This is a genomic window from Streptomyces cyaneofuscatus, assembly GCF_033109485.1.
In the GTDB taxonomy this organism is placed as follows: domain Bacteria; phylum Actinomycetota; class Actinomycetes; order Streptomycetales; family Streptomycetaceae; genus Streptomyces; species Streptomyces cyaneofuscatus.
In genome coordinates, this window is the sequence record NZ_CP137002.1 from 1,315,539 (window position 1) to 1,371,947 (window position 56,409).

Annotated in this window: 51 protein-coding genes and 4 pseudogenes (2 of these 55 running past the window's edge); 28 read left to right on the top strand and 27 right to left on the bottom strand. The window is 72.6% G+C overall.

Going from position 1 to position 56,409, the window contains the following annotated elements; genetic code table 11:
* Both R2B67_RS05475 and R2B67_RS05480 read left to right on the top strand, forming a co-directional pair.
* On the top strand, nt 1–234 hold the final stretch of the coding sequence (locus tag R2B67_RS05475; RefSeq protein ID WP_109980138.1) for a chaplin. Its footprint begins 696 nt before the window's first position; only the last 234 of its 930 coding nucleotides appear in the window; its start codon lies off the left edge, out of view; it ends in the stop codon at nt 232–234.
* A 124-nt stretch (nt 235–358) separates the two neighbouring features.
* A complete protein-coding gene (locus R2B67_RS05480; protein WP_317816692.1) occupies nt 359–1,573 on the top strand; it encodes an FAD-dependent monooxygenase in 1,215 nt (404 codons plus the stop codon).
* On the opposite strand, the gene R2B67_RS05485 is transcribed toward R2B67_RS05480, so the two are convergent.
* A complete protein-coding gene (locus R2B67_RS05485; protein ID WP_317816693.1) occupies nt 1,563–2,783 on the bottom strand; it encodes an acetyl-CoA C-acetyltransferase in 1,221 nt (406 codons plus the stop codon). The genes R2B67_RS05480 and R2B67_RS05485 overlap by 11 nt on opposite strands.
* Before the next feature lie 130 nt (nt 2,784–2,913).
* Nucleotides 2,914–3,804: a LysR family transcriptional regulator gene (locus tag R2B67_RS05490; RefSeq protein ID WP_317816694.1), complete on the bottom strand. Its 891-nt coding sequence runs from the start codon at nt 3,802–3,804 to the stop codon at nt 2,914–2,916.
* Between the two features lie 122 nt (nt 3,805–3,926).
* On the opposite strand from R2B67_RS05490, the gene R2B67_RS05495 reads away from it, so the two are divergent.
* The 4 genes from R2B67_RS05495 (at nt 3,927) to R2B67_RS05510 (ending at nt 7,748) form a co-directional block, all read left to right on the top strand.
* Nucleotides 3,927–4,871 carry a CoA transferase subunit A gene (locus R2B67_RS05495; RefSeq protein ID WP_317816695.1) on the top strand — a complete coding sequence of 315 codons (945 nt, stop codon included), beginning with the start codon at nt 3,927–3,929 and terminating at the stop codon, nt 4,869–4,871.
* Entirely contained in the window at nt 4,868–5,653 is a 786-nt protein-coding gene (locus R2B67_RS05500; protein WP_317816696.1) for a CoA-transferase subunit beta, read from the top strand. The genes R2B67_RS05495 and R2B67_RS05500 overlap by 4 nt, the downstream gene beginning before the upstream one ends.
* Before the next feature lie 63 nt (nt 5,654–5,716).
* Nucleotides 5,717–7,264, top strand: a complete 1,548-nt coding sequence (locus R2B67_RS05505; RefSeq protein ID WP_317816697.1) for a 3-hydroxyacyl-CoA dehydrogenase — start codon at nt 5,717–5,719, stop codon at nt 7,262–7,264.
* A 67-nt stretch (nt 7,265–7,331) separates the two neighbouring features.
* Nucleotides 7,332–7,748 (top strand): VOC family protein, encoded by a 417-nt coding sequence (locus R2B67_RS05510; RefSeq protein WP_317816698.1) that lies wholly within the window; start codon nt 7,332–7,334, stop codon nt 7,746–7,748.
* On the opposite strand, the gene R2B67_RS05515 is transcribed toward R2B67_RS05510, so the two are convergent.
* Nucleotides 7,664–8,446: a DUF6597 domain-containing transcriptional factor gene (locus tag R2B67_RS05515; protein WP_317816699.1), complete on the bottom strand. Its 783-nt coding sequence runs from the start codon at nt 8,444–8,446 to the stop codon at nt 7,664–7,666. The two genes, R2B67_RS05510 and R2B67_RS05515, sit on opposite strands and share 85 nt — an antisense overlap.
* Nucleotides 8,447–8,480: 34 nt before the next feature.
* Entirely contained in the window at nt 8,481–9,680 is a 1,200-nt protein-coding gene (locus tag R2B67_RS05520; RefSeq protein ID WP_317816700.1) for a YihY/virulence factor BrkB family protein, read from the bottom strand.
* 17 nt (nt 9,681–9,697) lie between these two features.
* On the opposite strand from R2B67_RS05520, the pseudogene R2B67_RS05525 reads away from it, so the two are divergent.
* The 14 genes and pseudogenes from R2B67_RS05525 (at nt 9,698) to R2B67_RS05590 (ending at nt 23,211) form a co-directional block, all read left to right on the top strand.
* Nucleotides 9,698–11,334: pseudogene (locus tag R2B67_RS05525) on the top strand (acyl-CoA dehydrogenase family protein).
* A gap of 246 nt (nt 11,335–11,580) precedes the next feature.
* Nucleotides 11,581–12,873 (top strand): helix-turn-helix domain-containing protein, encoded by a 1,293-nt coding sequence (locus R2B67_RS05530; protein ID WP_317816701.1) that lies wholly within the window; start codon nt 11,581–11,583, stop codon nt 12,871–12,873.
* Between the two features lie 48 nt (nt 12,874–12,921).
* On the top strand, nt 12,922–13,539 hold the full coding sequence (locus R2B67_RS05535; RefSeq protein WP_317816702.1) for a GNAT family N-acetyltransferase: 618 nt from the start codon (nt 12,922–12,924) through the stop codon (nt 13,537–13,539).
* A gap of 176 nt (nt 13,540–13,715) precedes the next feature.
* Complete coding sequence (locus tag R2B67_RS05540; RefSeq protein WP_317824784.1) at nt 13,716–13,799, top strand: putative leader peptide; 84 nt, start codon at nt 13,716–13,718, stop codon at nt 13,797–13,799.
* Between the two features lie 115 nt (nt 13,800–13,914).
* The gene (locus tag R2B67_RS05545) at nt 13,915–15,612 is read left to right on the top strand and encodes a nitrite/sulfite reductase (RefSeq protein ID WP_317816703.1); all 1,698 of its coding nucleotides are present in this window, start codon (nt 13,915–13,917) and stop codon (nt 15,610–15,612) included.
* Nucleotides 15,609–15,788, top strand: coding sequence for a hypothetical protein (locus R2B67_RS05550; protein ID WP_007449013.1), 180 nt, complete (start codon nt 15,609–15,611; stop codon nt 15,786–15,788). Before R2B67_RS05545 ends, R2B67_RS05550 begins: the two co-directional genes overlap by 4 nt.
* Nucleotides 15,785–16,501, top strand: a complete 717-nt coding sequence (locus R2B67_RS05555; RefSeq protein WP_317816705.1) for a phosphoadenylyl-sulfate reductase — start codon at nt 15,785–15,787, stop codon at nt 16,499–16,501. Before R2B67_RS05550 ends, R2B67_RS05555 begins: the two co-directional genes overlap by 4 nt.
* A 23-nt stretch (nt 16,502–16,524) precedes the next feature.
* The gene (cysC, locus tag R2B67_RS05560; RefSeq protein WP_032775248.1) at nt 16,525–17,070 is read left to right on the top strand and encodes an adenylyl-sulfate kinase; all 546 of its coding nucleotides are present in this window, start codon (nt 16,525–16,527) and stop codon (nt 17,068–17,070) included.
* Nucleotides 17,067–18,005: a sulfate adenylyltransferase subunit CysD gene (gene cysD / locus R2B67_RS05565; protein ID WP_018514607.1), complete on the top strand. Its 939-nt coding sequence runs from the start codon at nt 17,067–17,069 to the stop codon at nt 18,003–18,005. Before cysC ends, cysD begins: the two co-directional genes overlap by 4 nt.
* Nucleotides 18,006–19,343, top strand: a complete 1,338-nt coding sequence (locus R2B67_RS05570) for a sulfate adenylyltransferase subunit CysN (RefSeq protein WP_026241948.1) — start codon at nt 18,006–18,008, stop codon at nt 19,341–19,343.
* A 230-nt stretch (nt 19,344–19,573) separates the two neighbouring features.
* Complete coding sequence (locus R2B67_RS05575) at nt 19,574–20,689, top strand: aliphatic sulfonate ABC transporter substrate-binding protein (protein WP_317816707.1); 1,116 nt, start codon at nt 19,574–19,576, stop codon at nt 20,687–20,689.
* A gap of 41 nt (nt 20,690–20,730) precedes the next feature.
* Nucleotides 20,731–21,522, top strand: a complete 792-nt coding sequence (locus R2B67_RS05580) for an ABC transporter ATP-binding protein (protein WP_018514603.1) — start codon at nt 20,731–20,733, stop codon at nt 21,520–21,522.
* The gene (locus R2B67_RS05585; protein WP_317816708.1) at nt 21,509–22,450 is read left to right on the top strand and encodes an ABC transporter permease; all 942 of its coding nucleotides are present in this window, start codon (nt 21,509–21,511) and stop codon (nt 22,448–22,450) included. Before R2B67_RS05580 ends, R2B67_RS05585 begins: the two co-directional genes overlap by 14 nt.
* 8 nt (nt 22,451–22,458) lie before the next feature.
* Nucleotides 22,459–23,211, top strand: coding sequence for a sirohydrochlorin chelatase (locus R2B67_RS05590; protein WP_317816709.1), 753 nt, complete (start codon nt 22,459–22,461; stop codon nt 23,209–23,211).
* Nucleotides 23,212–23,217: 6 nt separating this feature from the next.
* Here R2B67_RS05590 and R2B67_RS05595 read toward each other — a convergent pair whose 3' ends face one another.
* The 16 genes and pseudogenes from R2B67_RS05595 to R2B67_RS05670 form a co-directional block, all read right to left on the bottom strand.
* Complete coding sequence (locus tag R2B67_RS05595; RefSeq protein WP_317816710.1) at nt 23,218–23,835, bottom strand: mycothiol-dependent nitroreductase Rv2466c family protein; 618 nt, start codon at nt 23,833–23,835, stop codon at nt 23,218–23,220.
* An 85-nt stretch (nt 23,836–23,920) separates the two neighbouring features.
* On the bottom strand, nt 23,921–24,754 hold the full coding sequence (locus R2B67_RS05600) for an ABC transporter ATP-binding protein (protein WP_317816711.1): 834 nt from the start codon (nt 24,752–24,754) through the stop codon (nt 23,921–23,923).
* A 3-nt stretch (nt 24,755–24,757) separates the two neighbouring features.
* Nucleotides 24,758–25,828, bottom strand: coding sequence for a FecCD family ABC transporter permease (locus R2B67_RS05605; RefSeq protein WP_317816712.1), 1,071 nt, complete (start codon nt 25,826–25,828; stop codon nt 24,758–24,760).
* Nucleotides 25,829–25,831: 3 nt separating this feature from the next.
* Nucleotides 25,832–26,857, bottom strand: a complete 1,026-nt coding sequence (locus tag R2B67_RS05610; protein WP_317816713.1) for a FecCD family ABC transporter permease — start codon at nt 26,855–26,857, stop codon at nt 25,832–25,834.
* 88 nt (nt 26,858–26,945) lie between these two features.
* Nucleotides 26,946–28,004, bottom strand: coding sequence for an iron-siderophore ABC transporter substrate-binding protein (locus R2B67_RS05615; protein WP_317816714.1), 1,059 nt, complete (start codon nt 28,002–28,004; stop codon nt 26,946–26,948).
* Between the two features lie 53 nt (nt 28,005–28,057).
* On the bottom strand, nt 28,058–29,845 hold the full coding sequence (locus tag R2B67_RS05620; RefSeq protein ID WP_317816715.1) for an ABC transporter ATP-binding protein: 1,788 nt from the start codon (nt 29,843–29,845) through the stop codon (nt 28,058–28,060).
* Nucleotides 29,842–31,533, bottom strand: coding sequence for an ABC transporter ATP-binding protein (locus R2B67_RS05625; protein WP_317816716.1), 1,692 nt, complete (start codon nt 31,531–31,533; stop codon nt 29,842–29,844). Before R2B67_RS05625 ends, R2B67_RS05620 begins: the two co-directional genes overlap by 4 nt.
* Before the next feature lie 239 nt (nt 31,534–31,772).
* Nucleotides 31,773–32,540, bottom strand: a complete 768-nt coding sequence (locus R2B67_RS05630) for a DUF1775 domain-containing protein (protein ID WP_381073716.1) — start codon at nt 32,538–32,540, stop codon at nt 31,773–31,775.
* Between the two features lie 72 nt (nt 32,541–32,612).
* Nucleotides 32,613–33,275 carry a hypothetical protein gene (locus tag R2B67_RS05635; protein ID WP_317816718.1) on the bottom strand — a complete coding sequence of 221 codons (663 nt, stop codon included), beginning with the start codon at nt 33,273–33,275 and terminating at the stop codon, nt 32,613–32,615.
* A gap of 134 nt (nt 33,276–33,409) precedes the next feature.
* Nucleotides 33,410–33,793 carry a nuclear transport factor 2 family protein gene (locus tag R2B67_RS05640; RefSeq protein ID WP_030562347.1) on the bottom strand — a complete coding sequence of 128 codons (384 nt, stop codon included), beginning with the start codon at nt 33,791–33,793 and terminating at the stop codon, nt 33,410–33,412.
* Complete coding sequence (locus R2B67_RS05645) at nt 33,786–34,334, bottom strand: DUF1697 domain-containing protein (RefSeq protein ID WP_317816719.1); 549 nt, start codon at nt 34,332–34,334, stop codon at nt 33,786–33,788. The genes R2B67_RS05640 and R2B67_RS05645 overlap by 8 nt, the downstream gene beginning before the upstream one ends.
* Before the next feature lie 133 nt (nt 34,335–34,467).
* A complete protein-coding gene (locus R2B67_RS05650; RefSeq protein ID WP_317816720.1) occupies nt 34,468–35,673 on the bottom strand; it encodes a S8 family peptidase in 1,206 nt (401 codons plus the stop codon).
* A 561-nt stretch (nt 35,674–36,234) separates the two neighbouring features.
* Nucleotides 36,235–37,459: pseudogene (mgt, locus tag R2B67_RS05655) on the bottom strand (macrolide-inactivating glycosyltransferase).
* Between the two features lie 30 nt (nt 37,460–37,489).
* Entirely contained in the window at nt 37,490–38,788 is a 1,299-nt protein-coding gene (locus R2B67_RS05660) for an ABC transporter substrate-binding protein (RefSeq protein ID WP_317816722.1), read from the bottom strand.
* 17 nt (nt 38,789–38,805) lie between these two features.
* Nucleotides 38,806–39,645, bottom strand: coding sequence for a carbohydrate ABC transporter permease (locus R2B67_RS05665; protein ID WP_018514586.1), 840 nt, complete (start codon nt 39,643–39,645; stop codon nt 38,806–38,808).
* On the bottom strand, nt 39,642–40,577 hold the full coding sequence (locus R2B67_RS05670) for a carbohydrate ABC transporter permease (protein ID WP_381073558.1): 936 nt from the start codon (nt 40,575–40,577) through the stop codon (nt 39,642–39,644). The genes R2B67_RS05665 and R2B67_RS05670 overlap by 4 nt, the downstream gene beginning before the upstream one ends.
* 129 nt (nt 40,578–40,706) lie before the next feature.
* Here R2B67_RS05670 and R2B67_RS05675 point away from each other — a divergent pair, with 129 nt between their 5' ends.
* Together R2B67_RS05675 and R2B67_RS05680 are read left to right on the top strand one after the other, a co-directional pair.
* Complete coding sequence (locus R2B67_RS05675; protein ID WP_317816724.1) at nt 40,707–41,573, top strand: phosphotransferase enzyme family protein; 867 nt, start codon at nt 40,707–40,709, stop codon at nt 41,571–41,573.
* Between the two features lie 64 nt (nt 41,574–41,637).
* Nucleotides 41,638–42,150, top strand: coding sequence for a hypothetical protein (locus R2B67_RS05680; RefSeq protein ID WP_317816725.1), 513 nt, complete (start codon nt 41,638–41,640; stop codon nt 42,148–42,150).
* A gap of 55 nt (nt 42,151–42,205) precedes the next feature.
* Here the strand turns inward: R2B67_RS05680 and R2B67_RS05685 are convergent, their stop codons facing one another.
* Both R2B67_RS05685 and R2B67_RS05690 read right to left on the bottom strand, forming a co-directional pair.
* Entirely contained in the window at nt 42,206–42,919 is a 714-nt protein-coding gene (locus tag R2B67_RS05685) for a 3'-5' exonuclease (protein ID WP_030562332.1), read from the bottom strand.
* A 105-nt stretch (nt 42,920–43,024) separates the two neighbouring features.
* Nucleotides 43,025–44,260, bottom strand: a complete 1,236-nt coding sequence (locus R2B67_RS05690; protein ID WP_026241942.1) for a DUF5919 domain-containing protein — start codon at nt 44,258–44,260, stop codon at nt 43,025–43,027.
* A gap of 394 nt (nt 44,261–44,654) precedes the next feature.
* On the opposite strand from R2B67_RS05690, the gene glgX reads away from it, so the two are divergent.
* Nucleotides 44,655–46,784 (top strand): glycogen debranching protein GlgX, encoded by a 2,130-nt coding sequence (glgX, locus tag R2B67_RS05695; RefSeq protein WP_030562330.1) that lies wholly within the window; start codon nt 44,655–44,657, stop codon nt 46,782–46,784.
* 81 nt (nt 46,785–46,865) lie between these two features.
* On the top strand, nt 46,866–49,253 hold the full coding sequence (gene treY, locus R2B67_RS05700; RefSeq protein ID WP_317816726.1) for a malto-oligosyltrehalose synthase: 2,388 nt from the start codon (nt 46,866–46,868) through the stop codon (nt 49,251–49,253).
* Between the two features lie 59 nt (nt 49,254–49,312).
* Here treY and R2B67_RS05705 read toward each other — a convergent pair whose 3' ends face one another.
* Together R2B67_RS05705 and R2B67_RS05710 are read right to left on the bottom strand one after the other, a co-directional pair.
* Nucleotides 49,313–50,338 (bottom strand): cytochrome P450, encoded by a 1,026-nt coding sequence (locus R2B67_RS05705; protein ID WP_317816727.1) that lies wholly within the window; start codon nt 50,336–50,338, stop codon nt 49,313–49,315.
* A 50-nt stretch (nt 50,339–50,388) separates the two neighbouring features.
* Nucleotides 50,389–51,237 (bottom strand): annotated as a pseudogene (locus R2B67_RS05710) (LysR family transcriptional regulator substrate-binding protein); the annotation flags it as partial.
* A 129-nt stretch (nt 51,238–51,366) separates the two neighbouring features.
* Here R2B67_RS05710 and R2B67_RS35970 point away from each other — a divergent pair.
* From R2B67_RS35970 to R2B67_RS35980, 3 genes and pseudogenes are all read left to right on the top strand, one after another.
* Entirely contained in the window at nt 51,367–51,687 is a 321-nt protein-coding gene (locus tag R2B67_RS35970) for an FAD-dependent oxidoreductase (protein ID WP_381073563.1), read from the top strand.
* Nucleotides 51,593–52,054: pseudogene (locus R2B67_RS35975) on the top strand (FAD-dependent oxidoreductase); the annotation flags it as partial. The gene R2B67_RS35970 and the pseudogene R2B67_RS35975, both read left to right, overlap by 95 nt.
* Nucleotides 52,055–52,138: 84 nt before the next feature.
* Nucleotides 52,139–52,618 (top strand): oxidoreductase dimerization domain-containing protein, encoded by a 480-nt coding sequence (locus tag R2B67_RS35980; RefSeq protein ID WP_381073719.1) that lies wholly within the window; start codon nt 52,139–52,141, stop codon nt 52,616–52,618.
* A 41-nt stretch (nt 52,619–52,659) separates the two neighbouring features.
* On the opposite strand, the gene R2B67_RS05720 is transcribed toward R2B67_RS35980, so the two are convergent.
* Nucleotides 52,660–53,226 (bottom strand): DUF1707 and FHA domain-containing protein, encoded by a 567-nt coding sequence (locus R2B67_RS05720; RefSeq protein ID WP_317816728.1) that lies wholly within the window; start codon nt 53,224–53,226, stop codon nt 52,660–52,662.
* 303 nt (nt 53,227–53,529) lie between these two features.
* On the opposite strand from R2B67_RS05720, the gene R2B67_RS05725 reads away from it, so the two are divergent.
* Entirely contained in the window at nt 53,530–54,456 is a 927-nt protein-coding gene (locus R2B67_RS05725; RefSeq protein WP_317816729.1) for a GNAT family N-acetyltransferase, read from the top strand.
* Here R2B67_RS05725 and R2B67_RS05730 read toward each other — a convergent pair.
* Nucleotides 54,428–55,558 carry an alpha-L-fucosidase gene (locus R2B67_RS05730; RefSeq protein WP_317816730.1) on the bottom strand — a complete coding sequence of 377 codons (1,131 nt, stop codon included), beginning with the start codon at nt 55,556–55,558 and terminating at the stop codon, nt 54,428–54,430. The two genes, R2B67_RS05725 and R2B67_RS05730, sit on opposite strands and share 29 nt — an antisense overlap.
* Nucleotides 55,559–55,572: 14 nt before the next feature.
* A protein-coding gene (locus R2B67_RS05735; protein ID WP_317816731.1) for a GH1 family beta-glucosidase crosses the window boundary here: on the bottom strand, nt 55,573–56,409 show its 3' portion. It continues 561 nt past the right edge of the window; only the last 837 of its 1,398 coding nucleotides appear in the window; the start codon falls outside the window, past its right edge; it ends in the stop codon at nt 55,573–55,575.

Here is a 56,409-nt window from a genome sequence, read left to right on the forward strand (position 1 = left end):
CCGCCCGTCGACGAGCCGCCGGTCGACGAGCCCCCGGCCGAGCAGCCGCCCACCGACACCCCCGGATCGAACAACCCCGGTCCGAACACTCCGGGTACGCACACCCCCGGCTCCGAGACCCCGGGCCTGGCCGACACCGGTGCGGCCGGTCTCGGCCTGGCGGCCGGCGCGAGCGCCGCGCTGCTGCTGGGCGGGTCGGTGCTGATGCGCCGCACCCGTAACGCGCGGGACTGATACCCACCCGCCGCGGAGACGAGGTCCGGCCGGACAGCGGGGACTGTCCGGCCGGACCTTTCGCGCGCCCGGAACCGGGGTGCGAGATGTCAAGGGACGCAGGGCAGGGGAAAGGGGTCGGAGCATGGCAGCAGCAACAGCGTTACGTATCGGGGTGGTCGGCGGCAGCATCGCCGGATGCGCGGCCGGCGTCGCGGGCTCCCGGGCCGGGGCGGACGTCACCGTGTACGAGCGGAGCGGCGCCGAGCTCCAGGACCGGGGCTTCGGCATCGTGATCCCGCCACCGCTCCACCGGGAACTGGTCGCATCCGGCTATCTGGACGCGCGGATGGAGACGGCTCCGGTGGCGACGCGGGTCTGGCTGACCCGGGAGCCGGGCGGACGTTCGACGCGGGAGCTGGCCCGCCAGTCCTCCCCCGTGACGCCGTGCAACTGGGGTCTGCTGTGGCGGTCGTTGCGCGCGAGCGCGAGTGCGGGTGCGGTGCGGTATCTGCGGGGAGAGCCCGTGACCTCGGTCGGCGAGGGCCCCGACGGGCGGGCGGTGGTCACCACCGCTCGGGGTTCGGAGCCGTACGACATCGTGGTGGGGGCCGACGGACACGCCTCGCGCACCCGGCAGTTGCTCGCTCCGGGGCTGACTCCGGAGCCGGCCGGCTATCTGGTCTGGCGCGGCGCGATTCCGCTGAGCGCGCTGGCGGACCACCCCCGCGAGCTGGAGCTGCTGCGCGGTGCGTGGGTGACGATCGGGTTCCCGGGCGGGCACGGGATCTTCTATCTGATCCCCGGCGGCTCACGGCACCCCGGAGCGGGCGGCCGGCTGCTCGCGTACGCCATCTACGGCCGTCCGCCCGCCTCCCCGGAGGCGGATGCCGATCCGGGGCCGTACGTACGCGAGTTGGCCAAGGAGCACTTCCCGGCGGCGTGGGCGGAGATCGTCGGCCACGGAACGCACCGGACGACGGCCCGCCATCCGGTCACCGATGTCCAGGTCCCCCGGGCCGCCCGGGCTCCGCTGCTGCTCGCCGGGGACGCGGCAGGGGTGAGCCGGCCGCATACGGCCAGCGGTGCGGTCAAGGCGTTGCAGGACGCGCTCTGCCTGGAGCGGGTGCTCCGGGATGAGCCGACGGTCGGCGCTGCGCTGGAGCGGTACGCGGACGAACGTACGGCGGCTGGAGCCCACCTGGTGGAGCTGGGGCGTCGCATGGGCCGGGCGCAGGTGGAGGAGACCCCCGACTGGGCGGCCATGGGGCAGGAGGAGGTGGACGTCTGGTTCCGCGGGGTGCTGGCGGGGACGCGGCACTACCTGTACGAGCAGCCGGGGGCCGGTGTCACGGCGTGACGCGTTCGAAGACGGCGGCGAGGGCCTGGCCGCCGCCGATGCACATCGTCTCCAGTCCGTAGCGGCCCTCGCGGCGGTGGAGTTCGCGGGTGAGGGTGGCGAGGATGCGGGCTCCGGTGGCGCCGACCGGGTGGCCGAGCGAGATGCCCGAGCCGTTGACGTTGATCCGCTGCTCGTGGTCGGTGGCGCCGAGGCCCAGCTCCCTGGTACAGGCGAGGACCTGGGCGGCGAACGCCTCGTTCAGCTCGATCAGGTCGAGGTCGGCGAGGGTGAGGCCGGCGCGCTCCAGTGCCGTACGGGTGGCGGCGACGGGGGCGATGCCCATCGTCGCGGCGGGGACGCCCGCGCGGGCGCAGGCGACCAGGCGGACGAGCGGGGTGAGGCCGAGGCGCTCCGCCGTCTCGGCGCTGGTGACCAGGCAGGCGGCGGCCGCGTCGTTCTGGCCGCTGGCGTTGCCCGCCGTGACGGTGGCCTCCGGGTCGGACTTCACCATCACCGGTCGGAGCGCGGCGAGTTGTTCGGCGGTGGTGTCGGGGCGGGGGTGCTCGTCTGCGGTGACGGTGGTCTCGCCCTTGCGGGTGGTGACGGTGACGGGGACGGTCTCCGCCGCGTACCGGCCCTCGGCGGTGGCGGTGGCCGCCCGCTGCTGGGAGCGCAGTGCCAGGGCGTCCTGGTCGGCGCGGCTGATCCCGTACTCCCGGCGCAGGTTCTCCGCCGTCTCGATCATGCCGCCGGGGACCGGGTGGTGGATGCCTCCGGCGGTGACCCGGCCCCGGGCGAGGGAGTCGTGGAGCTGGAGGCCGGGGCCCTTGATGCCCCAGCGTCCGTCGTGGGTGTAGTAGGGCGCGGCGCTCATGACGTCGACCCCGCCGGCGATGACGACCTCGCTGAACCCGGCCTGGATCTGCATGGCCGCGTCCAGGACCGCCTGGAGCCCGGAGCCGCAGCGGCGGTCGATCTGGGTGCCGGTGACGGTGGGGGGCAGCCCGGCGTCCAGGGCGGCGACCCGGCCGATGGCGGGGGCCTCGCTGGACGGGTAGGCGTGGCCGAGGATCACCTCGTCGACCCGGTCGGGGTCGATGCCCGTGCGGGCGACGACCTCGGCGACGACGTGCGCGGCGAGCGAGGCCGGTGTCTGCTGCGCGAACGCTCCGCCGAAGCGGCCGATGGGGGTGCGCAGCGGTTCGCAGATGACGACTTCGAGCGGCACGGCGGGGCCTTTCCGGGGGCGGTGGTGGCGGTACGCGCGGGTGCGTGCGGGCGGTGTAGTGACCTTCGCATCGCGGCACTGAGTCGGTCCAATATCAATGTGCGGTGGATTGAGAGACCGTACGTCTCAATCAGGGTGTCGGCAGGGCGTCCTCCGCCACGGCGAGCACCGCGCGCAGGGCGGCGGAGGGGTTGTCGGCGCGCCAGGCGAGAGCGGCGCGGAGGCGGATGGGAGGGCCGGCGAGCGGGCGGTAGACCAGGCCGTTCTGCTGGATGTGCTGGACGGAGGTGACCGTGAGGGTGACGCCGACGCCGGCGGCGACCAGGGCGAGGATCGTGTACGAGTCGGGGGCCTCCTGGACGACGCGCGGGGTGAACCCGGCGCTCTCGCAGGCCTCGGTCATGGCGTCGCGGACGGTGGAGCCGGAGTTGGCGGGGAAGGAGACGAACGGTTCGCCGGCGAGGACGTGGAGCGGGACGGCCTCCCGCCGGGCGAGCGGGTGGTCGGAGGGCAGGGCGCAGACCAGCTCCTCCTCGTCGATCACCCGGTGGGCGACGCCGGGCCGGGTCACCGGCAGCCGGACGAAGCCGAGGTCGAGCGAGCCGTCCGCGACCCGGGCCAGGGCGGTGTTGGCGTACGTCTGGCCGGTCATGACGAGTTCGAGCCCGGGGTGGGCGGCGCGGACGGCGCGGGTGAGCTGGGGCAGCGTCTCGTGGCTGGAGGCCCCGGCGAAGCCGATGGTGACCCGGCCGTACTCGCCGATTCCCGCCGATCTCGCGGCCCGTACGGCGGTGTCCAGGTCGTCGAGGACGGTCCGTACGGGTTCGAGGAAGGACTCCCCCGCGCTGGTGAGCCGGACCGAGCGGGTGTTGCGGTGGAAGAGCTGGACGCCGAGCTCCCGCTCCAGCTGGCGGATCTGCTGGCTCAGCGGCGGCTGGGCCATCTGGAGCCGCTTGGCGGCCCGGCCGAAGTGCAGTTCCTCGGCCACGGCGAGGAAGGCGTTCAGGTGGCGCAGTTCCATACGGCCACCCCCTCCTGTCATTGATACTCCTGGCGTCTTGATACGACCTTAATTCGGTATTGGACAGCCATCAATGGGCGCTGACACCGTGGGGCCGTCGGAGAGGCACGGTGAGGAGACGCGTGGACCGGACAGCGGCCGGCAAGGTCATGTCGATGCGGGAGGCCGTGGCCGCCTTCGTCCACGACGGGGACACCGTGAGCCTCGAAGGGTTCACCCATCTCATCCCGACCGCCGCCGGGCACGAGATCATCCGGCAGGGCCGCCGCGATCTCACGGTCGTGCGGATGACGGCGGACATCGTGGTGGACCAGATGCTGGCCGCCGGGTGCGTGACGCGGCTGGTCTCCTCCTTCGTGGGGAACTCCTCCGCCGGTTCGCTCGGTGAGCTGCGGCGCCGTATCGAGCACGCCGATCCCGAGCCGCTGGCGTACGAGGAGTACAGCCACTACGGGATGGTCTGCCGCTACCTGGCCGGTGCACAGCGGCTGCCGTTCTACCCGCTGCGATCGTACGCGGGCAGCGATCTGCCGTCGGTCAATCCGGGGATACGTAAAGTCACTTCGCCTTACCCGGCCGCCGACGGGACCGCCGAGCAGATCTATGTCGTGCCGCCCGTCAACCCGGATGTGACGTTCATCCACGCCCAGCGCGCCGACCGCCGGGGCAACACCCAGATCTGGGGGCTCACCGGCATCCAGGCCGAGGCGGTGTACGCGGCGGAGAAGGCGGTTGTGGTGGTGGAGGAGCTGGTGGCGGACGAGGTGGTCCGCGCGGATCCGAACCGCACCCTCGTCCCCGCGCACGCGGTCGACGCGGTGGTCGTCTGCCCGCGCGGGGCGCATCCGTCGTTCGCGCAGGGGTACTACGACCGGGACAACGCCTTCTACCGGGCCTGGTCCGCGATCAGCAAGGACCCGGTGCGGCTGGCGGACTGGCTGGAGGAGTGGGTGTACGGGACCGCCGACCACGCGGCGTACGTGGCGAAGCTCGGCGAGGAGTTCTGGGCGGGGCTCGCGGTGGGCGAGGCGCTGAGCGGGCAGGTCGACTACGGGAGGCGGCTGTGAGCAAGGAGCGCACGCAGGGTGCGGGGGCCGTCACCTCCTCCGAGCTGCTCTCCGTCGTCGCCGCGCGGGAACTGGCGGGCCGCCGGACCGTGTTCGCGGGGATCGGGCTGCCGACGCTCGCCGCCGAGCTGGCGCATCTGACCGTCGCGCCGGAGATCGAGGTGGTGTACGAGTCCGGGGTCTGCGGGGCCCATCCGTCCCGTCTGCCGGAGACCATCGCGGACGCCGTGCTGATCACGGGCGCCGAGGCGGTGCTGTCGATGCCCGCGCTGTTCGGCGCGGTGCTCCAGGGCGGCCACATCGACGTCGGCTTCCTGGGGGCCGCGCAGATCGACCGGTGGGGCAACCTCAACACCTCCGTGATCGGGGAGTGGGAGCGCCCGTCGGTACGGCTGCCGGGCTCCGGGGGCGCGGTCGAGGTGATGGCCAACGCCCGGGAGGTCTTCGTCGTGATGCGCCGCCACACTCCTCGCTCCTTCGCCGAAGAGCTCGACTTCTGTACGACGCCCGGTCCCGACCGGGCGCTCGCCGACGGCATCCGCCCGCTCGGTACCGGCGTCACCCGGGTCATCACCGAGCTGGGCATCCTCGCCCGGGACGGCGTCGGCGACGAGCTGCGGCTGGTCGCCGTGCACCCCGGGGTCACCGTCGAGCAGGTGCGGGCCGCGACCGGCTGGGAGCTGAAGGTGGCCGACACGGTGACGACGGTGGAGCCGCCCACCGGTGCTGAGCTGCGACTCCTGCGCGACGATGTCGACCCCGGCCGTGTCTACCTCCGCTGACCTCTGCTGACCTCCGCTGACACCCTCTTCAAGACCGTCTCCGCCGAAAGGGCCCCAACTGCCATGCGTATCAGGATCGTCGGAGCCGGGGCCATGGGCCGCGGCATCGCCCAGTGGGCGGCGAGCGCGGGACACACCGTGGAGCTGGGCGACGTACGGGCCGAAGCGGTGACGGACGCCGTGGAGTTCGTCGTCTCGATGCTGGACCGGGCGGTGGCCAAGGGCCGGATGTCCGCCGCCGGCCGGGACGCGACCGTGGCGCGGCTGGTGCCGCTGAGCGACCCGTGGGCGGCCGGGCCGGACGTGGAGCTGGTCATCGAGGCCGTACGGGAGGACCTGGAGACCAAGGCCGAGGTGTTCGGGAAGCTGGAGCGGGCGCTGCCGTCCTCCGCCGTCTTCGCGACCAACACCTCGTCCCTGTCGGTGACCCGGATCGCGGCGACCCTCCAGGACCCGTCGCGCCTGGCCGGGCTGCACTTCTTCAACCCGGTGCCGCTGATGCGGATCGTGGAGGTGGTGCCGGGGGCGGCGACCCGCCCGGAGATCCCGGCGCTGCTGACCGAGCTGGTGGAGGGGTGCGGGCACCGGGCGGTGACCGTGGCCGACTCCCCCGGCTTTCTCGTCAACCACGCGGGGCGCGGGCTGGTGACGGAGGCGCTGGCGATGCTGGAGGAGTCGGTGGCGGGGCCCGCGGACATCGACCGGATCGCGCGGGACGTGCTGGGGCTGCGGATGGGCCCGTTCGAGCTGATGGACCTGACCGGGCTGGATGTCACGGCCGCGGTGATCGACTCGATCTGGCAGGGCTTCCGGTACGAGGACCGGCTCCGGCCTTCGTACCTCACACCGAACCGGGTGGTGGCGGGGCTGCACGGCCGCAAGACCGGGCAGGGCTGGTACGCGTACGGGGACGGCGCCGAGGGACCGGCTCCGGAACCGGCGGTGAACGGGGACGGGGACCGGCCGGTGTTCCTGGCCGTGAGCGGGTGCGGGGAGACCGCGTCGTACGTGGAGGCCCTGGCCGGTGCGCTGGAGGCGGCCGGGGTCCGGGTCGAGCGGGGCGAGGGGCCCTCGGCCGAGGCGCTGGTGCTGGTGCCGGTCTGGGGGACGACGGTGTCCGGGGCGATCCGGGCGGGCGGGCTGCCGGCGGAGCGGACGGTGGGCGTGGAGGTGCTGCCCGCGGCCGGGCGGCGGCGGGTCCTGGCGGTGACGGCCGCCACCGGTCCTGCGGCGGCCCGGGACGCGCGGGCGGTGCTGGCGCGGGCGGCGGGCGGTGAGCCGCACGCCGTGACGGTGGTGCGGGACACGGCGGGCTCCGTCGCGCAGCGGCTGCTGTCGTCGATCGTCGCGGTGGGTGCCTCGATCGCGGAGCGGTCGCTCGCCACCCCGGCCGACATCGACCTGGCGGTGACGACCGGGCTCGGCTATCCGGCCGGGCCGCTGGCCTGGGGCGAGCGGATCGGGGCTCCCCGGCTGCTGGAGCTCCAGCGGGCGCTGCACGCGACGACGGGCGATCCGCGCCACCGGCCGACGCGGTGGGTGACCGAGCGGGCGGATCTGGGGCTGGCGCTGACGGATGCGGGGACGTCGGTGGGTGACTGCTGGGGGTGACCCCTGGCGGACGCGTGCGTCCGATTCGTACAAGACCGTGGGGAGGCCCGGTGGCTACGGTCGTTCCATGACTCCACGACTCGACGCGATCAGCATCATCACGGCCGACCTGGCGGCCTCGCTCGCCTTCTACCGCAGGCTCGGCCTCGACATCCCGGCCGGGGCGGAGTCCGCCCCGCATGTGGAGGTGGTCCTGCCGGGCGGGCAGCGGCTGCTGTGGGACACCGAGGACGTCATCCTCTCGTTCGACCCGAGCTGGGAGCGCCCGGCGGGCGGGGAGCGGCTGGGGCTGGCGTTCGTCTGCGACAGCCCGGCGGAGGTGGACGCGCTGTACGCGGAGCTCACCGGTGTTGGGTACGCGGGGCATCTGAAGCCGTGGGACGCGGTGTGGGGGCAGCGTTACGCGGTGGTGCTGGATCCGGACGGCTGCGGGGTCTCGCTGTTCGCCGCCGCCTCCGAGTCGCCTGCCTCCGGCGCGAAGTAGGCCCCGAGGGTCGTTCCGGCCAGGTCGCGCATCTCCCGGGCGAGGTGGGCCTGGTCGGTACAGCCTGCCGTGCAGGCCGCTTCGGCGTACGGGAGGCCGGTGCGGATGAGCTCCAGGGCGCGCTGGAGGCGGAGGATGCGGGCGAGCATCTTGGGGCCGTAGCCGAAGGCGGCCAGGGAGCGGCGGTGGAGCTGGCGGGCGCCGAGCCCGGCCTCCGCCGCCGTCGCCGCGACCGTACCGCCTCGGCGCAGGCCTTCGGCGACGGCGACCGTACGCGGGTCCGGGGGCCCGGTGTCGGCGATGCGGTCCAGGGCGAACCGTTCCAGGGCCGCCGCGGGGTCGGGGGCCCGGTCGATCCGGTCGGTGAGCCGGCGTACGGCTGCCGAGGGCCAGAGGTCGGTGAGGTCGGCCCGGTGGTCGCGCAGCTCGTGCGCCGGTACGCCGAGGAGTACGGGGGCGGTGCCGGGGGCGAGGCGGATCGCGGCGCAGGAGGCCCGGTTCTGGGGTTCCACCTGGAAGGCGTGGGTGTCCGGCCCGGCGACGACGATCCGGCCGCCGGTCCAGATCAGGTCCATGCACCCGTCGGGCAGGACGGAGCGGGGCTTGTGCGGCGGGTGGTCGGGGGCGTCCCAGGTCCAGACGACGGCACCGGGCAGGCGGGAGGGCCGTTCCCGGTAGCGCTGCTGTTCCTGGGGCATGTCTCCACGCTAGCGCGGAGGGGTGCGAACAGGCTCAGGGAGACGGCGGTCCGGAGTCGTTCGTGGAGTGCCCCGACTCCTTGCCCGCCTTGCTGCCCTTCGGTTCCTTCTCCCAGGTCGACTGGAGCCGCGACTTGACGTCGTCGGGCGGCAGGAAGCGGGACCAGCGCTCGGGGAACTCCGAGGGCATGTACGCCGGGCCGTCGTCCTCGTCCTCGTCGTCGTCGGCCCCGTCGTAGGCGGCCGGGCGGGTGCGGGCGACGAACTCGGCGGCCTGCGCGGCCCGGACGCGTTCGGTGGCCTCGCGGGCGGCGGCGGTGGCGAGCGAGGGCCACACGTGGTCGATGGCCGCGTTGACCGCGGCGCCGACCAGGACGGCGAAGGCGGAGATGCCGATCCAGAGCAGGACGGCGATGGGTGCCGCCAAGGAGCCGTAGATCGTGGGGCCTTCGACGGTGTTCGTGAGGTAGATCCGGAGCAGGAAGCTGCCGAGCACCCACATCCCGAGCGCCACGAGCGCCCCGGGGACGTCCTCGATCCAGGGCGAACGGACGGGGACGGACACGTGGTAGAGCGTGGTGAGGAACGCGATCGTCAGCAATATGACCAGCGGCCAGTAGAGGACGGCGATGACCTCGGTGCCCCAGGGCACGAACTCGACGACCCGGTCGGGGCCGACGACGAGCAGCGGCAGCACCACCGCGCCCAGCAGCAGGGCGACGACGTACAGCAGGAAGGCGAGCAGGCGGGTCTTGACGATGCCGCGGTGGCCGTCGAGGCCGTACATGACGGTGATGGTGTCGATGAAGACATTCACCGCGCGGGAGCCGGACCACAGGGCGATGGCGAAGCCGATGGAGATGACGTCGGGGCGGGCGCCGGTGGTGACGTCGGCCAGCAGCGGTTTGGCGAAGTCGTTGACCCCGCGCTCGGAGAGCACGGTCTGCGAGGCCGAGAGGATGTTCCGCTCGATGGAGGCGACCGTGGTGGTGGTCGTCCACTCGTCCACGTAACCGAGCAGTCCGATGAGACCGAGCAGCAGCGGCGGCAGGGAGAGCAGGGTGAAGAAGGCCGCCTCGGCCGCCAGCCCGAGGATCCGGTACTCGATGCACGAGTTGACGGTGTCCTTGAGCAACTGCCATGCCATCCGCCGCTTGGAGACGTTGCGGTAGAGGACTCGGGCCCGGTGGAGCCGGCCCGGTGGCCGCTCGGGTGTTTCATTTGCTGCCTGCACCTCCTTACCGTATCGGCATGGCAGCCACCACCCACACAGTGACCAATCAGGTTCCGCCGCTGGTCGGCTATGACGTCTTCGCCGCGGACCGGGCCCTGTCCGAGGCCGTCGAGCGGCACATCGAACCGGGCGTCCTGCCCGCGGCGCGGGAGGAACTCAGCACGCTCGGGCAGTCGGCGGGTTCGGCTCAGGCTCAGGAGTGGGGTGCGCAGGCCAACGAGCATCCGCCCGTTCTGCGCACCCATGACCGGTATGGGCACCGGATCGACGAAGTGGAGTTCCATCCGTCCTGGCACCGGCTCCTGGGCCATGCTGTCGCCGCCGGGCTGACCGACGCCTGGGGCCGGCCGGCCGGTCATGTGCGGCGTGCGGCCGGGTTCCTGGTCTGGACGCAGGCGGAGGCGGGCCACGGCTGCCCGCTCTCGATGACGCACGCCGCGGTGCCCGCGCTGCGGACCGACCCGGTGCTGGCCGCCGAGTGGGAGCCGCGGCTGACCTCGTACGTCTACGAGGAGGGGCTGCGGCCCGCGCAGGAGAAGGCCGGGGTGCTCTTCGGGATGGGCATGACGGAGAAGCAGGGCGGCACCGACGTACGGTCCAACACGACCCGGGCGGAGCCGCTGTCCGGGGAGGGCGAGTATCTGCTCACCGGGCACAAGTGGTTCTGTTCGGCGCCGATGTCGGACGGGTTCCTCGTGCTGGCGCAGGCGCCGGGCGGGCTGACGTGCTTCCTGGTGCCGCGGGTGCTGCCCGACGGTACGCGCAACGTGTTCGCGATCCAGCGGCTGAAGGACAAGCTGGGCAACAAGTCCAACGCCTCCAGCGAGGTCGAGTTCGACGGGACCTGGGCCCGCCGGGTCGGCGAGGAGGGGCGCGGAGTACGCACCATCATCGAGATGGTGGCGGCCACCCGGCTGGACTGCGTGGTGGGTTCGGCGGCGCTGATGCGGCAGGCGGTGGCGCAGGCCGTCCACCACGCCACCTATCGCTCCGCGTTCGGCGGGCTGCTGATCGACAAGCCGCTGATGCGCAACGTCCTGGCCGATCTGGCGCTGGAGTCGGAGGCGGCGACCGTCCTGGCGATGCGGCTGGCCTCGGCGTACGACACGGACACCGAGGAGGAGCGGGCCTTCCTGCGGATCGCGGTGCCCGCCGCGAAGTACTGGGTCACCAAGCGGTGCACGCCGGTCGTCGGCGAGGCGCTGGAGTGCCTGGGCGGCAACGGGTACGTCGAGGAGTCGGGGATGCCCCGGCTGCTCCGTGAGGCGCCGCTCAACTCGATCTGGGAGGGCTCGGGCAACGTACAGGCGCTGGATGTGCTGCGGGCGCTCCAGCGGGAGCCGCAGGCGCTGGACGCGTTCCTGCGGGAGGTCGGGAAGGCGCGCGGGGCCGATCACCGGCTGGACGCGGCGATCAAGGACCTGCTGACCGAGCTGGCGGACCTGGAGGGATCGAGGCGCGGGCGCGGCGTCTTGTGGAGCGGATGGCGCTGGTGCTCCAGGGGTCGCTGCTGGTGCGGTGGGCGCCGCCGGAGGTTTCCGACGCGTTCTGCGCGTCGCGGCTGGGCGGGGACTGGGGCACGGCGTTCGGGACGCTGCCGCACAGTCTGGATCTGGCCTCGGTGGTGAACCGGGCCCGGCCGGTCGCGGAGTAGGCGCCGAGGGAAGCGACGGAGGGTGGTGCTGCGCCGACACGGCACCACCCTCCATGCTTGAACCGTGCCGCTCGCCGGGCACGGGCCCGGCGTACGGCACGCTCCCACTCTCGTACGGTTCGGTGCGGCATCGCCAGAGTTGCAAAGGGTTGCAACCATTGTGTGGACTGCGCGGTGGGTACGTCCGGGCAGCGGCAGGATGAGGCCGGAGAGCTCACAGTGTTTCGGGGGGAACGGGTGGGGACCATGAGTCGGACGAGTTCTGCCGGAGCGGTGCGCGTGATCGGCCAGGAGGCGGACCGCGCGACGCGGCTGCTCCACCGGGCCAGGGAGGCCCGGCTGGCGGGCGAGCGGTCCTCCGTCGCGCCACGGGCGGAGATCGACGCCTCGTGGGAGCGTGTCGTACGCAGCGGTATCGACCCCGAGCAGTCGCCGGAGAGCGAGCTGCTGGAGGCGGAGGAGATCGAGCACCGGCGGCACAGCACGGCCCTGGGTGAGGTGATGCCGCTGCTGCGGGCCGGGCTCGCGTCCATCGCCGACGCGGCGCAGCAGATCATGGTGGTCACCGACGTGGAGGGCCGGGTGCTGTGGCGCCAGGGCAACTCCGGGGTGCTCCACCGGGCGCACGACATCTGCCTGGAGGAGGGGGCGGCCTGGGCGGAGGGGGCGACGGGGACGAACGCGATCGGTACGGCGCTGGCGGCCCGCGCGCCGATCCAGGTCCACTCGGCCGAGCACTTCATCCGGGCCCTGCACAACTGGACCTGCGCGGCGGCCCCGGTCCGTGATCCGCGCGACGGGCGGCTGGTGGGAATCGTCGACATCAGCGGTCCGGCCTCCACCTTCCATCCGGCGACGCTGGCCCTGGTGGACTCGGTGGCGCGGCTCGCCGAGGGGGAGATCCGTACCCGTCATCTGGTGGCGATCGAGCGGCTGCGCGCGGTGGCGGCGCCGATCCTGTGCCGGCTGGGTGGCCGGGCGCTGGCGGTGGACACGCACGGGTGGCTGGCGGCGGTGACGGGGATGCCGCCGGTGGACCGGCTGCCGCTGCCGAAGTCGCTGGTGGCGGGGCGGGTGTGGTTGCCCTCGCTCGGGATGTGCCGGGTGGAGCCGCTGCCGGGCGGGTGGCTGGTGCAGGTGTCGGACAGTACGGCGGAGGGGGCGCCGCGCCGGGCGGTGCTCGACCTGAGCCGGCCGCGGGCGCTGGCCGTGCATCTGGTGGGGCCGCTGGGCACCTCGACGCAGCGGCTTTCGCCGCGCCACGCGGAGCTGCTGTACGCGCTGGCGGTGCACAGGGAGGGGCGCAGCGCCTCCGAGCTGGCGCAGGACCTCTTCGGGGACGCGACCCGGACGGTGACGGTACGGGCCGAGATCTCGCGGCTGCGGCGCCATCTGGCGGAGGTACTGGCGCACCGCCCGTACCGCTTCGGGGACGGGGTGGAGGTGGAGGTGGTCCACCCGGAGCACCCGGCCGACCTGCTGCCGCACTCGAAGGCGCCGGTGGTGACGGGGGCGCGGCGGGGGGCGGCACCGTCCTGACCGGGGGCGATGCGCGCACGAGAGCGGCGGCATGGTTGTCTGACCGGCATGAGCAACCCCGCGCAGCCCCCCGTGTCCGGTGCCGAGGCGACCGTGGCCACCGTCGAGGTCACCATCTGGTCGCTGGAGCAGACCTCGCCCGCCGATCTGCGGCCCGCCGCCGTACCGGAGGGCGATCTGCGCATCGTGCGGTCCGAGGTGGTGCTGCCGGAGTTCAGCCGGTTCCTCTACACGGCGGTGGGCGGCGACATCCGGTGGACCGACCGGCTGGGGATGACGTACGAGCAGTGGCGCGAAGAGCTGGAGAGGCCCGGGGCGGAGACCTGGGTGGCGTACGTGAACGGGACGCCGGCCGGGTACGTCCAGCTGGACGCGCAGGACGGCGGCGTGGTCGAGATCCTGTACTTCGGGCTGATCCCGGCCTTCCGGGGGCGGCGGATCGGCGGCCACCTGCTGTCGTACGGGGTGGAGCGTGCCTGGGACCTGGCGGAGCGCTGGCCCGAGCGGCCGCCGACGGAGCGGGTGTGGCTGCACACGTGCTCGAAGGACGGCCCGTACGCGATGGACAACTACCTGCGCCGGGGCTTCCGGCTCTTCGGCACGAAGACCGAGGTGGAGCCGGACGTGGCGACCCCGGGACCGTGGCCGGGGGCGTACGGCGCCTGATCCTCGTCCCGGCCCGTCGTCCGGGGCCTTCACCGGCCCCACCCGGGGGCAATTTGTCCCCATTGCCACGGACGTAACCTGTGACCGACACCACAGCGTCTCATCCTCCGAGACCATCTCGTCCACATCGTGGATAGTGGTGGACTGCCCCGAGATCCGCGTGACACGCTTCCGTCATGTCTGGAACTGGAATTGCCTTGGTGAGTCGACGCCACGTCGACCTCTGCCGCATGTCCAGCGCCATCTGTCCGGCGCGCTGAGAGTCCCAGCACCCCGCCGCACCCTTACCTCTGACACTGCCCCGCGCACCGCCGCGCCTCCGCGCGAGTGTGCTGATCAGAGCCGCCCTCCTGCAGTCCCGAAGGACGTACTGTCATGGCCGCTACCCCGGAACAGCCTGCGACCACCACGCCCCGCCGCAAGGCCGGACGCCACCGTGGCGAGGGTCAGTGGGCCGTGGGCCACCACACACCCCTCAACGGGAACGAGCAGTTCAAGAAGGACGACGACGGTCTCAACGTACGGACACGTATTGAGACGATCTACTCCAAGCGCGGTTTCGACTCGATCGACCCCAACGACCTGCGCGGACGCATGCGTTGGTGGGGTCTGTACACCCAGCGCAAGCCCGGCATCGACGGCGGCAAGACCGCTGTGCTGGAGCCGGAGGAGCTGGACGACAAGTTCTTCATGCTGCGCGTCCGGATCGACGGCGGCCGGCTGACCACGCAGCAGCTGCGGGTGATCGGGGAGATCTCCCAGGAGTTCGCGCGCGGGACCGCCGACCTCACCGACCGGCAGAACGTGCAGTACCACTGGATCCGGATCGAGGACGTGCCGGAGATCTGGCGGCGCCTCGAAGAGGTGGGCCTCTCCACCACCGAGGCCTGCGGTGACACGCCCCGCGTGATCCTCGGCTCCCCCGTGGCGGGCATCGCCGAGAACGAGATCATCGACGGCACGCCCGCGATCGACGAGATCCAGCGCCGCTTCATCGGCAACCCCGACTTCTCCAACCTGCCCCGCAAGTTCAAGTCCGCCGTCTCCGGCTCGCCGCAGCTGGACGTGGCGCACGAGATCAACGACATCGCCTTCGTCGGCGTGAACCACCCCGAGCACGGCCCCGGCTTCGACCTCTGGGTCGGCGGCGGCCTCTCCACCAACCCCAAGCTCGGGGTCCGGCTCGGCGCCTGGGTGCCGCTGGACGAGGTGGCCGACGTGTACGGCGGGGTCATCGGGATCTTCCGTGACTACGGCTACCGGCGGCTGCGCACCCGCGCCCGGCTGAAGTTCCTCGTCGCGGACTGGGGCGCGGAGAAGTTCCGCCAGGTCCTGGAGGACGACTACCTCCAGCGCAAGCTGGTCGACGGCCCCGCGCCCGAGCAGCCCGCCCAGACCTGGCGCGACCACCTCGGGGTGCACCGGCAGAAGGACGGCCGCTTCTACGTCGGCTTCGCCGCGCGGGTGGGCCGGGTCGACGGCACCACGCTCACCAAGATCGCGGAGGTGGCCGAGGCGCACGGCTCCGGCCGGGTGCGGACCACCGCCGAGCAGAAGATGATCGTGCTGGACGTGGCCGAGGAGCAGGTCGAGTCCCTGGTCGCCGGTCTGGAGGCGCTCGACCTGCGGGTCACGCCCTCCCCGTTCCGGCGCGGCACGATGGCCTGCACCGGCATCGAGTTCTGCAAGCTGGCGATCGTCGAGACGAAGGCGCGCGGTGCCTCGCTCATCGACGAACTGGAGCGCCGCATCCCGGAGTTCGACCAGCCGATCACCATCAACATCAACGGCTGCCCGAACGCCTGCGCCCGTATCCAGGTCGCGGACATCGGTCTCAAGGGCCAGTTGATGCTGGACGAGAACGGTGAGCAGGTCGAGGGCTACCAGGTGCACCTCGGTGGCGCGCTCGGTCTGGAGGCCGGGTTCGGCCGCAAGGTCCGTGGGCTGAAGGTCACTTCGGCCGAACTGCCGGACTACGTGGAGCGCGTGCTCGGCAAGTTCCAGGAGGAGCGCGAGGACGGCGAGCGCTTCGCGACCTGGGCGGCGCGCGCCAGTGCGGAGTCGCTGTCATGAGCGAGCGAGCCGCCCCGTTCTACTGCCCGTACTGCGGCGACGAGGACCTGCGCCCCAACGAGACCGGTCACGGCGCCTGGGAATGTGCCTCCTGCAACCGTGCGTTCCAGCTGAAGTTCCTGGGTCTGCTGACCCGGGGCGTGCAGCGCAACGACGGTGAAGGGGACCGGATATGACGGACACTCTGATCAGTGGAGAGCTCACCGACCGCGAACTCCAGGAGCTGGCCGAGCGCGCGGGCCGGGAGCTGGAGGACGCCTCCGCCACCGAGATCCTGAAGTGGGCGACCGACACCTTCGGGCCGCGCTTCTGCGTCACCTCCTCCATGGAGGACGCCGTGGTCGCGCATCTGGCCTCGCGGGTGATGCCGGGCGTCGACGTGGTCTTCCTGGACACCGGCTACCACTTCCCCGAGACCATCGGGACCCGGGACGCGGTGGACGCGGTGATGGACGTCAACGTCATCACCATCACCCCCCGGCAGAGCGTGGCCGAGCAGGACGCGGAGCACGGCGCGAAGCTGCACGACCGCGACCCCGACCTGTGCTGCGCGCTGCGCAAGGTCAAGCCGTTGGAGGACGGCCTGACCGCGTACGCCGCGTGGGCGACGGGGCTGCGCCGCGACGAGTCCCCCACCCGGGCGAACACCCCGGTCGTGGGCTGGGACGCCAAGCGCCGCAAGGTGAAGGTCTCCCCCATCGCCCGCTGGACCCAGGACGACGTGGACGCCTACGTGCTGGAACACGGGGTGCTCACCAACCCGCTGCTGATGGACGGTTACGCCTCCGTCGGCTGCGCGCCCTGCACCCGCCGGGTGCTGGAGGGCGAGGACGCACGGGCCGGCCGCTGGGCCGGCCGCGGCAAGACCGAATGCGGGCTGCACGGCTGATGACGACTGATCAGGAGAGTTCGATGAGCGTGACGGAGACGGGAGCCACGATCTGGCTGACCGGTCTGCCGAGCGCGGGCAAGACCACCATCGCGTACGAGCTGGCGGGCCGGCTGCGGACCGAGGGCCACAAGGCGGAGGTGCTCGACGGCGACGAGATCCGCGAGTTCCTCTCCGCGGGCCTCGGCTTCTCCCGCGAGGACCGGCACACCAACGTGGCCCGGATCGGCTTCGTCGCCGAACTGCTCGCCGCCAACGGCGTGAAGGTGCTGGTCCCCGTCATCGCCCCGTTCGCCGACAGCCGCGAGGCGGTCCGCAAGCGGCACGCCGCCGAGTCCACCACCTACCTGGAGGTGCACGTGGCGACGCCCGTCGAGGTGTGCTCCGTACGGGATGTGAAGGGGCTGTACGCCAAGCAGGCGGCGGGCGAGATCAGCGGGCTCACCGGGGTCGACGACCCGTACGAGGCGCCCGAATCGCCCGACCTGCGCATCGAGTCGCACCAGCAGACCGTGCAGGAGTCAGCGGCGGCGCTCCACGCGCTGCTCACCGAGAGGGGCCTGGCGTGAGTGCCGTCACCACCACCGTGTCCGGGGACACCGCGAACCCGTACGCGCTCAGCCACCTGGACTCCCTGGAGTCCGAGGCGGTCCACATCTTCCGTGAGGTGGCGGGGGAGTTCGAGCGGCCGGTGATCCTGTTCTCCGGCGGCAAGGACTCCATCGTGATGCTGCACCTGGCGCTGAAGGCGTTCGCGCCGGCGCCGGTGCCGTTCTCGCTGCTGCACGTGGACACCGGGCACAACTTCCCCGAGGTCCTGGAGTACCGCGACCGTACGGTGAAGAAGCACGGGCTGCGGCTCCATGTCGCCTCCGTGCAGGAGTACATCGACGCCGGGAAGCTCCGTGAGCGCCCCGACGGCACCCGCAACCCGCTCCAGACCGTGCCGCTCACCGAGGCGATCCAGCAGCACCGCTTCGACGCGGTGTTCGGCGGCGGGCGGCGCGACGAGGAGAAGGCCCGGGCCAAGGAGCGGGTCTTCTCGCTGCGCGACGAGTTCTCCCAGTGGGACCCGCGCCGCCAGCGCCCCGAGCTGTGGCAGCTCTACAACGGCCGGCACGCCCCCGGTGAGCATGTCCGGGTCTTCCCGATCTCCAACTGGACCGAGCTGGACGTCTGGCAGTACATCGAGCGCGAGGGGATCGAGCTCCCCGAGATCTACTTCGCCCATGAGCGCGAGGTCTTCTCCCGCAGCGGCATGTGGCTGACGGCCGGCGGCTGGGGCGGTCCCAAGGACCACGAGGCCACCGAGACCCGTCTGGTGCGCTACCGCACGGTCGGCGACATGTCCTGCACCGGTGCCGTCGACTCCGACGCCACCACGCTGGAGGCCGTGATCACCGAGATCGCCGCCTCCCGGCTCACCGAGCGGGGCGCGACCCGCGCGGACGACAAGATGTCCGAGGCCGCGATGGAAGACCGCAAGCGCGAGGGGTACTTCTAAATGACCACTACAGCTGAGCAGTTGAGCGCCACCACCCTGCTGCGCTTCGCCACCGCCGGGTCGGTCGACGACGGCAAGTCCACCCTCGTGGGACGTCTGCTGCACGACTCCAAGTCGATCCTCACCGATCAGCTGGAGGCCGTGGAGCAGGTGTCGCTGAGCCGCGGCCAGGAGGCGCCGGATCTGGCGCTGCTGACCGACGGGCTGCGGGCCGAGCGTGAGCAGGGCATCACCATCGATGTCGCCTACCGCTACTTCGCCACCACCCGGCGGCGGTTCATCCTCGCCGACACCCCGGGCCATGTGCAGTACACCCGGAACATGGTGACGGGCGCCTCCACCGCCGAGCTGGCCGTGGTCCTGGTCGACGCCCGCAACGGGGTCGTCGAGCAGACCCGCAGGCACGCCGCCGTCGCCGCGCTGCTGCGCGTCCCGCACGTCGTCCTGGCCGTCAACAAGATGGACCTCGTCGACTACGCGGAGCCCGTGTTCGCCGCCATAGCCGAGGAGTTCACCGCGTACGCCGCGTCGCTCGGCGTCCCGGAGATCACCGCGATCCCCATCTCGGCGCTGGCCGGGGACAACGTGGTGGAGCCGTCCGCGCACATGGACTGGTACGGCGGGCCGACCGTCCTGGAGCACCTGGAGACGGTCCCGGTCAGCCATGACCTCACCGCCTGCCACGCGCGGTTCCCCGTGCAGTACGTGATCCGGCCGCAGACCGCCGAGCACCCGGACTACCGGGGGTACGCCGGTCAGATCGCCGCCGGGGTCTTCCGGGTCGGCGAGGCCGTCTCCGTACTCCCCTCGGGGCGTACGACGACGATCACCGGCATCGACGCGCTCGGCGAGAGCGTGGACATCGCCTGGGCGCCGCAGTCGGTGACGCTGCGGCTGGCCGACGACATCGACATCTCGCGCGGCGACCTGATCGCCCCGGCCGCCGACGTGCCGCCGGTCACCCAGGACATCGAGGCGACCGTCTGCCACGTCGCCGACCAGCCGCTCTCGGTGGGCCAGCGGGTGCTGCTGAAGCACACCACCCGTACGGTCAAGGCGATCGTCAAGGACATCCCGTCGCGGCTGACCCTGGACGACCTCTCCCAGCACCCGGCGCCCGGACAGCTGGTCGCCAACGACATCGGCCGGGTCGTCGTGCGGACCGCCGAGCCGCTCGCGCTCGACGCGTACGAGGACTCGCGGCGCACCGGCTCGTTCCTGCTGATCGACCCGGCGGACGGGACGACGCTGAGCGCCGGCATGGCGGGCGCCGCGTTCGCCGCGGTCGCCGAAGCCGTCGCGCAGGCCGCCGACGACGACGCCGAATGGGACTTCTGATGACCGGTGACTTCTTCTCCACCTTCGCGAAGGAGGGCGGCCGCGTGGGCAGCGGCGCCCTCGGCAGCGGCCAGGGAGGCGTGGGGCGATGTGCGTGATGACGTACGCGCACCGCTCGCGCGCCCTGAACCCCCCGCACCCGTACCGCCGAAGACCTGCCGATCTCCCGGCCGCGCCCCCCTGACCATCAGCGGGACGCGAGTACCGGGCCAACGAGAGGAAAGCCTCCCGTGCCTGCCCACCGTTCCACCGTTCGCCGCTCCATAGCCGCTGTCGCGGCCCTGCCGCTGCTCGCCCTGGCCGCCACCGCCTGCGGTTACGGCTCCGACGCCAAGGACGACGACGCGAAGAAGGCGAACGTCTCCGCCGGAGGGAAGAAGCTCTCGGCGGACACCGTGAAGATCGGCTACTTCCCGAACCTCACGCACGCCACCGCCCTGGTCGGTATCCAGGAAGGCACCATCCAGAAGGAGCTGGGCGGCACCAAGGTCGAGTCCACGACCTTCAACGCCGGCCCCTCCGAGATCGAGGCGCTGAACGCGGGCTCCATCGACATCGGCTTCATCGGCCCCTCCCCCGCCATCAACGCCTACGTCAAGTCCCAGGGCAAGGGCCTGCGGATCGTGGCCGGTTCGGCCTCCGGCGGGGTCAAGCTGGTCGTCAACCCGAAGAAGATCAAGACCCTGGACGACCTCAAGGGCAAGCGGATCGCGACCCCGCAGATCGGCAACACCCAGGACGTGGCCTTCCTCAACTGGATCTCCGAGAAGGGCTGGAAGGTCGACCCGCAGAGCGGCAAGGGCGATGTCTCCGTGGTCCGCTCGGACAACAAGGTGACGCCCGACGCCTACAAGTCCGGTTCGCTGGACGGCGCGTGGGTCCCGGAGCCGACGGCCTCGAAGCTGGTCTCCGAGGGCGCGAAGGTGCTCCTCGACGAGAAGGACCTGTGGCCGGACAAGAAGTTCGTGATCACGCACATCATCGTGTCGCAGAAGTTCCTCGACGCGCACCCCGACGTCGTCGAGGCCGTGGTCAAGGGTTCGGTGTCCACCAACAAGTGGATCAACGCCAACCCGGAGGAGGCCAAGACCTCCGCCAACAAGGCGCTGGAGAAGCTGAGCGGCAAGCCGCTGCCGAAGGAGATCCTCGACCCGGCGTGGGAGTCCGTCGAGTTCACCAACGACCCGCTGGCCACCACGCTGAAGACCCAGTCGGAGTTCTCGGTGAAGGCCGGTCTGCTGGAGGACCCGAAGCTGGAGGGCATCTACGACCTGGGCCCGCTGAACAAGATCCTCAAGGCTGAGGGTCAGCCCGAGGTCTCCGACGCCGGTCTCGGCGTCAAGTAACCCGCCCGTACAGGATCCAGGTTTCCCAGGAGGTGACGACCATGGCTACCACCACCCTCACCAAGGCCGAGGACCGTACGACGGTCGAGCACGCCGCCCGTCTCGCGCACGTCTCGAAGTCCTTCGCCGGACCCACGGGGCAGCAGCTCGTCCTGGACGACATCACCCTCGATGTCGCTCCGGGTGAGTTCGTCACCCTCCTGGGAGCCTCCGGGTGCGGAAAGTCGACGCTGCTCAATCTGGTGGCCGGACTCGACCGCCCGTCCGCGGGGTCCATCGAGACCCCCGGCGGGCGGCCGGCCCTGATGTTCCAGGAGCACGCTCTCTTCCCGTGGCTGACCGCGGGCAAGAACATCGAACTGGCCCTGCGGCTGCGCGGGGTCCCGAAGTCGGAGCGTCGCACCGAGGCCGAGCGGCTGCTCGAACTCGTCCGTCTCGGCGGCGCGTACGGCAAGCGGGTGCACGAGCTGTCCGGCGGTATGCGGCAGCGGGTCGCGATGGCCCGCGCGCTCGCCCAGGACAGCCAACTGCTGCTGATGGACGAGCCGTTCGCGGCGCTGGACGCCATCACCCGCGATGTGCTGCACGACGAACTGACCCGGATCTGGCGGGAGACGAACGCCTCGGTCCTCTTCGTGACGCACAACGTGCGCGAAGCCGTACGGCTCGCGCAGCGCGTCGTGCTGCTCTCGTCCCGGCCGGGCCGCATCGCCCGCGAGTGGACGGTCGACATCGAGCAGCCGCGCCGCATCGAGGACACCGCCGTGGCGGAGCTGTCCGTCGAGATCACCGAAGAACTGCGTGGGGAGATCCGCCGACATGGCCAGCACTGACATCACGTCGAGCCGGAAACGGCCGGACGGGACGGCTGAGCCCGTCGACGCGAAGCCCGACGGCGCGAAGCCCGACGATCTGGCCGGTCTGGAGGCCGGTCTCGACGCCCTGGACGCGGTGCAGATCCGCCGCACCCCGGTGCGCGAGGTCCTGAAGAGCAAGGTCCTGCCGCCCGTGGTGGCGGTGGCGCTGGTCCTGATCGTCTGGGAACTGCTGGTCCGCGCCGAGGTCACCGAGGTCTACAAGCTGCCGCCGCCGTCCGCGGTGTGGGACAGCGCCACGGACATGTGGCTCAAGGGCACACTCCTGGAGGTCGTCTGGACCAGCGTCTCGCGCGGTCTGCTCGGCTTCCTCCTCGCGGTGGCCATCGGTACGCCACTGGGGCTGCTGGTCGCCCGGGTGAGGCTGATCCGGGCGGCGATCGGGCCGATCCTGTCCGGGCTCCAGTCGCTGCCGTCGGTCGCGTGGGTGGCCCCGGCGGTCATCTGGCTCGGGCTGAACGACAGCATGATGTACGCGGTGATCCTGCTGGGCGCGGTGCCCTCGATCGCCAACGGGCTGGTCTCGGGCGTCGACCAGGTGCCGCCGCTGTTCCTCCGGGCGGGCCGCACACTCGGCGCGACCGGGATCCGGGGCACCTGGCACATCGTGCTGCCGGCCGCGCTGCCCGGTTATCTGGCGGGCCTCAAGCAGGGCTGGGCGTTCTCCTGGCGCTCGCTCATGGCCGCCGAGATCATCGCCTCCTCCCCCGAACTAGGTCTGGGGCTGGGGCAGTTGCTGGAGAACGGCCGCAGCAACTTCGACATGCCCGGGGTCTTCCTCTCGATCCTGCTCATCCTGTTCGTCGGCATCGCGATCGACCTGCTGATCTTCAGTCCGCTGGAGCGGTGGGTGCTGCGCAGCCGAGGCCTCCTCGTCAAGAACTGAGTCACGCCATGTCCCACCCCGTCCTCCTCGTCATCGCCCACGGCAGCCGCGACCCGCGGCACGCCGCGACCGTGCACGCCCTCACCCAGCGGGTGCGGGCCGAGCGGCCGGGGCTGCGCGTGGAGACGGCGTTCCTGGAGTTCAACGCCCCTTCCGTGCCCCGGGTGCTGGAGCGCCTGGCCGCGGAGGGGGCGGACGAGGTCATCGCCCTGCCGCTCCTCCTCACCCGGGCGTTCCACGCCAAGACCGACATCCCGTCGGTCCTGCGCGAGGCCCGCGCCCGGCTGCCGAGGCTGCACATCCGGCAGGCCGACGTCCTCGGCCCGTCCCCGCTGCTCAACGCCACCCTCGGGCGGCGGCTGCGGGAGGCCGGGGTCCGCCCCGGCGACATCCCCCGGACCGGGCTCGTCCTGGCCTCGGCGGGATCCACAGACCCGGAGGCGATCGCAGTGATCGCTGAAATCGCGCGGGAGCTGCGGCACACCGGTTGGTGCGCCGTGCGGCCTGCGTTCGCCTCCGCATCCCTTCCCCGCACCGAGGACGCGGTACGGGCCCTGCGGGCCGAGGGCGTCGACCGGGTGGCGGTGGCGCCGTACGTCATCGCCCCCGGCCGGCTCCCGGACCGCATCGCGGCGGGCGCCGAGGCGGCCGGCGCGGACGTGCTGGCCGATGTCCTGGGCCCGGCACCGGAGTTGGCGCGGCTGCTGCTGGAGCGGTACGACGAGGCGCGGGTGCTGGTGGGGGCGTCGCTGTCGGCGTGAGCGCTGCTACGCGTAGGACAGGCCGCCCGAGCGGGCCCGCTTGAGTTCGAAGAAACCCTGGTGGTTCGCGAGGACCCGGAAGCTGTCGAAGAGTTCCGCCGCCTCCTCGCCGCGCGGGATCGCGTTCAGGACCGGGCCGAACCAGACCGTGCCGTCGACGTGGATCGTCGGTGTGCCCACGTACGCGTCCTGCTCCGGATCCTTGCCCGCGTCATGGCTGCGGGCCACCTCTTCGTCGTACGCCGTCGCGTGCGCGGCCTCCGACAGGGCGGCGGGCAGGCCCAGTTCGGCCAGCGAGGCGGCGATGACCGCCTCGAAGTCCTCCTCCTTGTGCTGGTGGATGCGGGTGCCCAGCGCGGTGTAGAGGTCCCGCAGGATGCCGTCGCCGTGGGCGGCGGCCGCGGCGACGGCGACCCGGACCGGGCCGATCGACTTGTCGACCAACTCGCGGTACCAGCCCGGCAGTTCGTTGCCCTGGTTGTGCAGGTACAGGCTCATGGGGCGGAAGCGGAGGTCGAGGTCGCGGTGCTGCTCCACCTCCAGGATCCAGCGGGAGGCGATCCAGGCGAACGGGCAGGCGGGGTCGAAGAAGAAGTCGACGGTGGTGCGGGTCCGGGTGCTCATGGATGCGAGCGTAGAGCGCGATTGGCGTGGACTCCCGGGCCAATCGTGGTCCGGTGCGGTGGGCCATTCACCGTGGCAGCAGCCCTCAGGCGAGCGTCTTCCGTGGCTCCTCCGGGTCCGGGGTGTGGTGGCGGCCGACCGGGATCACCAGCGGGGTGCGGCTCACCGGGTCCGTGGTGACCTGGCAGCGGAGGCCGAAGACGTCCTCGACGGTCTCTGCGGTGATCACGTCGGCGGGGACGCCCTCGGCGACGATGCCGCCCTTCTTCATCGCGATGACGTGATCGGCGTACCGGCAGGCCTGGTTGAGGTCGTGCAGGACCATGACGATCGTGCGTCCCTCGCGGCGGTTGAGGTCGACCACGAGGTCCAGGACGTCGATCTGGTGGGCGAGGTCGAGGTACGTCGTCGGCTCGTCCAGGAGGAGGACCGGGGTGCCCTGGGCGACGGCCATGGCGATCCAGGCGCGCTGGCGCTGGCCGCCGGAGAGTTCGTCCACCGCCCGGTCGGCCAGGTCGGTGGTGCCGGTCGCGGCGAGCGCGTCGTGGACCGCCTGCTCGTCCGCCTTGGTCCACTGCCGCCACCACGTCTGGTGCGGGGAGCGGCCCCGGTTGACCAGGTCGATGACGGTGAGGCCCTCGGGGGCGACGGGTGACTGCGGGAGGATGCCGAGCTGCTGGGCCAGCTCCCGGGTGGGGATGGAGTGCAGGGCGCGGCCGTCCAGGCTGACCGCCCCTGCGCGGGGGGCCAGCAGCCGGGCCAGAGCGCGCAGCAGGGTCGACTTCCCGCAGGCGTTGGCGCCGACGATGGCGGTGATCCGGCCGGGCGGGACCGCCAGGTCGAGGCCGGTGACGACGGCCCGGTCGTCGTAGCCGAGGTGCAGGTCCTGTGCCCTCAGGTCGGGTTCGGCGGTGGACATCGGTCAGCCTCCTGAGCCCGCGCGGTTGACGCGGATGAGCAGCCAGAGCAGCACCGGGGCGCCGAGCACTCCGGTGACGATCCCGACGGGCAGTTCGGTGCCCGGGATCAGTTCGCGTGCCAGGACGTCGGACGCGAGGACGATGGCGGCGCCGGTGAGTCCGCCGGCGAGCGGGGGCGGCCAGGCCGTACGGCAGAGCCGCTGCGCGATCTGCGGGGCGGCGAGCGCCACGAACGCGACGGGTCCGGCGGCCGCCGTGGCGAACGCGACCAGGCCGACGCCGGTGAGCAGGACGGTGAGGCGGACGGCCTGGACGCGGGTGCCGAGCCCCTTGGCGACGTCGTCGCCGAGTTGCAGCGTACGCATGAGGCGGCCGATGAGCAGGGCGGCGGGGACCAGGACGACCAGGGCGTACGCGAGGGGCGCGGCCTGCTGCCAGTCGCGGCCGTTGAGGTTGCCGACGAGCCAGCCGAGCGCGGCCTGCGCCTGGAACCGGCCGCCCCGGGCGAGCAGGAAGTCGGTGACGCTGAGGCAGACCCAGGAGACGCCGATGCCGACGAGGATGATGCGGTAGCCGGTGGTGCCGCGCCGCCAGGCGAGCCCGTAGACGAGGAGGGCGCTGGCGAGGGCCCCGAACAGGCCGAGGGCCTGGGTGCCGAGGCCAAAGTCCCAGCCGAGCACGATGCCCGCGACGACGGCGGTCCCGGCGCCCTGGGTGAGGCCGATCATGTCGGGGCTGGCGAGCGGGTTGCGGGTCATCGTCTGGAACAGGGCCCCGGACATGCCGAACGCGATGCCCGCGAGGAGCCCGGTCATGGCGCGGGGCAGCCGCAGTTCCTGGACGACGAGGAGGGTGCCCGGGTCGCCGGATCCGGTGAGCGCGCGGGCGACGTCGGTGAGGGGGATGCCGTACTCACCGATGGAGACGTTCCAGCACAGCGCCGTGAACACGGCGACGACGAGCCCCGCGCAGACGGCGAGCTGGCGGGGGCGCAGGGTGCCGGAGACCGGTGGGAAGGCCAGGCGGAAGGGGCGGGGCGCGGTCTTTCCCGTGCGGAAGGAGTCGGTGGTCACGTCTCATACCTCCGCGAGCCGGCGTCGGCGGACCAGGGCGATGAAGAACGGGCCGCCGATGAAGGCGACGATGATCCCCGCCTGGACCTCCACGGGCCGGGCGATCACCCGGCCGAGGATGTCCGCCCCGAGCAGCAGCCCGGCGGCCAGCGCCGCCGAGAGCGGCAGCAGCCAGCGGTGGTCCGGGCCGAGTCCGGCGGACTGGGCGAGGGCCCGCGCGACATGCGGGACGACCAGGCCGATGAAGACGACGGGGCCGATCACCGCGACCGCCGCCCCGGTGAGGAGGGTGACGGCGACGACGCCCTGGAGGCGTACGAGGCCGAGCTTGCGGCCGAGCGAGGCGGCCACGTCGTCGCCGAGGGCGAGGCTGTTGAGAGCGGGGGCGCTCGCCAGGGCGAGGAGGGCGCCGAACCCGAGGAAGGGCAGGATGCGCAGCACGGTGGAGGCGTCCTGGTTGGCGAGCGAGCCGGCCGACCAGAAGCGGAAGCGGTCCAGGGCTGCCGGATCGGTGAGGACGATCGCGCTGGTCAGCGAGGAGAGTACGGCGGTGACGGCGACCCCCGCGAGGGCAAGCTTCACCGGCGTGGACCCCGAACGCCCCATCCGCCCCAGCAGATAGACGACGATGCTCGCCGCCATCGCCCCGGCGAACGCGAACCAGATGTAGCCGAGCAGCGAGCCGATCCCCGCGACCCCGGCGGCGAGCACGATGGCGAAGGCGGCCCCGGCGCTCACCCCGAGGATGCCGGGGTCGGCCAGCGGGTTGCGGGTCAGCGCCTGCATCACACAGCCGGAGAGGCCGAGCGCCGCGCCGGCGGCAAAACCCAGGGCCGTACGCGGAACCCGCACCGACCAGATCACGTCCTCGATCCGCGGGCCGGTCGGCCGGCCGAGGAGCGCCTTGAGGACGTCACCGGGCGGGATCTGGAGGGCCCCGAGCCCGAGCGAGAGCAGGCACAGCACCACCAGCACGGCGGCGAGCACGGCCGCGAGCAGGGCGGGGCGCCATCGGGCGGGGCGGGTCACGGGGCTGGCTCCACGGTCCGGTTGTTCCTCACGGGAGGGTTGGGCGGGCCGCCCCGCCGACGCGGGGCGGCCCGGAAGGGGGCAGGCGTCAGGACGCGGGGTGGACGACCTTCGTGTCCGTCTTGCCGTCGACGGCGGCCGACAGCATCGGGACCAGGCGGTCGACGGTGTACGGGATGCTCAGCGGGGTCACGAAGGAGATGGCGCTGCCGAAGTGGCTGCTCTCCTTGATCATGACCTCACGGCCTTCCTTGACCGCGTCGAGCTTGCCGTACAGCGGGTCGGCGTGGAGCTTCTTGGCGTCCTTGGCCGGGTCGGTGACGATCCAGGCGACGGCGTCCGTGTCGAGGAGGTCGGTGCGCTCCTTGCTGATGTTGGCGCCGAACGCCTCACCGACGACCTTGTCGAGGCCGCTCGGGAGCTGGAAGCCGAGGCCGGTCAGCACACGGGAGCGGTTGTCCTGCGGGCCGTAGACGTACATGCCCTCGTACGGGGTCGCCATGACGGCGGTCTTGCCCTTGAACTCGGGGTGCGCGGCGGCGGCATCGGCGATGTGCTTCTCGGTCCTGGCGACCAGGTCCTTCGCCTCGTCGGGCTTGCCGAGGGCCTTGCCGACCTGGGTGGTCTGGTCCTGCCAGGAGATCCCCCAGTCCGCGCCCTCCTTCGGCTGGGCGACGACCGGGGCGATCTTGGAGAGGGTGCGGTACTGGTCCTTGGTGAGGCCCGAGTACAGCGCGAGGATCAGGTCGGGGCGCAGGGAGGCGATCTTCTCGACCTGGGGGCCGGTGCCGTCGTCGTGCAGGACTGTGGGGCGCGCCTTGTCGCCGAGCGCCTTCTCGGCCCACGGGCCGATGGCGCCCTTGAACTCGCCGAACCACTCGGTGGTGCCGACGGGGACCTTGCCGAGGGCGAGGACCGCGTCCTGGTCGGAGAGGCCGACGGTGACGATGCGCTGCGGGTCGTTCTTGACGGTGGTGGTGCCGTACTTGTGGTCGAGGGTGACCGGGAAGGCCCCCTTCTTCGCGCTGTCGGCGGACGGCGCGGCCTTGTCGTCGCTCTCGCCGGACCCGCAGGCGGCGGCTCCGAACAGCAGCAGGGCGGACGCGGCCACGGCGGTCAGCCGGGTGCGCTGGGACATGCGGGGCATGGCGGTTTCCTTCGGAGGGTGGGTGTGCCGGGGGGCGGCGGGGACTTGGGGGGTCAGAGGTGGGGTGCGGCGCGGCTGCCGGACCAGGCGTGCCAGAGCGTCGCGTACGGGCCGTCGGCGGTGCGCAGTTCGTCGTGGGTACCGCTCTCGACGACCCGGCCGGCCTCCAGCACCACGATCCGGTCGGCGGCGACGGCCTGGGTGAGGCGGTGGGCGACGACCAGGGCGGTGCGGCCGGCGAGGGCGGCCTCGGCCGAGCGCTCCAGGGTCCGGGCGCCGGCGCTGCCCGCTTCGGCGGTCGCCTCGTCGAGGACGGCGACCGGGGGGTCGGCCAGGACGAGCCGGGCGAGGGCGAGTTGCTGGGCGCGGGCGGGGTCGAGGCGGTGGCCGCCCTCCCCTACGACGGTGGCGAGCCCCTCGGGGAGGGCGTCGGCCCACTCCAGGGCGTGCACGGTGGCGAGGGCGGTACGGAGGTCGGCGTCGGTGGCGGCGGGGCGGGCGAGGCGGAGGTCCTCGGCGAGGGTCCCGGTGAAGACGTGGACCTCCTGGGTGACCAGGACGACGGAGGGGGCTGTGACGGAGGGGGCTGTCTTTCCCTCCGCTACGGAGACCGTGCCGCCGGTCGGCTGCTGGACGCCCGCGACGAGCCGGGCCAGGGTGGACTTCCCGGCCCCGCTGGTCCCGACGAGCGCCACGTGTTCGCCCGCGCGGAGGGTGAGGGAGACCTCGTGGAGGACGGTGCGGCCGGGACCGTACGCATGGCTCACGGCGTCGACGGTGACGGCCGCCTCGGACGTGGTTCCGTTCCGCTGCTGCGGCAGCCGTACTGCGCTCTCCTGGAGGTCGGTCACGCCGACCAGCCGCGCCAGTCCGGCCGCCGCCGACTGCGCGTCGTCAAGGAGGACGAGGGCGGCGTTGACCGGTCCGAAGAGGCTGTGGAAGTAGAGGGCGGCGGCCGTCGCCGTACCGATGGAGACGGACCCGTCGCGGACCAGGAAGAACCCGGTGACCAGGACGGCGGCCAGGCCGATGTACTCCGCGATGTGCAGCCGCGCGTAGAAGCCCAGCACCAGGTGGACGCTGCGCATGGTCAGCTCGACGGCCCTGCGCGAGCGCGCGGCGCTCTTCTCGGTGTGCTGCTCCTCCAGCCGGTGGCCGCGGACGGTCACCGCTCCCCCGATCGTCTCCAGGAGCTGTTGCTGCTGGGCCCCGTTGGCGACCCGCTGGTCCGCGTAGACGGTGACGGCCCGGGTCACGTACCACCGTGCCGTGAGCGCCTGGACCGGTACGGCGAGGAGCGCGGCGAGGAGGAACCGTACGTCCAGCAGGGCCATGGCCCCGAGGGTCAGCACGATCGCGAGGACCGAGCGGGCCATCTCGGGCAGGGCGGAGCGGACGGCCTCCGCGACCCGGGCGACGTCTCCGGTGACCCTGGCGGTGAGGTCGCCGGCCCCGGCGCGCTCCAGGCGGTCGGCGGGGAGCTGGAGGGCGCGCGCGATGAACTGTTCGCGCAGCCGGGCCAGTACGGTCTCGCCGAGCCGGGCTACCTGGGTCAGCCCGAGCGTGGTGGTGACGCCCTGGACGACCGCGACCACCAGCAGGAGGACGACGGGCAGGGTGAGGGCGTCGGCGGGACGGCCGTCGGCGACGATGTCGACGATCCGGCCGAGCAGCGGCTGGACCAGGAGCCCTACGGCGGTGGCGCCGACCAGGACACCGAGGCCCAGGATCGCGCGGCCCCGGTCGGGGCGGATCAGGGTGCGCAGGGCGGCCCGGGTGCGGGCGCCGGTGGCGATGGGCAGCAGCTCGGCGCCGTCCTCCGCTATATCGGTGGGGGTCATGTGAGCACCGCCGTGCGGTAGACGGGATGGTCGCGTACGAGGTCCTCGTGCGGGGCCTCGGCGGTGATGGTGCCGCCGTCGATGAGGACGACCCGGTCGGTGGCGGCGAGGAGGGCGGGGCTGCTGGTGACCAGGACCGTGGTGCGGCCGGGGCGGGCGCGGCGGATGCCGGTGGCGATCCGGGCCTCGGTGGCGGCGTCGACGGCGGTGGTCGGGTCGTGGACGACGAGGACCGGGCGGTCGGCGGCGAGCGCGCGGGCCAGGGCGACGCGCTGGCGCTGGCCGCCGGAGAGGGAGCTGCCGCGCTCGCCGATCCGCCCGGAGGTTCCGCCGGGCAGGGTGGCGGCGACCTCGTCGACGGCGGCGGCGTCCATGGCCGGCTGCGGGTCGGCTCCGGCGGGGGCGGCGGCCGTCACGTTGTCGAGGAGGGTGCCGTCGAAGAGCTGGGCGTCGTGCTCGGCCACCAGGAGCGCGGAGCGCAGGGCGGCGGGGGCGAGTTCGGTGACCGGGGTGCCGTCGAGTTCGACGCGTCCCCGGTCCGGGTCGCAGCGGCGGGCCAGGCAGTGCAGGAGGGTGGCCGCGTGGGCGGTGTCGGTGACGACGATGCCGAGGTGTTCGCCGGGCCGGACGGTGAGGTCGATCCCGTGGAGCCCGGCGTGGCCGAGGCCGTGCAGGCGTAGCTCGCCTGCACTCGGTGCGGCCGGCTCCGTGGTGCCGCCCGTGGTCTCGCCGGGTGCGGCCAGCACGTCGGCGATGCGGGCGGCGGAGGCGCGGGCCTTGGCGAGTTCGGCGCCGCCCCAGGCCAGTACGGCGATCGGTCCGGGCAGGAAGAGGGCGAGGCCGACGGCGGAGACCAGAGCGCCCAGGCCGATGGAGCCGCTGAGCACCAGGCGTCCGCCGACGAGGGCGACCAGGGCGATGAAGGCGCCGGTCAGGGTGAGCATCAGGCCGGTCTGGAGTGCGGCGGCGCGGGCGGCGCGCACGTTGGCCTCGCGGGAGGCCTGGCTGGTGGAGCGGTACCGGGCGACGGCGGCGCTTTCGGCCCGGAGCCCCTTGAGGACGCGGACCCCGGCGACCAGGTCGGCGGCGACCCCGGAGGCGTGGGCGGCGCGCTCCTGTTCGGCCTCGCTGCGGTGCTCCAGGGGGCGGGCGAGGTAGTGGCCGAGCGCCATGAGGACCGGGGCGCCGATCAGGACGAGGAGCCCGAGGGGGACGGAGGCGCGGAGCAGCAGGACCGCTCCCGCGATGACGCCGACGACGGCGGCGATGCCGAGGGTGAGCGCCATGTTGAGGGCCCCGACCCGCCGGGCGTCCTCGGTGGCCACGTTGACCAGGGCGCCGGGCGGCCGTCCGGCCTCGGCGCCGCCGTGCGGGGCGAGGACCCGGCGTACGACGTCCAGGCGCAGCTGGTGCGCGGCCTGTTCGGCGGCGCGCTCGCCGGCCCGGGCGCCGAAGCGGAAGCCGTAGGAGAGCATCGCGTAGACCACGGCGAGGACGACCAGCCAGAGGGCGAGCGCACCGCCGTCGGGGCGGACCACGGCACGGTCGACGATCAGGCCGATGAGTACGGGGACGAGCGCTTCGCCGGTCTGGTGGGCGGCGCCCAGCAGCGAACCGACGACGACGTCCCGGCGCTGCCCAGCGACGGCGCGGCGGATGACACCGCGCCCGGACATGTCAGCCCCCACTCACCTGCTCCTCAGCGTGTACCGGACAAGGGCGGAGAGGCGACTTCCAGCCATCCGTCTCCAGCCAAACGAAGGAAAGGCTAACCTGCATCCGCCGCGGCCGGGACCCCCGCCCCCCTGCGGGATCCCCGGCCCACCCTTGTGGGATCTCCGGCCACCTGCGTCCGGCCCGGCCACCTGTGTCCGGCCAGACCCGCAAGGTCCCACGGCCCGGGGCAGGGGCCGTGGGACCGGGCCGGTCAGGCGGTGCCGTTACGGCGGCTCTTGAGGAACCACCACAGACCGCCGCCGGCCAGCGCCAGTACGGCGACGGCGATACCGATCGGCAGGGCGGGCGACGAGCCGTCCTCCTCCGCCGTGGCCGTCGCCCGGTCCGATGCCGTCGGCTTCGCGTCCGCGGGCTCGGTGGCGGGCGGGTCGGACGGCGACGGGGCCGCGGAGGTGGGGCTCGCACTGGGGGTGGGGCTCGCACTCGGAGTGGGGGCGACCGGCTCGGCACCGGGGGCGGCCTCCTGGAGCTTCAGCACGGGCGCGGAGTGTCCGTGCCCGCCGCCGCTGGACTCCCCCAGTTCGATCCAGCGGTCGACGCGCCCGTCGTCGTACGTCTGGAGCGTCTTGAACACCAGCGACTTCGCGTCCGGCAGCTGCCGGACGACGACGGAGTACGTGACGTCCTCGCCGACCGCCACGGGCGGGCCCGACACGGTGAAGCCCTTGTCGGTCGGAGCGAGCTTCCAGCCGGCGGGGCCCTTGCCGTAGGTGACATCGGCCGGAGTGATCCCCTTCGGCAGGAACACCTCCAGCTTGATGATGCCCGCGGCGTCGGACTCGGTCGCCGCGTCGAAGTTCAGCGTGACGTTCTCGGCGAGCGCACGGGCACCCTCGGACCCCACCTCCACATGGGCGGAGGCCGGGGTGGCCAGGACGAGGGTGGCGGCTATCGCGGCGGCGACGACGCCGGCGGAGCGGCCGACGGTTCGCACGCGTACGGAGGTGGACACAGGGATCTCCCAGGTGAGGTGCAGATGAGGTGACGGTGTGCGGGCACGCGGAAGCGCGCCCCGGGCGGGCGGCGCGGATCAGCGCGTCGCGGGAGGCCCCCGGCGTACCACCGTGTGGTTCAGCGCTGTGCGGTTGTACGGGGAGGGCGGGGACCAGGCCCGCGGCGGCCCGGTCCGGGGGCGCCGCGCCGGGAACGGTCCCGCCGGAGCGGGCCCGCGCAGCCACCGGTCCAGCGTGTGGTCCAGGCGCCGGGCCACCGTCCGGCAGGAGGCGTCCGCGCGCTGCATGCACCAGCCCACCAGCAGCGCGGCGACCGTGTGTCCGGCCGTCACCACCACCGCGAGACGGTGGTCCGCGTGCCAGGCCTGGTGGACGTCGGGTCCGGTGCCGTGCCGGTGCGTCGCGGCGGCGGTGCCGTTCTGTACGGCCGCGAAGAGCTGGTGCAGCGCGGCCTGTCCGGCGCCGGTCGCCGCGAGCACGACGGGCAGCGCCCCGCCCCGTCGCGCGACGGGCAGGGCTCCACCGAACCGCGCGACGGGCAGGGCGATGAGGAACAGCGTCCCGGCCGCGAGCGGCAAGCACCATCCCGGCACCGCCTGCCCGGAGGACAGGTGGTGTGCGCAGAGTGCGAGGGCCGTGCTGGTCGCCGCGAAGACCAAGGCCCGGACAGCGGCGACCGCCACTCCGGCTCCGGGGCCCCGGGCGGAGCGTCCGTCATGTGTCTCTGCGGCGCTCGGCATGGCTGCCCCATCATGGGGCACGGCGGGCCCGGGCCGTCAGCCCGTCGGGGAAGTCGGTGATCCTCCCGAACTCGCCCCCGGCCGCCCGCCGGAGAGGCTCGGACCGCCGGAGGGACCCAGGCCGCCGGAGAGGCTCAGACCTCCGCGAACGGGTCGTCGACGAACGGGGTCGCCTGGTGGAAGTAGAGCCGCCACCCCGCCCCGGTCAGCCGCCACAGGGAGCTGCGGTGCGAGCGCAGCCCCTTGGACTCCGTGTCGAAGGTGAGGTGCACCAGATCCGGGCCGAGTTGCGTGCCCCGCATCCGGGAGGCGGTCAGCGGGCCGGGGCGCGGGGCGTCGTCGGCGGTGAGCGCCTCGATGATCGACTCCCGGTCCCAGAGCCGTCCGCTGGTGCCGATCTCCCGGAACTCGGGGTGGAGGAGGGCGGCGAGGAGATCCGCGGAGGCGCGTACCACCGGGTCCAGCAGGCGGAGTTCGCCTTCGATGGCTGCGGCCACGGCGGGCGACGGCTCAGACACGTGTCATCTCCACCAGCTTGGCCACGGTGTTCCAGTTGCGGGTGGTGGCGGTGAGGCCCTTGGTGAGCTGGGGACGTGCCAGAGCCGCGGCCAGCTTGGAGCGGCCGAGTCCGTCGGGGGCGTACAGGTAGACGCAGCGGTCACCGAGCTCGAAGGCCTCCGGCAGGTAGGCCGGTGCGTCGAGGCCGGCGAGGCGTTCGGGGTCCATCGCCCGGTCGAGGTAGGTGACGTGGAGCTGCTTGCCCTCCAGCTCGTCGGCGGGGAAGGGGCAGGCGTCGGCGACGGCGGCGAGATAGGAGCCGCTGCGGACGATGCAGCCGACGGAGAAGCCGAACCGTTCGTGCAGGGCGCGCTCCAGGGCGGCGGCGAGCGCGCTCTCGTCCCTGTCCCCGCTGCGGAAGACGGCGTTGCCGCTCTGCAGGTGGGTGGCGATGTCGGTGTGCCCCAGTTCACCGAGCACGGTGCGCAGTTCCGGCATCGGGACCCTTTTGTGGCCGCTCACATTGATCCCGCGCAGCAGCGCCGCGTACGTCGTCGTCATGGCCCCACACACTAGAGCGATCCCTCCTCCGGCGCGCAGCCGCCGCGCCCCGTGGGGGAGGGCGCGGCGGCTGCTGTGCGCGAGGAGCGTTGCCGGACGGGGGCGGTGGGGCGCTCCCGTCCGGCGGCGGGTCCTACTCGACGATCTTGAGGAGCTTGTTCGCCGTGCCCTCGGTCGCGTTGGAGATGGCGTCCGGGGTGGCTCCCTCGGTCAGCGCCGTGGCGACCGCCTCCGGGGTGGCGTCCGGGTGGCCCGCCAGGTAGACGGCGGCCGCGCCGACGACGTGCGGGGTGGCCATGGACGTACCGGAGATGGTGTTGGTGCCGGTGTCGCTGTCGTTCCAGGTCGACGTGATGTCCGAGCCCGGGGCGTAGATGTCCACGACGGAGCCGAAGTTGGAGAAGTCCGACTGCTCGTCGCCCTCCGTGGACGAGGCGACGGTGATCGCCTCGGGGACGCGGGAGGGCGAGCCCTGGCCTGCGTCGCTGGACTCGTTGCCCGCGGCCACACCGAAGGTGATGCCGGCGGCGATGGCCTTCTGGACGGCCTCGTCGAGGGCGGGGTCGGCGCCGCCGCCGAGGCTCATGTTGGCGACGGACGGGCCGGACGCGTTGGCGGCGACCCAGTCGATGCCGGCGATGACCTGCTCGGTGGTGCCCGAGCCGTTGTCGTCCAGGACGCGGACGCCGACGATCTTGGCCTTCTTGGCGACACCGTGCGCGGCCCCGGCTATGGTGCCCGCCACGTGGGTGCCGTGCCCGTTGCCGTCGTCGGCGTCGTCGTCGTTGTCCACGGCGTCGAAGCCGGAGGTGGCGCGGCCCTCGAAGTCCTCGTGGGTGACCCGGACCCCGGTGTCGATGACGTACGCGGTGACGCCCTCACCGGCGGCGTCGGGGTAGTTGTACGCCTTGTCGCCCGCGGTCTCGGCCTGGTCGATGCGGTCCAGACCCCACGAGGGGGGGTTCTCCTGGGTGGCGTTGATGCTGAACTTCTTGTTCTGCACCACCTTGGCGACGGACGGATCGGCGGCGAGCCGCTTGGCCTCGGTCTCCGAAAGTCCGCTGGCGGAGAAGCCGTTGATGCTGGAGGAGTAGTTGCGCTGGAGCTTGCCGCCGTACTCCTTGGCGAGCTTCGACTTGTCCGCCTTCTCGCCCAGCATGACGATGTAGCTGCCGGAGACGGCGGTCTCGGCGTCCGCGCCGTAGACCGTGCCCATCGGGGCCGGCGAGGCTCCGGCGAACGAGGTTCCGAACAGGGTGACTCCGGCTGCGGCTGCCACGGCGGTGATCGCGGCGGTCAGCTTGGTCCGGCGAGTGATGGTGCGCTGGTGCTTGGCCATGAAGAGGGGTCTCCTCGTCAATCTCTGTGGGGGGATTGACCTCCGGCCGGAAGATCTCCGGGGGTTGGCTCGAAACCCTGACCGATTGACGAGCACAGATCAAGACCCCCTTGCAGCTGTGACTTACTCAACAAGGTTTCGTAATAAGAAATCGGCCATGGCGGGTCACAACGGGCGGTGGCCGTCAACACGCAGGCAACAAAGCCGGATCGACGCGTCGCGAAAACGCTCGACCACCGGCGAATCACCAGCTCAGAGGCGTCAACGGCCCCCTCCCCCCACCGCTGACCGCACCCGCGCACGCCCGGGAGGGACACCGCCGGGCGCACACGGGTATGCGTGAAGACATGTGAACGTGCGTGAAGAAGTACGCGAGAGGGGTGAAGTCCCCTGCCGGAGATGTGGAGTCACCCGGGGGGTGCGTGCAGATGCAACGACCACCGGCAGCGCACAGACGGATGCCCCGCCCCGCGCCACCGTGTCGCACGGCGGGCAGGACGGGGCGCACAACGTCCGGATATCAGTCCGGCCGATCCGCTCAGAGGAACAGTGCGGGCCAGCTCAGAGCGACAGTTCGGCCTCGATGAGGTCGGCCGCGCGGGGTGTCCCGCCCTCCTTCGCCATCTGCTCGCGCAGCCGGGCGGACCGCTCCGCCACCTCCGGGTCGCCGGTCAGGGCGAGCACGGCCTCGCGCAGCGTGGCCGCGTCGGCCTCCTCCATCGGGATGTGCCGGGCCACCCCGAGCGCCTGGAGCATGTCGGCATTGCCGAACTGGTCGACGGCCTGCGGCACGGCCACCATCGGCGTCCCCGTGGCGAGCCCCTCCTGGCTGCCGCCCGCCCCGGCGTGGGTGATGAACGCGTCGGCCTGCTTCAGCACCGCCAACTGCGGCACCCACGCGTGCACTTCCACGTTCGCCGGTACGTCACCGAGCTCGGCCGGGTCGACATGCGCGCCGATCTGGAGCACCACGTGCCAGTCGGGCAGGTCGCCGAAGGCCGCGACGCACTCCCGGTAGAACGCGGGCCGCTTGGTGAACGAGGAGCCGAGCGAGACCAGGAGCACCTTCCCGGCCCCGGCCGGCCGCTCCCACTCCCCCTGGTCGGCACGGTCGCCCTGGCAGGCGCCGACGAAGGTGTACATGTCGCGGTCCACCCGGTCCGCGTTGGGCTGGAGCGCTTCGGGGATCAGGACGAGGCCGCGGCGCGGGCGGGCCACGAAGTCGTCGCTGGGGACATGGCCGAGGCCGTTGTCGGCGAGCCAGCCGTCGAAGCGGGCGTAGTACGCCTGGCCGCGTTCGGTCTGCTTCAGCTCGGCGGTCATGGGCTCGCCGACCTCCTTCTCGTACCCCTCCCAGGGCACCAGGTTGGGCCAGAGGGAGACGGCGGGGACGCCCCAGCGATGGGCGAGGACGCGGGCGGGATAGGAGGTGATGTCGTGCAGGACGAGGTCGGGTTCGTCGCCCTTGAAGGCGGCGATCAGCTGCGGGAGGGCCTGGATGGCGTCGGCGAGGAAGGGTTCGATGTTGTCGATCAGCTCCGTGCCCCACGCCTCGGGGTCGTCGTCGGTCGGCAGGGTCGAGGTGTAGATCACCGGCTCGGCTCCGGTGGCCGCGACCTTGTCGGCGAACGAGGCGGGGATGGCGTAGCTGACACGGTGCCCACGGCGGACGAGCTCGCGGATCACTTCGAGGCTCGGGTTCACATGTCCGTGGGCGGCGATGGAGAACATGGCGATGTGGGCACGCGGGGATTCCGTCATGTGCTTCACCATAAGCGAGACGCAACGTCTCGTCTAGTTGTTTTCGTCGCGTTCTTCAGCGCTGATAGCGGGCCAGGACCCGGTTTCCGTCGTCGACCAGCCGTTTCCGCAGCTCATCCATGCCGATCGCGCCGCTGTAGAACTCCTGGAGCGCGGGGGTCGCCACCTTGTCCTTCCACTCGGGGTAGCCCCGTACGGTCTGCGCGGGCGCCGGGCGCAGCTGCCCGGCGAGCGCGGTCCCGGTCGCCCAGCCGTTCTCGGTGGTGTGCAGGGAGGGGTGGGCGAGGGCGGTGGTGCCGGTGGGGAGCATCCAGTCGCCCCGGGCCAGGCGCACCATGTTCGGCGGCCGCAGCAGGAAGTCGATGAAGGCGACGGCCTCCTCCTTGTGCGGGCTGTCCTCGGCGACGGAGAGGGTCTGCGGGCTCACCCCCTGAGCCAGTCCTCCCCTGCCCGCCGGAGCGGGCAGGACCGTCCACGCGAATCCCTCGGGGGCCTGCTCGACGACCTGCTGGCGGTAGGCGAAGCCGAGCGGGAGCATGGCGTACCGGCCGCCGAAGAAGCCGGGCAGGGCGTCCGATCCGCCCATGCCCAGTGCCGTACGGGCCGCGCTGCGGTCGGTGTTGACCTGGTCGTGGATGGTGCCGGTCACCACCCGGTCGCCCTCCTCGAAGCGCAGCTCCGCCTTGCCGTCCGGGTCACGGTGGAAGAGCTGCCCGCCGCCGGAGAGGCCCAGGTTGAGGGTGACGGAGACGGGTTCCTTGAGCGGCCAGGCGACCCCGTAACGCCCCTTGCCGGTCAGCTCCTTCGCGACCTGCCGGAACTCCGCCCAGCTCCAGGGCTGCTCCGGCGTCGGGATCCGCACCCCCGACGCCTTGAGGATCTCGGTGTTGGCGATCAGGACCCGGGGCTCCTGGAGGAAGGGGACGCCGTAGATCCCGTCGTCGAAGGTGGTGGTGCGCCAGGACTGCTCGGGGATGTCGGCCTTGAGCCGCTCGGGGAGGAGAGGGCGCAGGTCGGCGAGGTAGCCCCCGTACGCGAAGTCGGCGAGGTCGTCGGAGGCGTCGTGGATGATGTCGGGCGCCTCGCCGCCCTCGAAGGAGGTGAGCAGCTGGTCGTGGACGTTGTCCCAGCTGCCCTGGACGTAGTCGACCTGGACGTCGGGGTGGGCGGCGTTCCACTCCTTCACCAGTTGCTTGTTGGCGTCGACGGACTCCTTCTGCCAGGCCAGCGACTGGAACCTCAGCCGGATCGTGCCGTCGGCGTCCCGGCCGTCGTCGGTGCCGGAGCAGCCGGTGAGCAGGAGGGCGAGGACGGCGGCCGCCGCGGCGGCCCGCCGGGCCGGCGTGCGGCGCATCAGCCCCTCACCGCGCATCAGCCCCTCACCGCCCCGGCCGTCATCCCGCCGGTGATCCGGCGCTGGATGAAGGCGAAGAGGACGAGGGAGGGCAGCGTGGCGAGGAACGCGGCGGCGGCCAGCGGCCCGAGGTCGGCCACGCCCTCCGCGCCGAGGAAGTGGGTGAGGACGACCGGCAAGGTCTGCTTCTCCGGGGTCTTGAGGAGAACGAGCGCGAAGAAGAACTCGTTCCACGCGGTGATGAAAGCGAAGAGGGCGGTGGCGACGATCCCGGGCGCAAGCAGCGGGGCGACGACCGAGACGAGGGTCCGTACGCGCCCCGCCCCGTCCACGGCGGCGGCCTCCTCCAGCTCGGCCGGCACAGCGCGCACATACCCGGCGAGCATCCACAGCGCGAAGGGCAGCGACCAGACGACGTACACCAGGATCAGCCCCCACAGGGTGTTGATCAGATGCAGGTTCTTCAGGACCAGGAAGAGCGGAATGATCACCAGCACGAACGGGAACGCCTGGCTGACCACGACCCACCCGGTCGCGGCGGTGGCGAGCCGGCCCCGGTGGCGGGCCATCACATAGGCCATCGGGGTCGCGATGACGACGGCGATGAGCGCGGCGGAGACGGCGGCGATCAGCGAGTTGGCGGCGGCCTGGAGCAGCGGCTGCTCGTCGAAGGCCTGGCGGAAGTTGTCGAGGGTGGGGTTGTCGGGGATCCAGGTGGGGTGCAGGGAGCCCAGTTCGCGGGCGGGCTTGAAGGCGGTGGAGAGCAGCCAGAGGAAGGGGAAGGCCAGGAACACCAGGTACGCGAGGAGCGCGAGGTACTGCCCGGCGCGCGCGGCCCTGCTGGTGGGCAGACTCATCGCTGCTCGCCTCCTGCGCTGATCCGGCCGACGAGATAGCAGGCGAGGATCACGGAGATCACCGAGACCATCACACAACCCATGGCGGCGGCGTACCCGAACTGCCCGTAGCGGAAGGCTTCCTCGTACGCGAAGAGCATCGGCAGCCGGGTCCGCCCGCCGGGCCCGCCGCTGGTCAGCACATAGACGAGGGCGAAGGAGTTGAAGTTCCAGATCAGATTGAGGGCGCTGATGGCCAGCGCGATGGGCTTGATCGCGGGCCAGGTGACGGTACGGAACCGGCGCCAGGCGCCCGCCCCGTCCAGGGCCGCCGCCTCGTGGAGTTCGTGCGGGGTGTTCTGGAGTCCGGCGAGCAGGGCGACGGTGGTCTGGGGCATACCGGCCCAGATGCCGACGAGGATCACGGCGGGGAGCGCGGTGGCGAGACCGGTGAGCCAGTCGCGGCCGTCGCCGAGGCCGAGGTCGCGGAGGGTCTCGTTGAGGATGCCCGCGTCGGGGTTGTAGACGAGGCGCCACATGATGCCGACGACGACTTCGGGCATCGCCCAGGGGATGATCGCCAGCGCCCGCGCCAGCCAGCGCAGCCGGAGCTTCTGGTTGAGGAGCAGGGCGAGGCCGAGGGCCAGGAGGAACTGCGGCACGGTGACGCCGAACGCCCAGAGGAGGCCGATCCGGAAGGAGTCCCAGAAGAGGGTGTCGTGCAGGAGGTCCTGGAAGTTGAGGGTGCCGATCCACTGGGTGGAGCGGGTGCGGCCGGACTGGGCGTCGGTGAAGGCGAGCGCGATGCCGTAGAGGAGCGGGCCGACGCTGAGGATCAGGATCGGGAGGAGGGCGGGCAGGACGAGGAACCAGGCGGCCCGGTCGCGGGCCGCGGTCCCGGGTCGGGGGTGTGCGCCATCCGCCCCGGACCGCCGCTTCACGCCCGCTAACATCACAAATGATCCTCTCTGCGAGCTTCAGTAACACTTCATCCCGTTCTGGCCGTCCTGGTGGCCCAGGCCATCGTGCTGACGGGCCGTCGGTTCGTCAAGGTGGCCTGCGCGGATGCGAAAATCGCACCCATGGACGAGATGCGTGCGCGTGAGGTGCTGACGGCCGCCGGTTTCTCCGGCGCGGCGGAGCTGCTGGCGCTGGGCGAGAACGCGGTCTTCGGGGCCGACGGTCTGGTGGTGAAGGTCGGCCGGGACGCCACCGGCCACCCGGAGCTGGCGGCCCGGGCGGAGCGGGAGGTGGCCGTCGCGGAGTGGCTCGCCGCGTCGGGCGTTCCGGCGGTACGGGCTGCCGAGCACGGGATGCGCCTGGTGGAGGGCCACCCGGTGACGGTCTGGCACCGCCTGCCCGACCCCGTACGCCCCACCGAGCCGCGCGACCTGGCGCCTCTGCTCTCCCGGGTGCACGCGCTCCCGGCCCCGGCGGGCTTCACGCTCCCGCGCCGCGAACTGCTCGGCGGGGTGGAGCGCTGGCTGACCCTGGCGGGCGACACGATCGACCCGGACGACGCCGACTACCTCCGCGGCCGCCGCGACGGCTTCGCGACCGCGGCCGCCGCCCTGACCCCGCATCTGCCGCCGGGCCCGATCCACGGCGACGCGCTCCCCCGCAACGTCCATGTCGGCCCCGAGGGCCCGGTCCTGGTCGACCTGGAGACCTTCTCCACGGACCTGCGGGAACACGACCTGGTCGTCCTCGCCCTCTCCCGCGACCGCTACGGCCTCGACCCCGCGGCCTATGACGCCTTCACGGCCGCGTACGGCTGGGACGTACGGGAGTGGGACGGCTGCACGGTCCTGCGCGGCGCCCGCGAGACGGCCAGCTGCGCCTGGGTCGCCCAGCATGCCCCGGCCAACCCGAAGGCGCTCACCGAATTCCGCCGCAGGGTGGCATCGCTGCGCGAGGGGGACCCCGAGGTGCGGTGGTACCCCTTCTGAGCGGGGAACGGCCAGGACAGGCGCACCTACGACCGGCCGCGTTCCGGAGCGTAGGTTGGACCCCATGGGACTCTTCGACAAGCTGATCGGGACCAGGCACCCCGAGGCCGGGGTGGCGCCACGACCGGCCGGAGAGTTGCGGACGGCCCTGCTCGGCCTCAACGGGCCGGATGTCCCCTACCTCATCAGCGACGGCACGGCGCACGGCGCCGATCTGGTGGCGGAGTGGCGGAACGCCGAGCCCGCCTGGCAGCCCTTCTTCATCGCGTCCCATCTGACGCGCGCCATCCGGATCCGGATGCGGCTGGCCGAGGACGTCCCCGAGGTGCGTGCCGTCGAGGAGAGTTGGGAGGTCACCCGCGTCGGCAATCCTCCGCGGCTCCGGACCTCGGCGACGTACACCCGCGGCGGGGGCAGGACCGTCTCGCGCCAGTACACGCTCCAGCGGGGCAGGAGCGGCCGCCTCGAAGCGACCGAGTCGTTCAGCTTCGACAGCGCACAGCTGACGGACCCCCTGCGCAACACCACCCTCGATGCGGGCTGGGCCTGGCGCGGAGTGATCTTCGGCAAGCTCTGAGGCCAGGCTACGGCCCCCGACGGCTACGCCCCCTGCCGGCTGCGCCCCCGCCCGGTCACCTGCTCCGCGGGATCACCGGCCAGGCCTGCTCCACCACCGCCGTCGGGTTCGCCGTGCGGCGGAGGTAGGCCTGGAGGGAGGCGGACTGTTCGGCGGCCGCGCGGACCTGGAGGGCGTGGAGTTCGGCCGGGGGCAGGGTGCTGACCGGGCGGTGGCGCTCGCCCATCCGGCGGACCACCCGGACCGCCGCCACCGCGTCGGCGGTCGCGTCATGGGCGTCGGAGAGGGTCACGCCGTAGTGCTCGCACAGGGCTTGGAGGGCGCGCTTGCCCTTGCGGTACTTGTCGACGTGCTTGTCGATCACCAGGGGGTCGATGACCGGCGAGGGCACGCCGCCGATCCGCTGCTCGACGGAGTCCAGTCCGTACCGCCCGCATTCGCGGTCCAGGAGCGAGAGGTCGTAGCGCGCGTTCATCACCACCAGCGGCACCCCCGAGCGCAGCACCTCGGCGACCGCGTGGGCGATCTCCGCCACGGCCGAGGCCGCCCGGGCGCCGTGCTTGCGGGCGTGGTCCGTGCCGATGCCGTGGATCGCGGAGGCCTGCTCGGGTATCGCCACCCCCGGGTCGAGCAGCCAGGTCCGCTGCTCGGCGACCGTCCCGTCCGGCTCCAGCCGGACCAGTGCGGCGGTGACGATCCTGTCGGTCTCGACGTCGGTCCCCGTCGTCTCCAGGTCGAAGCCGACCAGTGGTCCCTGATGCCAGCTCATCCCGATACCTCCTTCGTGGTGCTCCCCCGTGGTGCTCCCCCGAGTGATGAACACCTTCGCACGCAGCACTGACAGCGACGCGGGACGGGGTGTCAGCAGGAGGGCTCACGACACCGGGCGCGAGTCCGTCCAGACCGACTCGAACTCCTCCCGGTACGTCTCGAAGAGGCCGCCCTCGCTGTCCTGCCCCGCCCGCACCACCGTCCGCCGCCCCCCGCCGCGCAGCACCAGCACCGGCGCCTCCATGCCCCGGGCCCGCCGCAGATAGGGCTGGACGACGCCCACCGCGTCCGCCCCGTCGCCGTCCACCAGGTACGCGGTGAAGCGCGGGGTCTCGTCGAAGACCTGGATCTCGAAGGCGCCCGGGTCGCGGAGCTTGGAGCGGACGCGGCGCATATGGAGGATGTTCATCTCCACCGAGCGGCTCAGCTCGCCCTTCTTGAGGCCCAGTTCCCGCTCCCGGCGCTTCACCGCGCTGCTGGCCGGGTTGATGAAGAGCAGCCGCACCCGGCACCCCGACTCGGCGAGCCGGACCAGCCGGCGGCCGGAGAAGTTCTGGACGAGCAGGTTGAGGCCTATGCCGATGGCGTCCAGCCGGCGCGCCCCGCCGAACAGGTCCTCGGCGGGCAGCTGGCGCTGGAGCCGGACCCGGTCGGGGTGGACGGAGACCACGTCCGCGTAACGGTCGCCGACCAGCTCCTCCACCGCGTCCACCGGCAGCCGGTCGGCGGAGGGCACGGAGGCCCCGCTGCCGAGGATCTCCAGGAGGCGCGCGGAGGCCCGCTCCGCCTGGGCCAGTACCGCCTCGTTCAGCGCGCGGTTGCGGGAGACGACGTTGCGGGTCACCTCCAGCTCGTCGAGGGCCAGCTCGACATCCCGCCGGTCGTCGAAGTACGGCTCGAAGCAGGGCCAGTGCTGGACCATCAGCTCCCGCAGCTGCGGGAGCGTGAGGAAGCTGAGGACGTTGTCGTCGGCCGGGTCCAGCAGATAGCCCTTGCGGCGCGACACCTCGCGTACGGCGACGGCCCGCTGCACCCACTCCTGCCCGGCCGGTCCGGCCGCGGCCACCACCCAGTCGTCGCCGTGCACCGGCTCGTAGATCGGCCGGAGCACCGCCGCGACGACCGCGCGCAGTCTCTGTTCGACCAGATTCAGCCAGATATAGGCGCGCCCGGCCCGCTGTGCGCGGGTGCGCACCTCGCTCCATGCCTCGGCACCCCAGTCCAGCTCGGCACCGATCTCCATGGGCTGCGCAAGGGACACCGCCCCGGGCGGCGCATCGGTCGATTCCCCCTCGTGACCTGCGTCACCTGGGGGTAGCTCGAACCCTCCCGAGCTCACCCGCGTACCGCCTTCCACTCCCCCACCCAACGATCAAGGAAGGGTACTCCGGGAGCGGGATCCGGTGCAGCCCGATGGCCGGGCCGGTTTCTCAACTCCCTTCTCGCGACGGCCTGTTCCTTGCGCCGAGATCGGGTGGAGTGAGCGGATTCATAGTGATTAGGCACCCCGACGAAGGCCGCGATCCGGACGCCGTCCGGCCGGGCGCGTCCGTAATCGTGTCCGGGGCGGCACCCCGGTGTCCGAAGTTGACCGGTGTGGCCGGAGCCGTACGACGGGACCTGGCCGCGCCGCACGGCGTACTAGGTGTGCGGCGCTCTTTCGGGGAATATTCGACGGGTAACGGGCCGAGGAAAGCCACCGCACCCGGATCAGAAGTGGAAGAGTCTCATCTATGCAGGTCTGGCCGGGACACGCTTATCCCCTCGGCGCCACCTATGACGGCGCCGGCACCAACTTCGCGGTCTTCTCCGAGGCCGCCCACCGGATCGAGTTGTGCCTGTTGCACGACGACGGTTCAGAAACGGCGGTGGAGCTCCGCGAGACCGACGCCTTCGTGCGCCACGCGTACCTGCCCGGCATCATGCCGGGTCAGCGGTACGGCTTCCGTGTGCACGGGCCCTACGAACCGCAGAACGGGCAGCGGTGCAACTCCGCGAAGCTGCTCCTGGACCCGTACGCACGTGCGGTCTCCGGGAAGATCGAGTGGGGCGAGTCGGTGTACGGCTACCCGTTCGGGAAGCCCGACGCCCGCAACGACCTCGACTCGGCGCCGCACACCATGAGCTCGGTGGTGGTGAACCCGTACTTCGACTGGGGCGACGACCGCCGCCCCCGTACGGACTACCACCGCACCGTGATCTACGAGGCCCACGTCAAGGGCCTGACGATGCTCCATCCGGGGCTCCCGCCCGAGCTGCGCGGTACGTACGCGGGGCTCGCGCACCCGGAGGTCATCGCCCACCTCACCGAACTGGGCGTCACGGCGATCGAACTGATGCCCGTCCACCAGTTCGTCCAGGACCACCGCCTGGCCGACATGGGGCTCGCCAACTACTGGGGCTACAACACCATCGGCTTCTTCGCCCCGCACAACACCTACGCCTCCTGGGGCGACCGGGGCGAGCAGGTGCTGGAGTTCAAGCAGGCGGTGAAGGCGCTGCACCAGGCGGGCATCGAGGTCATCCTCGACGTCGTCTACAACCACACCGCCGAGGGCAACCACCTGGGCCCCACCCTCTCCTTCCGCGGTCTCGACAACGCCTCGTACTACCGTCTGACCGACGATCAGCGCTACTACATGGACACCACGGGCACCGGGAACTCGCTGCTCATGCGGTCCCCGCACGTCCTCCAGATGATCATGGACTCGCTGCGGTACTGGGTGACCGAGATGCACGTGGACGGCTTCCGCTTCGACCTGGCGGCGACCCTCGCCCGCCAGTTCCACGAGGTGGACCGGCTCTCCTCGTTCTTCGACCTGGTCCAGCAGGACCCGGTGGTCAGCCAGGTGAAGCTGATCGCCGAACCGTGGGACGTCGGCGAGGGCGGCTACCAGGTGGGCAACTTCCCGCCGCTGTGGACCGAGTGGAACGGCAAGTACCGCGACACGGTCCGCGATCTGTGGCGGGGCGAGCCGCGCACGCTGGCGGAGTTCGCCGGGCGGCTGACGGGCTCGTCCGACCTCTACCAGGACGACGGGCGCCGCCCGCTCGCCTCGATCAACTTCACCACCTGCCACGACGGCTTCACGCTGCACGACATGGTGTCGTACAACGACAAGCGGAACGACGCCAACGGCGAGGGCAACCGGGACGGCGAGAGCCACAACCGCTCCTGGAACTGCGGGGTGGAGGGGGAGACGGACGACCCCGAGGTCCTGGAGCTGCGGGGCCGGCAGATGCGGAACTTCATCGCCACGCTGATGCTGTCGCAGGGCGTGCCGATGCTGAGCCACGGGGACGAGTTCGCCCGGACGCAGAAGGGCAACAACAACGCCTACTGCCAGGACAACGAACTCTCCTGGATCCACTGGCCCGACCCGGACGCCCCCGACGACGAGTTCCGGCGCAATCTGCTGGAGTTCACCCGCTCCATGGTGTGGCTCCGCCGCGACCACCCGGTCTTCCGGCGCCGCCGCTTCTTCCACGGCCGGCCGGTGGAGGGCACGCACGACGAGCTCTCCGACATCGCCTGGTTCACCCCGGAGGGCCAGGAGATGACCCAGCGGGACTGGCAGGCGGCGCACGCCAAGGCGATGACCGTGTTCCTCAACGGCCAGGCCATCTCGGAGCCCGGACCACGCGGGGAGCGGATCACCGACGACTCGTTCCTGCTGATGTTCAACGCGAGCGCCGAGACGCTGGAGTTCGCCGTCCCCGTGGACCACGGGGAGCAGTGGCAGGTCGTCGTGGACACCGCACGTCCGGAGGGGGTGGATCCGGGGACGGGGCCGAAGGTGGCCGAGGGCGAACAGGTGACGCTGATCGGGCGGAGCCTGACCGTGCTGCGGCGTCCCGGCTGAAGCCCTGCCCCCAGGATCGTCGAGGGTGAGCGTCCCGCCCGGGGTGACACAGTTCGCCCCGGGCGGGGTACGTAGAAGTGCATGACGCCCACCGCCACGTACCGGCTTCAGCTCCAGCCCGACTTCCCCTTCCCGGCGGCCGAGAAGGCGGTGCCGTACCTGGCCGCGCTCGGCGTCTCCCATCTGCACCTCTCGCCCGTCCTGGAGGCCGTCCCCGGCTCCACGCACGGTTACGACGTGGTCGACCACAGCCGCGTACGGGAGGAGCTGGGCGGTGAGGAGGGGCTGCGCAGCCTCGCCGCCACCGCCCGGGAGCACGGGCTCGGGCTGGTCCTCGACATCGTGCCGAACCACATGGCCGCCGTGCCCCGGCACAACCGGCAGCTCTGGGAGGTGCTCCGCGAGGGCCGGACCTCGCCGTACGCCCGCTGGTTCGACATCGACTGGGCGGCGGGCGGCGACAAGGTGCTGCTGCCGGTTCTGGCCGGTCCGCTCGGCAGCGAGCTGGACGCGTTCACCGTGGACGTCGGCGCGGAGGTGCTGCGCTACGGCGAGCAGGAGTTCCCGCTGCGGGCGGGCACGGCGGACCTTCCGCTTCCGGAGCTGCTGGACGCCCAGCACTACCGGCTCGCCTGGTGGCGGCTGGCCCGTACCGAGCTGAACTACCGCCGCTTCTTCACCGTCTCCGAGCTGATCGGGGTCCGCGTCGAACACCCCGAGGTCTTCGACGCCACCCACGGGAAGGTCCTCGAACTCCTCCGCGACGGGGTCCTGGACGGATTGCGCATCGACCACCCGGACGGCCTCGCCGACCCGACGGCGTACCTGCGGCAGCTGAACGAGGCCACCGGCGGCCGGTGGACGGTCGTGGAGAAGATCCTCACCGGCGACGAGCCCCTCCCGGCCGGCTGGGCGGTCGCCGGGACGACCGGGTACGACGCGCTGCACCGGATCGACGGGCTGTTCACCGACCCGGCGGGCGCCGCGGAGCTGCTCGGCCGCTACCGGGAGTTCGCGGGCCCGCCCGGCGACCGGGGCGGCTACTGGAAGGCGACTGTCCGCCGCGCCGCGTACCGGGTGGCCACCCATGAACTGGCCTCCGAGACGGCCTGGCTGACCCGGATCGCCACCTCCATCTGCTCCGCCGACCCGGCCCTGCGCGACCATGCGCCCTGGGCACTGCGGACGGCCATCCGTGAGCTGCTGGTACGGGTGCCGGTCTACCGCCCGTACGTCACGGCGGGCGTACCGCCGACCCGGATCGCGGAGGAGACCCTTCCGGACGATGCCGTACGGGACGCGAAGGCGGTGTTCTCCGTGCCGGAGGAGGCCGCAGCCGTGGACGTCGTACGGGATCTGGCGCTCGGGCGGCTGGGGAACGGGGAGGAACAGGCTTCCTTCTGCGCCCGATTCGCGCAGACCGCGTCCGCGCTGCACGCCAAGTCGGTGGAGGACACCGCGTTCTACCGGTACGTGCCGCTGATCTCGGCGACCGAGGTGGGCGGGGACCCGGGGCAGCCTGCGGTGACGGTGGACGCGTTCCACGCCTTCGCCGCCCGGATCGCCCGGGACTGGCCCGCCACGGGCACGGTCCTGACCACGCACGACACCAAGCGCAGCGCCGATGTCCGGGCCCGGATCGCGGTCCTGTCGGAGTGTCCGGAGCGGTGGGCGGGGCTGGTGGCCGAGCTGACCGGCGCCACGCCCGTGGCGGCGCCGGACCCGCAGCTGGCCTGGCAGGCCTGGCAGTCGTCGTACGGCTGCGCGCCGCTCCCCGCCGAGGAACTGGGCGCCCGGCTGGAGCCCGCGCTGCTCAAGGCGGTGCGCGAGGCGGGGCTGTTCACGAGCTGGACGGAGCCGGACGAGGCGTACGAGAGGGCGGTGACGGACTTCGTCGCGGCGGGCCCGGGCAGCGCGTCCGGTACGGCCCGGAGGCTGGTGACCGGCTTCGCGGAGTCGCTGGCCCCGCACGTCCGGGCCAATGTGCTGGGGGCGGCGCTGGTGCAGCTGACGATGCCGGGGGTGCCGGACCTGTACCAGGGGACGGAGAGCGCGTATCTGGCGCTCGTCGACCCGGACAACCGGAGCCCGTTCCGGCGGCCGGAGGGGCCGGCGGAGGAGAAGCAGGAGGTGACGGCGGCGGCGCTGAGGCTGCGGCGGGAGCTGCCGGAGGTGTTCGGGGAGTCGGGGACGTACGTGCCGGTGGAGGCGCGGGGTGCGGCGGCCGGGCATGTGGTGGCGTTCTCCCGGTCCGGCGAGGTGGTGGTGGCGGTGACCCGGCTGTCGCTGCGGCTCGCGGAGGACGGGGGGTGGCGGGACACGGTGGTGGAGCTGCCGGCCGGGGGGCCGTGGCGGGACGCCCTGAACCGTGAGGTGGGGCGGGAGTTCGCGGGGGGTGCGGTGGCGGCGGGCGAGCTGTTCGGGGAGCGGCCGGTGGCGCTGTTGCGGCGGGTGCGGGAGAAGGGCTGATCAGGGCGGGCGGGTTCCGGAGAAGGGCTGATCAGGATGGGGTGCGGGAGAAGGGCTGATCAGGACGGGCGTACGAGCAGGGTCCGCGGCCCCCGGGTGAGCACCCCGCTGGACGCCGGGCGGAAGCCGTCGGCCCAGCGGATGCCGGGCATCGCCGTCAGCAGGGCGCGCAGTCCGTGTTCGGCCTCCAGCCGGCCGAGCAGGGCGGCGGGGCAGCCGGCCGGGCCGGTGAGCAGCGGGTCGGCGTCGGCGCGCAGCGGGTCGAACCGGTCGGGGGCGGCGAACCGGGCCGGGTCGCGCCCCGCCGCGCCGATGAGGCAGGCGACGGGCGCCCCGGCGGGCAGCGTGCCGCCGCTGACGCGGACCTCGGTGCGGGTGCGGCGCAGCACGATCTGGACGGGCGGGTCACGGCGGAGCGTCTCCGTCCAGGCCCGGCCGAGCAGCATCCCGGTCCCGGCCTCCGCCCCTGGTCCAGCTCCGCGTGCCACGGCGGCCAGCAGGTCGGGGTCGTCCAGCATGTTCGCGAGGAACGAGGCGAGGGCCCGCTCCCGGAGACCGGTGTGCCGGGCGCAGTCGGCGGTGCCCCCGCCCGTCCGGACCAGGGCGTTCAGCCGCGGGGAGGAGAGCCCGGCGGGCAGCCACCGGCAGAACTCGCCGACCAGGTCGGCCTGGTCGCGCCCGGCTATCCGGCGGGCCAGGACGTAGGCGGCGCGCTCCACGGCGGAGGCGGTGGCCGGTGTGCCCCCGGGGATCCGGTCCGTACCGCTGCCGGGCAGCGGCGTGCAGACCAGGCTGCCCCGGCAGAGCCCCAGCGGGGCGGGGACCGGGCCGCGCGGGGCGCCGTCGCGCGGGTAGCCGGTGAACCGGGGATCGGTGAGGGCCAGGGCCACATCGGCGTACCGGCTCAGCAGCCAGGCGCCGAGGCCCGGGTCGTAACCGAGCGGGAAGTCCGTGCGGAGGATCCGGTAGAGGCGCAGGCGGTACGGGTCGGTCGAAGCACCCGGCTCCAGCAGTCCCGGCTGCCCGCCCGCGAGCCGGTGCGGGCGGCGGGCGGCGGGCAGGGCCTCGGAGCGGTCAGCCGGCATCCCTCGTCGCCCCCTGCGGTCGTGGCGTCGCCTGTCGACGCACCTGCCTCTCAGCGGACCACCGCCGGGGGCCCGGCGCAGTTGGCGTACGCCCGTTCGGGTGAGGAGTCGCCGGGACGGAAGGAGCGGAAGGGGCGGAAGGGGCGGAGAGGCCGGGGAGGGCTCATCCCGGTGTCCGGGAGGGCGGTGATCAGCTCGGTGAAGGCCGCCGCCGCTCCGGTCAGGGCGACCCGGGAGAAGACGGCGAGTGCGCGCAGCCAGGGCGGGTCGACGCTGATGACCGCGCAGTCCTCGCCGAGGGCGCCGCGGACGGTGTGGGAGGGGGCGGTGGAGATGCCCACCCCCGCCGCCGCCATCCGAATCGCCGTCGACGTGTGCTCGGTCCACACCGCCGTACGGGGCTCGAAGCCCGCCGCGCCGCAGACGCCGTCGAGGAACGGGCGGCCGTCGACGACGGGTTCCATGGCGCACCGGACCCAGGGGCGGTCGGCGAGCTCGTGGAGGCCGACCGAGGGGCGCCCGGCCAGCGGGTCGTCGAACGGGACGACGAGCACGATCTCCTCCTCCCCCACCGGGACGAGCGGCCCGCTCCAGCGTTCGGGGACCGGCCCGAGGGCGAGGTCGGCGACGCCGCGTTCCACCTGGTCCTCCAGGACGTCGGTGCCGGCGTACTCGTGGAGGACGAGGCGGATGCCCGGGTGGGCCCGGCGCCAGTGGGCGAAGACCTCGGGGAGGATGCCGACGGCCACGGAGTGCACGGTGGCGATGTGGAGTTCGCCGCCCTCCGCCCCGGCCGCGGCACGGGCGGCGCGGCGGGCCTGGGCGGCGCTGCGGACGGAGCGTTCGGCGTGCGGGAGGAAGGCGCGGCCCGCGTGAAGGAGGATTCCTCGGCCACGGCGACGAAGTACTCCACCTGACGCAGGCTCATCGACCGCTCCCCTCCAGGCCCTGGGCCATGAACGTTGTGCATGGGATCCACTCGCATTCTGCCTTGGACGGGAGGGAGGGGCCGGGCGGAGGGTGGAGCCATGACGCGGACGACGAGTACGGAACAGCCGGCAGGCGCGGAGAACACGACCGACGTCCTGGTGATCGGCGGCGGCACGGGCGGCTACTCCACGGCCTTGCGGGCGGCCGCTCTGGGCTTGCATGTGGTGCTGGCGGAGCGGGACTTGGTGGGCGGGACCTGTCTGCACCGCGGCTGCATCCCGAGCAAGGCGATGCTCCACGCGGCCGAGCTCGTGGACGGTATCGCGGAGGCCCGGGAGCGGTGGGGGGGTGAAGGCGACGCTGGACGCGGTGGACTGGCCGTCCCTGGTGGCGACCCGGGACGACATCGTCTCCCGTAACCATCGCGGGGTGGAGGGCCACCTCGCGCAGGCCGGGGTGCGGGTCGTACGCGGCAGCGCCGAGCTGACGGGCCCGCGTTCCGCCCGGATCGAGGGGTACGGGGAGGTCGTCGCCGACCGGGGTGTGGTGCTGGCGACCGGTTCGCGGCCCCGGATGCTGCCGGGTCAAGTGGCGGACGGGCGGCGGGTGGTGACGAGTGACGACGCGCTGTACGCGCCGGGTCTGCCCGGCTCCGTGCTGGTGGTCGGCGGCGGGGCGATCGGGGTGGAGTACGCCTCGTTCCACCGGTCGATGGGGGCCGATGTCACGCTGGTGGAGGCGGCCGAGCGGCTCGTTCCGCTGGAGGACGTGGAGGTGTCGCGCCATCTGACGCGGGGACTGAAGAAGCGCTCCATCCGGGTGGAGACGGGGGCCCGGCTGCTGGAGACGGCGGTGCCGGGCATCCATGTGGTGGGCGACCTGTTGCCGCCGCCCTCCCTGGGGCTGGCCCACGCGTCGTTCGCCGAGGGGCTGTTGGTGGCGGAGACGCTGGCCGGGGTGCGTACGGCTCCGGTCGACTACGCCGCCGTCCCCCGGGTCACGTACTCCTCACCGCAGACCGCGGCGGTGGGCCTGACCGAGGCGCAGGCCCGGGACGCCGGGCACGACGTGGTGGTGAACACCCTGCCGCTGACCGCCGTCGCCAAGGGCATGGTGCACGGGCGGGGCGGCCTGGTGAAGGTGGTGGCCGAGCAGGCGGGGCGGGTGCTGGGCGTCCATCTGGTCGGCCCGCACGTCTCGGAGATGATCGCGGAGAGCCAGCTCGTGGTGGGCTGGGACGCCGAACCGGCGGACGTGGCCCACCACATCCACGCCCACCCGACGCTCTCGGAAGCGGTCGGCGAGGCGTTCCTGACGCTGGCGGGGCGCGGCCTGCACCAGCAGCACTGAGAGAAGGTGCCCCAGCGGTACGGGGAGCGGGCACCCTCGGATCAGGCGGGCGGGCGCAGCGAGGGTGCCGTCAGCCGGAAGCTCATCCGGCCGAAGCTCACCTGGTCCCCGTCGCGCACCGGGACGGAGCCGACGAGCCGCTGGCCGTTGACGCAGGTGCCGTTGGTGGAGCCGAGGTCGCGCAGGACCCAGCGGCCGTGCTGCACGGTGAGTTCGGCGTGCAGCCGGGAGACCGTCTCATGGTTGAGGCGCAGCCCGTTGCCCGGGTCGCGGCCGATGAGCAGCGGATACGGGCTCGGTGCGGGCAGCAGCAGCTTCGGGAGCCGCTCGGTCTGCCAGGCCCGGCGCAGCCGTCCGGGAAAGGCGGAGATCCCGCCGACGGCCCTGACGAGCCCCTGGGAGAAGCGGCTGCCGGTGTCCAGGTCCGAGGTGAGGGCCGCCAGCTCCTCGGGGCGGCGGGCGACGAGGGCGAGCTCCATGCGCCGCATGAAGGTGTCGTGCGACAGCTTGCCCTGTGCGGCACCCTCTTTGAGCACGCCGAGGACACGGTCGCGCTGGGCGTCCGACAGCCGCGCGGGATACGTGTGGAACTCGAAGGAGGACGTCACATCGACGATTGTCGGGCCGAGGGACCCGTAGTGTCCAGAACAGCCCCGCTTCCCGCCCGTGCTGACCTGCACCGGGGCCCGGCGCGTTAATCGGTGGACAGGGTGCCCGGGCCGCGACTACGGTCGGCACCGACATCGGCCCAGGCCGTGGAAGTCCTGGAAGGGGGAGAAACCGTGCGTGAGAACACCACCGGCATGACCGGCATCCGCAGCTTCTCGCCCCCGCGCTCCCGCCCCGTCCACCGGGCGGTGTCGGACCCCGTCTGACCGGGAGCGCCGCGTTTCTTCCCGGAGGATTTCTCCATGACCGACCTGGTCATTCGCGCGCTCACCCCGAGCGACGCCGATCTCTTCTCTTCCCTTCACGACACCTCCCTTCACGACAACGCTCTCGTCGGCCGTGGTGCCTTCGGCCGGCGTTACGCCACCGTGGCGGACGGCGGTGAGTACCGCCCCGACTGGACCTGGGTCGCCCTGCGCGACGGCAAGGTGGTGGCCAGGGCCGCCTGGTGGGGCGGGCCCGAGGACACCGAGCCCGTGGTCCTCAACTGGTTCGACTTCGCGGACGGGGAGGCGGAGGCGGGCGCCGAGCTCCTGCGCCGCGCCCCGTTCGACAAGGAGTACGAGCTGATCGCACCCGCCGGGTGGCGGGACGACCCGGCGGTGCGGGCCGCCGTCGAGGTGCGGGTCGCCGCCGCCACGGCGGCCGGTATGAAGCCGCTGGTCGAGCGCTACCGCTATCGCTGGACCCCCGGCTGTCCGCTGCCCGAGCGGACGGGACGGCTCACCTACCGCCCGGAGCCGGACGACGCCGTCATCCTCGATGTGCTGCGCCGGGTGCACTCGGCGACGCTGGACGCCCACGCACGCAAGGCCATCGAGGGACCGGGGGGTCTGGAGGCGGCGGCCCAGGAGGAGTTGGACTTCTTCCACTGGTGTCCCTCGCCGAGGGAGTGGTGGCGGCTCGCGTACACGCCGGACGGCGAGGTGGCGGGCATCCAGGTGCCCGCGCACAACCCGTCCGGGCCGTGCGTCGGCTTCATCGGGGTCGTGCCCGAGGCGCGCGGGCACGGGTACGGCTACGACCTGCTGGTGGAGTGCACGCGCTTCCTGGTCGAGCAGGGCGCCGAGTTCGTCGCGGGCGCGACGGACCAGGGGAACGCGCCGATGGCCGCCGCGTTCGCCCGCGCCGGGTACCCGGTCATCCAGGAGTGGGTCCATCTGGCCTGAGGGCCCCGGCCTCCTCCGCCAGCCAGTCCAGCCGGAGTCGCTGCTCGGCGGGGATCGTCGCGTCCTCGCCGCGCGGCCCCACGTTGAGCAGCAGGTTCCCGCCGTCGGCCGCGGTGTCCCGGACCAGTGAGGTGAGGGCCTCGCGGCCGATGAAGGCGTCCGGGGCGGAGTTTCGGTTGTAGCCGAAGCTGTGGTCGATGCCCCGGGTGATCTCGTACGGGTCGGAGCCGGTGTACCGGGCGTACTCCGGCGTACGGAAGTCGAAGTCCGGCGGGGTGCGCGGTACGAAGCCCTCGCCCTGTGCCACCGTGCGCCGGTCCCACCAGTTGTGGAGGGACTTGGCGCCCGGCAGGGACAGCGCCCGCCAGTGCGGGGCGTACGGGAGCAGGCGGTCGTTGACGACGCCGTGGGGGACGGTGAAGCGGTAGAAGTCGGTGAGGGAGCGGATCTCGGTGGCGGAGGCCGGCCAGGCGATGTCGTTCCAGAGGATGTCGGGGCGGTAGCGCCGGATCAGCTCCCTCAGCTGCGCGTCGGCGTACGCCGGGTAGCGGCCGCGCGGGACGGCGGCGAACATGTCGGCGGCGGTGCCGATGGGCCGGTCGTCGAAGGTCCAGTCGAGCCCGCCGGAGTAGTAGACGCCGAACCGCAGGCCCTCGGCCCGTACGGCTTCGGCGAACTCGCCGACCACGTCCCGGGTGGTGTGCCAGCCGGTGCGGTGCGGGTTGCGGGTCTCGGAGGGCCAGAGGCAGAAGCCGTCGTGGTGCTTGGTGACCAGCACCGCGTACCCGGCGCCCGCCGCACGGAAGGAGCGGGCCCAGGCGGCCGGGTCCCAGGTGGCGAGCCCGTCCTCGAAGTCGTGGCCGAAGTCGGTGTAGGGGCGGGTGCCGTAGGTGGCGCGGTGGTGGGCGGCGACCGGGGAGCCGGGGAAGCGGAGGGAGTTCTCGTACCACTCCGCGTACGAGGTCCAGCCGAGCGGCGCACGCCGGCCCGCCGCCGGGAGTCCGTCCGGCGGGACGTAGGGCGGGGCCCAGCCGGGGACGGAGGCGGGTGTCCAGTGGACGAAGATCCCCAGCCGGGCGCGGGACCACCATGAAGCGACCATGGCGGGAGTATTGATCATTCAGGGGGCTGTGCGTAAGCCCTCTCGGCTGCCCGGACCTGAGGATTCCCCTGCTTCTGGGCCCGGATCAGCTCCCGGTACCAGGCGTACGAGGCCTTCGGCGTACGGGTGAGGGTCTCGTAGTCGATGTGGACCAGGCCGAACCGCTGCGAGGCGCCTTCCGTCCACTCCACGTTGTCGGTGAGCGACCAGGTGAAGTAGCCGCGTACGTCGACCCCGGAATCCATCGCCGCGCGCAGGGCGGTGAGGTGGCTCTCCAGATAGGCGATCCGGCGGTCGTCGGCGAGGGGCTCGTCCAGGGCGCAGCCGTTCTCGGTGATGTGGAGCGGGGGGAGGCGGTCGCCGTAGCGGCGGTGGAGCAGGGTGAGGATCTCGGTGAACCCCTCGGGGACCACGGGCCAGCCGAAGCCGGTCTTCTCGTACCCCTCGATCTCGCGTATCCCGAAGGGGAGTTCGGCGGGCATGGCGAATCCGGAGAAGGTCTCCAGGGCCTCCGGCCGGGGTGCGCCGACGAGGGTGGGGTTGTAGTAGTTGACGCCGTACCAGTCGAGCGGGGTGGAGATCACCTTGAGGTCGTCGGCGACCGGGCCGGGCATCAGGGCGGCGATGGCCTCGTCCGGGTAGCGGCCGGTGAGGACGGGGTCGGCGAAGAGCCAGTTGGTGAGGGTGTCGTAGAGCTCGGCGCCTGCTCGGTCCTCGTCGGAGTCGCCGGCCGTCCAGACCGGGGCGTGGGAGAGCGCGACACCGATGTTGTCGGCGCCCGCCGCGCGCAGGGCGCGGACCGCGAGGCCGTGGGCGAGGAGCTGGTGGTGGGCGGCGGGCAGGGCGTCGAA

Excerpts from the sequence above, each read along its gene's own strand:
- R2B67_RS05535 (WP_317816702.1), top strand. The coding sequence starts at position 12,922 with ATGAGCAACCCCGCGCAGCCCCCCGTGTCCGGTGCCGAGGCGACCGTG.
- R2B67_RS05555 (WP_317816705.1), top strand. The coding sequence starts at position 15,785 with ATGACGGACACTCTGATCAGTGGAGAGCTCACCGACCGCGAACTCCAG.
- R2B67_RS05620 (WP_317816715.1), bottom strand. The coding sequence starts at position 29,845 with ATGACCCCCACCGATATAGCGGAGGACGGCGCCGAGCTGCTGCCCATC.
- treY (WP_317816726.1), top strand. The coding sequence starts at position 46,866 with ATGACGCCCACCGCCACGTACCGGCTTCAGCTCCAGCCCGACTTCCCC.
- R2B67_RS05585 (WP_317816708.1), top strand. The coding sequence starts at position 21,509 with ATGGCCAGCACTGACATCACGTCGAGCCGGAAACGGCCGGACGGGACG.
- cysC (WP_032775248.1), top strand. The coding sequence starts at position 16,525 with ATGAGCGTGACGGAGACGGGAGCCACGATCTGGCTGACCGGTCTGCCG.
- R2B67_RS05600 (WP_317816711.1), bottom strand. The coding sequence starts at position 24,754 with ATGTCCACCGCCGAACCCGACCTGAGGGCACAGGACCTGCACCTCGGC.
- R2B67_RS05665 (WP_018514586.1), bottom strand. The coding sequence starts at position 39,645 with ATGAGTCTGCCCACCAGCAGGGCCGCGCGCGCCGGGCAGTACCTCGCG.
- R2B67_RS05480 (WP_317816692.1), top strand. The coding sequence starts at position 359 with ATGGCAGCAGCAACAGCGTTACGTATCGGGGTGGTCGGCGGCAGCATC.
- R2B67_RS05645 (WP_317816719.1), bottom strand. The coding sequence starts at position 34,334 with ATGACGACGACGTACGCGGCGCTGCTGCGCGGGATCAATGTGAGCGGC.
- R2B67_RS05670 (WP_381073558.1), bottom strand. The coding sequence starts at position 40,577 with ATGTTAGCGGGCGTGAAGCGGCGGTCCGGGGCGGATGGCGCACACCCC.
- R2B67_RS05590 (WP_317816709.1), top strand. The coding sequence starts at position 22,459 with ATGTCCCACCCCGTCCTCCTCGTCATCGCCCACGGCAGCCGCGACCCG.
- R2B67_RS05595 (WP_317816710.1), bottom strand. The coding sequence starts at position 23,835 with ATGAGCACCCGGACCCGCACCACCGTCGACTTCTTCTTCGACCCCGCC.
- R2B67_RS05550 (WP_007449013.1), top strand. The coding sequence starts at position 15,609 with ATGAGCGAGCGAGCCGCCCCGTTCTACTGCCCGTACTGCGGCGACGAG.
- R2B67_RS35970 (WP_381073563.1), top strand. The coding sequence starts at position 51,367 with ATGACGCGGACGACGAGTACGGAACAGCCGGCAGGCGCGGAGAACACG.
- R2B67_RS05730 (WP_317816730.1), bottom strand. The coding sequence starts at position 55,558 with ATGGTCGCTTCATGGTGGTCCCGCGCCCGGCTGGGGATCTTCGTCCAC.
- R2B67_RS05660 (WP_317816722.1), bottom strand. The coding sequence starts at position 38,788 with ATGCGCCGCACGCCGGCCCGGCGGGCCGCCGCGGCGGCCGCCGTCCTC.
- R2B67_RS05650 (WP_317816720.1), bottom strand. The coding sequence starts at position 35,673 with ATGGCCAAGCACCAGCGCACCATCACTCGCCGGACCAAGCTGACCGCC.
- R2B67_RS05705 (WP_317816727.1), bottom strand. The coding sequence starts at position 50,338 with ATGCCGGCTGACCGCTCCGAGGCCCTGCCCGCCGCCCGCCGCCCGCAC.
- R2B67_RS05530 (WP_317816701.1), top strand. The coding sequence starts at position 11,581 with ATGAGTCGGACGAGTTCTGCCGGAGCGGTGCGCGTGATCGGCCAGGAG.
- R2B67_RS05505 (WP_317816697.1), top strand. The coding sequence starts at position 5,717 with ATGCGTATCAGGATCGTCGGAGCCGGGGCCATGGGCCGCGGCATCGCC.
- R2B67_RS05540 (WP_317824784.1), top strand. The coding sequence starts at position 13,716 with ATGTCTGGAACTGGAATTGCCTTGGTGAGTCGACGCCACGTCGACCTC.
- glgX (WP_030562330.1), top strand. The coding sequence starts at position 44,655 with ATGCAGGTCTGGCCGGGACACGCTTATCCCCTCGGCGCCACCTATGAC.
- R2B67_RS05685 (WP_030562332.1), bottom strand. The coding sequence starts at position 42,919 with ATGAGCTGGCATCAGGGACCACTGGTCGGCTTCGACCTGGAGACGACG.
- R2B67_RS05675 (WP_317816724.1), top strand. The coding sequence starts at position 40,707 with ATGGACGAGATGCGTGCGCGTGAGGTGCTGACGGCCGCCGGTTTCTCC.
- R2B67_RS05510 (WP_317816698.1), top strand. The coding sequence starts at position 7,332 with ATGACTCCACGACTCGACGCGATCAGCATCATCACGGCCGACCTGGCG.
- R2B67_RS05515 (WP_317816699.1), bottom strand. The coding sequence starts at position 8,446 with ATGCCCCAGGAACAGCAGCGCTACCGGGAACGGCCCTCCCGCCTGCCC.
- R2B67_RS05570 (WP_026241948.1), top strand. The coding sequence starts at position 18,006 with ATGACCACTACAGCTGAGCAGTTGAGCGCCACCACCCTGCTGCGCTTC.
- R2B67_RS05680 (WP_317816725.1), top strand. The coding sequence starts at position 41,638 with ATGGGACTCTTCGACAAGCTGATCGGGACCAGGCACCCCGAGGCCGGG.
- R2B67_RS05635 (WP_317816718.1), bottom strand. The coding sequence starts at position 33,275 with ATGCCGAGCGCCGCAGAGACACATGACGGACGCTCCGCCCGGGGCCCC.
- R2B67_RS05580 (WP_018514603.1), top strand. The coding sequence starts at position 20,731 with ATGGCTACCACCACCCTCACCAAGGCCGAGGACCGTACGACGGTCGAG.
- R2B67_RS05615 (WP_317816714.1), bottom strand. The coding sequence starts at position 28,004 with ATGCCCCGCATGTCCCAGCGCACCCGGCTGACCGCCGTGGCCGCGTCC.
- R2B67_RS05545 (WP_317816703.1), top strand. The coding sequence starts at position 13,915 with ATGGCCGCTACCCCGGAACAGCCTGCGACCACCACGCCCCGCCGCAAG.
- R2B67_RS05725 (WP_317816729.1), top strand. The coding sequence starts at position 53,530 with ATGACCGACCTGGTCATTCGCGCGCTCACCCCGAGCGACGCCGATCTC.
- R2B67_RS05490 (WP_317816694.1), bottom strand. The coding sequence starts at position 3,804 with ATGGAACTGCGCCACCTGAACGCCTTCCTCGCCGTGGCCGAGGAACTG.